The 57671-nt window shown below is 39.4% G+C and carries 58 protein-coding genes and 1 tRNA gene (1 of these 59 running past the window's edge); 42 read left to right on the top strand and 17 right to left on the bottom strand.

The genetic code is table 11. The features are described from left to right. On the top strand, positions 1-92 hold the end of the coding sequence (locus MLE13_RS12715; RefSeq protein ID WP_240750054.1) for an ATP-binding protein. The gene continues 2749 nt to the left of window position 1, outside the view; only the last 92 of its 2841 coding nucleotides appear in the window; its start codon lies beyond the left edge, outside the window; the stop codon is at positions 90-92. Further along, entirely contained in the window at positions 89-1027 is a 939-nt protein-coding gene (gene yhaM, locus MLE13_RS12710; RefSeq protein ID WP_065527812.1) for a 3'-5' exoribonuclease YhaM, read from the top strand. Before MLE13_RS12715 ends, yhaM begins: the two co-directional genes overlap by 4 nt. 114 nt (positions 1028-1141) lie before the next feature. Here yhaM and MLE13_RS12705 read toward each other — a convergent pair whose 3' ends face one another. The 7 genes from MLE13_RS12705 to MLE13_RS12675 form a co-directional block, all read right to left on the bottom strand. Next, positions 1142-2032, bottom strand: coding sequence for a peptidylprolyl isomerase (locus MLE13_RS12705; RefSeq protein ID WP_240750053.1), 891 nt, complete (start codon positions 2030-2032; stop codon positions 1142-1144). Between the two features lie 106 nt (positions 2033-2138). After that, positions 2139-2324 carry a hypothetical protein gene (locus MLE13_RS12700; RefSeq protein WP_006828367.1) on the bottom strand — a complete coding sequence of 62 codons (186 nt, stop codon included), beginning with the start codon at positions 2322-2324 and terminating at the stop codon, positions 2139-2141. Positions 2325-2385: 61 nt separating this feature from the next. Beyond that, positions 2386-2931 carry a DUF3267 domain-containing protein gene (locus tag MLE13_RS12695; RefSeq protein ID WP_240750052.1) on the bottom strand — a complete coding sequence of 182 codons (546 nt, stop codon included), beginning with the start codon at positions 2929-2931 and terminating at the stop codon, positions 2386-2388. Positions 2932-3031: 100 nt separating this feature from the next. Then, positions 3032-3595 (bottom strand): HTH-type transcriptional regulator Hpr, encoded by a 564-nt coding sequence (locus tag MLE13_RS12690; protein WP_240750051.1) that lies wholly within the window; start codon positions 3593-3595, stop codon positions 3032-3034. 206 nt (positions 3596-3801) lie between these two features. Then, positions 3802-4221: a YtxH domain-containing protein gene (locus MLE13_RS12685; protein ID WP_240750050.1), complete on the bottom strand. Its 420-nt coding sequence runs from the start codon at positions 4219-4221 to the stop codon at positions 3802-3804. 123 nt (positions 4222-4344) lie between these two features. Beyond that, complete coding sequence (locus tag MLE13_RS12680) at positions 4345-4875, bottom strand: tryptophan transporter (protein WP_240750049.1); 531 nt, start codon at positions 4873-4875, stop codon at positions 4345-4347. A gap of 104 nt (positions 4876-4979) precedes the next feature. Then, positions 4980-5411: an HIT family protein gene (locus tag MLE13_RS12675; RefSeq protein WP_240750048.1), complete on the bottom strand. Its 432-nt coding sequence runs from the start codon at positions 5409-5411 to the stop codon at positions 4980-4982. 109 nt (positions 5412-5520) lie between these two features. On the opposite strand from MLE13_RS12675, the gene MLE13_RS12670 reads away from it, so the two are divergent. Further along, positions 5521-6270, top strand: a complete 750-nt coding sequence (locus MLE13_RS12670) for an ABC transporter ATP-binding protein (RefSeq protein WP_240750047.1) — start codon at positions 5521-5523, stop codon at positions 6268-6270. Next, complete coding sequence (locus tag MLE13_RS12665; RefSeq protein ID WP_240750046.1) at positions 6254-7456, top strand: ABC transporter permease; 1203 nt, start codon at positions 6254-6256, stop codon at positions 7454-7456. Before MLE13_RS12670 ends, MLE13_RS12665 begins: the two co-directional genes overlap by 17 nt. 40 nt (positions 7457-7496) lie before the next feature. On the opposite strand, the gene MLE13_RS12660 is transcribed toward MLE13_RS12665, so the two are convergent. From MLE13_RS12660 to MLE13_RS12650, 3 genes are all read right to left on the bottom strand, one after another. Then, positions 7497-8669: a M20 metallopeptidase family protein gene (locus MLE13_RS12660; protein ID WP_240750045.1), complete on the bottom strand. Its 1173-nt coding sequence runs from the start codon at positions 8667-8669 to the stop codon at positions 7497-7499. A 153-nt stretch (positions 8670-8822) separates the two neighbouring features. Further along, positions 8823-9818: a sodium:calcium antiporter gene (locus MLE13_RS12655; RefSeq protein ID WP_240750044.1), complete on the bottom strand. Its 996-nt coding sequence runs from the start codon at positions 9816-9818 to the stop codon at positions 8823-8825. A gap of 53 nt (positions 9819-9871) precedes the next feature. Then, positions 9872-10384 carry an antibiotic biosynthesis monooxygenase family protein gene (locus MLE13_RS12650; protein WP_240750043.1) on the bottom strand — a complete coding sequence of 171 codons (513 nt, stop codon included), beginning with the start codon at positions 10382-10384 and terminating at the stop codon, positions 9872-9874. Positions 10385-10592: 208 nt separating this feature from the next. Here MLE13_RS12650 and hemE point away from each other — a divergent pair, with 208 nt between their 5' ends. From hemE to MLE13_RS12635, 3 genes are all read left to right on the top strand, one after another. Continuing rightward, complete coding sequence (hemE, locus tag MLE13_RS12645; protein ID WP_240750042.1) at positions 10593-11639, top strand: uroporphyrinogen decarboxylase; 1047 nt, start codon at positions 10593-10595, stop codon at positions 11637-11639. Between the two features lie 25 nt (positions 11640-11664). Further along, positions 11665-12594, top strand: a complete 930-nt coding sequence (gene hemH, locus MLE13_RS12640) for a ferrochelatase (protein ID WP_240750041.1) — start codon at positions 11665-11667, stop codon at positions 12592-12594. Positions 12595-12673: 79 nt separating this feature from the next. Next, positions 12674-13144 carry a FixH family protein gene (locus tag MLE13_RS12635; protein WP_240750040.1) on the top strand — a complete coding sequence of 157 codons (471 nt, stop codon included), beginning with the start codon at positions 12674-12676 and terminating at the stop codon, positions 13142-13144. Positions 13145-13338: 194 nt separating this feature from the next. Here MLE13_RS12635 and yhfH read toward each other — a convergent pair whose 3' ends face one another. Further along, positions 13339-13464, bottom strand: a complete 126-nt coding sequence (gene yhfH, locus MLE13_RS12630) for a protein YhfH (RefSeq protein WP_065526877.1) — start codon at positions 13462-13464, stop codon at positions 13339-13341. 144 nt (positions 13465-13608) lie between these two features. On the opposite strand from yhfH, the gene MLE13_RS12625 reads away from it, so the two are divergent. The 7 genes from MLE13_RS12625 to MLE13_RS12595 all read left to right on the top strand — a co-directional run bounded on the left by MLE13_RS12625 (position 13609) and on the right by MLE13_RS12595 (position 22658). Then, on the top strand, positions 13609-14601 hold the full coding sequence (locus MLE13_RS12625; protein WP_240750039.1) for a lipoate--protein ligase: 993 nt from the start codon (positions 13609-13611) through the stop codon (positions 14599-14601). Between the two features lie 43 nt (positions 14602-14644). Further along, positions 14645-15379, top strand: coding sequence for a response regulator transcription factor (locus tag MLE13_RS12620; protein ID WP_276323932.1), 735 nt, complete (start codon positions 14645-14647; stop codon positions 15377-15379). Continuing rightward, on the top strand, positions 15379-16407 hold the full coding sequence (locus MLE13_RS12615; RefSeq protein WP_240750037.1) for a sensor histidine kinase: 1029 nt from the start codon (positions 15379-15381) through the stop codon (positions 16405-16407). The genes MLE13_RS12620 and MLE13_RS12615 overlap by 1 nt, the downstream gene beginning before the upstream one ends. Continuing rightward, on the top strand, positions 16385-17158 hold the full coding sequence (locus tag MLE13_RS12610) for an ABC transporter ATP-binding protein (protein WP_276323931.1): 774 nt from the start codon (positions 16385-16387) through the stop codon (positions 17156-17158). The genes MLE13_RS12615 and MLE13_RS12610 overlap by 23 nt, the downstream gene beginning before the upstream one ends. After that, positions 17130-19067 (top strand): ABC transporter permease, encoded by a 1938-nt coding sequence (locus MLE13_RS12605; RefSeq protein ID WP_240750035.1) that lies wholly within the window; start codon positions 17130-17132, stop codon positions 19065-19067. The genes MLE13_RS12610 and MLE13_RS12605 overlap by 29 nt, the downstream gene beginning before the upstream one ends. Before the next feature lie 97 nt (positions 19068-19164). Continuing rightward, positions 19165-20718, top strand: coding sequence for a fatty acid--CoA ligase family protein (locus tag MLE13_RS12600; protein ID WP_240750034.1), 1554 nt, complete (start codon positions 19165-19167; stop codon positions 20716-20718). A 266-nt stretch (positions 20719-20984) separates the two neighbouring features. Then, positions 20985-22658, top strand: a complete 1674-nt coding sequence (locus MLE13_RS12595) for a S9 family peptidase (protein WP_240750033.1) — start codon at positions 20985-20987, stop codon at positions 22656-22658. Positions 22659-22692: 34 nt separating this feature from the next. Here MLE13_RS12595 and MLE13_RS12590 read toward each other — a convergent pair whose 3' ends face one another. After that, a complete protein-coding gene (locus tag MLE13_RS12590; protein WP_240750032.1) occupies positions 22693-23469 on the bottom strand; it encodes an enoyl-CoA hydratase-related protein in 777 nt (258 codons plus the stop codon). Positions 23470-23571: 102 nt separating this feature from the next. Here MLE13_RS12590 and MLE13_RS12585 point away from each other — a divergent pair, with 102 nt between their 5' ends. Beyond that, positions 23572-25188, top strand: coding sequence for an ABC1 kinase family protein (locus MLE13_RS12585; RefSeq protein WP_240750031.1), 1617 nt, complete (start codon positions 23572-23574; stop codon positions 25186-25188). A 114-nt stretch (positions 25189-25302) separates the two neighbouring features. Here MLE13_RS12585 and MLE13_RS12580 read toward each other — a convergent pair whose 3' ends face one another. Continuing rightward, a complete protein-coding gene (locus MLE13_RS12580; protein ID WP_008496039.1) occupies positions 25303-25857 on the bottom strand; it encodes a competence protein ComK in 555 nt (184 codons plus the stop codon). A gap of 177 nt (positions 25858-26034) precedes the next feature. Between MLE13_RS12580 and MLE13_RS12575 the strand changes: the two genes are divergently transcribed. The 4 genes from MLE13_RS12575 to MLE13_RS12560 all read left to right on the top strand — a co-directional run bounded on the left by MLE13_RS12575 (position 26035) and on the right by MLE13_RS12560 (position 32649). Next, on the top strand, positions 26035-26277 hold the full coding sequence (locus MLE13_RS12575; RefSeq protein WP_240750030.1) for an IDEAL domain-containing protein: 243 nt from the start codon (positions 26035-26037) through the stop codon (positions 26275-26277). A gap of 228 nt (positions 26278-26505) precedes the next feature. Further along, entirely contained in the window at positions 26506-28488 is a 1983-nt protein-coding gene (uvrB, locus tag MLE13_RS12570) for an excinuclease ABC subunit UvrB (protein WP_240750029.1), read from the top strand. Between the two features lie 6 nt (positions 28489-28494). Continuing rightward, positions 28495-31377: an excinuclease ABC subunit UvrA gene (gene uvrA, locus MLE13_RS12565; RefSeq protein ID WP_240750028.1), complete on the top strand. Its 2883-nt coding sequence runs from the start codon at positions 28495-28497 to the stop codon at positions 31375-31377. Positions 31378-31476: 99 nt separating this feature from the next. Next, positions 31477-32649: a DUF4097 family beta strand repeat-containing protein gene (locus tag MLE13_RS12560; RefSeq protein WP_008496042.1), complete on the top strand. Its 1173-nt coding sequence runs from the start codon at positions 31477-31479 to the stop codon at positions 32647-32649. Between the two features lie 64 nt (positions 32650-32713). Here the strand turns inward: MLE13_RS12560 and MLE13_RS12555 are convergent, their stop codons facing one another. From MLE13_RS12555 to MLE13_RS12545, 3 genes are all read right to left on the bottom strand, one after another. Further along, the gene (locus MLE13_RS12555) at positions 32714-33139 is read right to left on the bottom strand and encodes a DUF1801 domain-containing protein (protein WP_240750027.1); all 426 of its coding nucleotides are present in this window, start codon (positions 33137-33139) and stop codon (positions 32714-32716) included. A gap of 31 nt (positions 33140-33170) precedes the next feature. Further along, positions 33171-35117, bottom strand: coding sequence for a GTP-binding protein (locus tag MLE13_RS12550; protein ID WP_240750026.1), 1947 nt, complete (start codon positions 35115-35117; stop codon positions 33171-33173). A gap of 87 nt (positions 35118-35204) precedes the next feature. Further along, positions 35205-35753 (bottom strand): N-acetylmuramoyl-L-alanine amidase family protein, encoded by a 549-nt coding sequence (locus MLE13_RS12545; RefSeq protein ID WP_240750025.1) that lies wholly within the window; start codon positions 35751-35753, stop codon positions 35205-35207. A gap of 167 nt (positions 35754-35920) precedes the next feature. Between MLE13_RS12545 and hprK the strand changes: the two genes are divergently transcribed. The 20 genes from hprK (at position 35921) to MLE13_RS12445 (ending at position 52779) form a co-directional block, all read left to right on the top strand. Beyond that, positions 35921-36847: an HPr(Ser) kinase/phosphatase gene (gene hprK / locus MLE13_RS12540; RefSeq protein WP_240750024.1), complete on the top strand. Its 927-nt coding sequence runs from the start codon at positions 35921-35923 to the stop codon at positions 36845-36847. A 21-nt stretch (positions 36848-36868) separates the two neighbouring features. Then, on the top strand, positions 36869-37681 hold the full coding sequence (gene lgt, locus MLE13_RS12535) for a prolipoprotein diacylglyceryl transferase (RefSeq protein WP_240750023.1): 813 nt from the start codon (positions 36869-36871) through the stop codon (positions 37679-37681). Between the two features lie 19 nt (positions 37682-37700). After that, the gene (locus MLE13_RS12530) at positions 37701-38636 is read left to right on the top strand and encodes a nucleoside recognition domain-containing protein (RefSeq protein ID WP_240750022.1); all 936 of its coding nucleotides are present in this window, start codon (positions 37701-37703) and stop codon (positions 38634-38636) included. Beyond that, positions 38633-39289: a pyrophosphatase PpaX gene (gene ppaX / locus MLE13_RS12525; protein WP_240750021.1), complete on the top strand. Its 657-nt coding sequence runs from the start codon at positions 38633-38635 to the stop codon at positions 39287-39289. Before MLE13_RS12530 ends, ppaX begins: the two co-directional genes overlap by 4 nt. Further along, entirely contained in the window at positions 39286-39798 is a 513-nt protein-coding gene (locus MLE13_RS12520; RefSeq protein WP_240750020.1) for an acyltransferase, read from the top strand. Before ppaX ends, MLE13_RS12520 begins: the two co-directional genes overlap by 4 nt. Positions 39799-39928: 130 nt before the next feature. After that, entirely contained in the window at positions 39929-41086 is a 1158-nt protein-coding gene (hisZ, locus tag MLE13_RS12515; protein WP_240750019.1) for an ATP phosphoribosyltransferase regulatory subunit, read from the top strand. Then, complete coding sequence (gene hisG, locus MLE13_RS12510) at positions 41086-41712, top strand: ATP phosphoribosyltransferase (RefSeq protein WP_008496049.1); 627 nt, start codon at positions 41086-41088, stop codon at positions 41710-41712. The genes hisZ and hisG overlap by 1 nt, the downstream gene beginning before the upstream one ends. Continuing rightward, entirely contained in the window at positions 41709-42992 is a 1284-nt protein-coding gene (gene hisD, locus MLE13_RS12505; protein ID WP_240750018.1) for a histidinol dehydrogenase, read from the top strand. Before hisG ends, hisD begins: the two co-directional genes overlap by 4 nt. Beyond that, positions 42989-43576, top strand: coding sequence for an imidazoleglycerol-phosphate dehydratase HisB (gene hisB / locus MLE13_RS12500; protein WP_008496052.1), 588 nt, complete (start codon positions 42989-42991; stop codon positions 43574-43576). The genes hisD and hisB overlap by 4 nt, the downstream gene beginning before the upstream one ends. Further along, a complete protein-coding gene (gene hisH / locus MLE13_RS12495; protein ID WP_240750017.1) occupies positions 43573-44202 on the top strand; it encodes an imidazole glycerol phosphate synthase subunit HisH in 630 nt (209 codons plus the stop codon). The genes hisB and hisH overlap by 4 nt, the downstream gene beginning before the upstream one ends. Then, the gene (hisA, locus tag MLE13_RS12490) at positions 44195-44923 is read left to right on the top strand and encodes a 1-(5-phosphoribosyl)-5-[(5-phosphoribosylamino)methylideneamino]imidazole-4-carboxamide isomerase (protein ID WP_240750016.1); all 729 of its coding nucleotides are present in this window, start codon (positions 44195-44197) and stop codon (positions 44921-44923) included. Before hisH ends, hisA begins: the two co-directional genes overlap by 8 nt. Continuing rightward, on the top strand, positions 44917-45669 hold the full coding sequence (gene hisF, locus MLE13_RS12485; RefSeq protein ID WP_240750015.1) for an imidazole glycerol phosphate synthase subunit HisF: 753 nt from the start codon (positions 44917-44919) through the stop codon (positions 45667-45669). The genes hisA and hisF overlap by 7 nt, the downstream gene beginning before the upstream one ends. After that, complete coding sequence (gene hisIE / locus MLE13_RS12480; RefSeq protein WP_240750014.1) at positions 45666-46289, top strand: bifunctional phosphoribosyl-AMP cyclohydrolase/phosphoribosyl-ATP diphosphatase HisIE; 624 nt, start codon at positions 45666-45668, stop codon at positions 46287-46289. Before hisF ends, hisIE begins: the two co-directional genes overlap by 4 nt. Positions 46290-46374: 85 nt before the next feature. Next, positions 46375-47898: a tetratricopeptide repeat protein gene (locus tag MLE13_RS12475; protein ID WP_240750013.1), complete on the top strand. Its 1524-nt coding sequence runs from the start codon at positions 46375-46377 to the stop codon at positions 47896-47898. A 70-nt stretch (positions 47899-47968) separates the two neighbouring features. Beyond that, complete coding sequence (gene trxB, locus MLE13_RS12470; protein WP_240750012.1) at positions 47969-48931, top strand: thioredoxin-disulfide reductase; 963 nt, start codon at positions 47969-47971, stop codon at positions 48929-48931. 203 nt (positions 48932-49134) lie between these two features. Beyond that, on the top strand, positions 49135-49620 hold the full coding sequence (locus tag MLE13_RS12465; RefSeq protein WP_240750091.1) for an 8-oxo-dGTP diphosphatase: 486 nt from the start codon (positions 49135-49137) through the stop codon (positions 49618-49620). Next, a complete protein-coding gene (gene rapZ, locus MLE13_RS12460) occupies positions 49613-50494 on the top strand; it encodes an RNase adapter RapZ (protein WP_240750011.1) in 882 nt (293 codons plus the stop codon). Before MLE13_RS12465 ends, rapZ begins: the two co-directional genes overlap by 8 nt. 4 nt (positions 50495-50498) lie before the next feature. Beyond that, on the top strand, positions 50499-51494 hold the full coding sequence (locus MLE13_RS12455) for a gluconeogenesis factor YvcK family protein (RefSeq protein WP_240750010.1): 996 nt from the start codon (positions 50499-50501) through the stop codon (positions 51492-51494). Positions 51495-51517: 23 nt separating this feature from the next. Then, positions 51518-52468 carry a DNA-binding protein WhiA gene (gene whiA, locus MLE13_RS12450; protein WP_240750009.1) on the top strand — a complete coding sequence of 317 codons (951 nt, stop codon included), beginning with the start codon at positions 51518-51520 and terminating at the stop codon, positions 52466-52468. 53 nt (positions 52469-52521) lie between these two features. Beyond that, positions 52522-52779 (top strand): HPr family phosphocarrier protein, encoded by a 258-nt coding sequence (locus MLE13_RS12445; RefSeq protein WP_240750008.1) that lies wholly within the window; start codon positions 52522-52524, stop codon positions 52777-52779. 71 nt (positions 52780-52850) lie between these two features. On the opposite strand, the gene clpP is transcribed toward MLE13_RS12445, so the two are convergent. Next, the gene (gene clpP / locus MLE13_RS12440) at positions 52851-53462 is read right to left on the bottom strand and encodes an ATP-dependent Clp endopeptidase proteolytic subunit ClpP (RefSeq protein WP_008429555.1); all 612 of its coding nucleotides are present in this window, start codon (positions 53460-53462) and stop codon (positions 52851-52853) included. Positions 53463-53634: 172 nt separating this feature from the next. On the opposite strand from clpP, the gene MLE13_RS12435 reads away from it, so the two are divergent. The 3 genes from MLE13_RS12435 (at position 53635) to MLE13_RS12425 (ending at position 55960) form a co-directional block, all read left to right on the top strand. Further along, positions 53635-53706, top strand: a tRNA-Arg gene (locus tag MLE13_RS12435). A 109-nt stretch (positions 53707-53815) separates the two neighbouring features. Continuing rightward, entirely contained in the window at positions 53816-54778 is a 963-nt protein-coding gene (locus tag MLE13_RS12430; RefSeq protein WP_240750007.1) for a tyrosine-type recombinase/integrase, read from the top strand. 237 nt (positions 54779-55015) lie between these two features. Next, entirely contained in the window at positions 55016-55960 is a 945-nt protein-coding gene (locus tag MLE13_RS12425; RefSeq protein WP_240750006.1) for a hypothetical protein, read from the top strand. Positions 55961-57671 lie beyond the last annotated feature (1711 nt).

The following is a 57671-nucleotide window of genomic DNA, read 5'->3' as shown; positions in this document are numbered from 1 at the left end:
TTTACTTTACATGCCACGAAGATATGCAACAGGCTTGGCCAACTGCACAAATCATTCATTTGGCCAATACCGAAAGGAGCGTTCATTCATGACCAAAGGAATTACACAGTATGCAGTGGGGGAAACAGTCGATGTATTCTTACTGATCAAGCAATCAGTTAAAGGAGTCACGACTACTGGCAATCCATTTATCTCGCTTGTGTTACAAGATAAGAGCGGAGACATTGAAGCGAAATTATGGGACACAAAAGATGAGCAGGAAAAAATATTCGCAGCTGAAGTAATTGTCCGCGTAGGTGGAGAAATCCATAACTACCGCGGGAAAAACCAATTGCGCATTAAGAGCATTAGACCGGCAAAACCTGAAGAAAATCAGTCGATTTCAGATTTAATGCCGTCTTCTGAAAAATCAGCAGATGAGTTGCTTGAAGAAGTCATGAAGTATTTGTTTGAGATGGAAAATCCTCAAATCCAACGAATCACCCGTTTTATGCTAAAAAAATACCAACAGCAATTTTTAACCTACCCAGCAGCAACACGCAATCATCATGACTACGTATCAGGTCTAGCAGATCACGTCGTATCGATGCTGAAATTAGGAAAGTCTTTAACAGAGATCTATCCCGGGCTCAACAAAGATTTGTTATTTGCAGGAATTATTCTACATGATATTGGGAAAGTCATCGAGCTATCTGGACCCATCGCAACCACGTATACTGTTGAAGGTAATTTAATTGGGCATATCTCGATTATGGTAACGGAAGTAGCGAAGGCTGCAGAAGAGCTAGAAATTGAAGGGGAAGAAGTTATGCTCTTACAGCATATTATCCTTTCACATCATGGCAAAGAAGAGTGGGGCAGTCCGAAAAAGCCAATGCTTAAAGAAGCGGAGATGTTGCATTATATTGACAACATCGATGCGAAGATGATGATGTTGGATCGTGTTCTTGGAAAAACAAAAGAAGGCGAGTTTTCGGAACGTGTTTTTGCTTTAGACAATCGCTCTTTTTACAAACCGAAAATTTAATAAGCACTTAACTAAAAGCTGAAAAGAATGGTCTATTCTTCTCAGCTTTTTCACATAAAAAAAACCGCCTCAACAAGTTAAAAGATACCTGTTGAGGCGGAGAGTGGTTGTTTATTATTCGGCTGGAGCTTCAGGTGTTTCTGGATTTAAAATATCATCCAAAGCACCCTCAAGATCTTTGTCTTTAATTTCGATATTTGCTTCTTTCATAAGATCAGCAACTTTTGGAAGTAAAGTAGTCTGATCTGCTTTTGTAAGTGCTAATTCTGTGCGTAGCTCTTCTTTTTGATCTTCTAGAGCAGGCTGGTCTTCAATTTGACGTTTCTCAAGAACTTGGATGATATGGAAGCCAAATTCTGATGCTACAGGTTCACTAATTTCATCAACTTCAAGACCATAAGCAACTTCTTCAAATTCAGGAACCATCGCGCCTGGTCCGAACCAATCAAGGTTACCGCCGTTTGCACCAGAGCCAGTATCTGTTGAATTTTCTTCAGCTAATTTCGCGAAATCTGCACCTTCATCTAATTGCTTTTTAAGCGAGTTAGCAGTTTCTTCATCAGCTACAAGAATATGACGTGCATTTAATTCAGTACCTTGACGGTCGTAGTAATCCTGTAGTTCTTCATCAGTCACTTCAACGCCTTCGGTCAATGCTTTTTCTTGCAATAAGTTCAAACGAATCACTTTTTTATAGCTTTCTTCTGTTTGGTTATTTTCAGCAAGAAACTGATCAAAGCTTTCGCCAAGCTCTTCTTTATTGCTTTCATATTCAGCATTTACTTCTTTGTCAGTTACTTCGTATTTGTCTGCAAGTACTTTTTCAATGAGTAAAATTTGAATTGCTTGCTCACCGATTGATGTTTTCATTTCTTCGTAAAGATCATTTTTTGTGATATCGCCAACATCGGAAGTTACGATAGCTTCTCCATCACCGCTGTCGCTGCAAGCAGATAAAGCTAATACAGATGCTGCTAACGTAAATGTTAAAAAGGACTTTTTCATTGAATTCGCTCCCAACTTTCTATGTATATGCAGTAGTTACTATACTATAAACGTATAACAGTATGCAAAGTTCCTAAAAAAATACACTTGCCAGAAGGCAAGTGATTTAAGGTGTAAATTCTACGCCTACATACAACGATACCAGTAGTATTGTAATTAATATATTAATTGTCCGGAATATTTTTTGGTGATTTTCTTCCGGGATTTCTCTAGAAGTGACTAATGCCAATGTCATCCGGTTAATCTGAAAAAGATAAAACACGGAGAACATAACGATAAATGCGATAATCATGAATTTCCTCCCCTCTAACTTTACTTCCTAGTATAACAAAAAAGGGAAGAAAAAGCAGATATCAGCTCATCACCGGAGGCACAAGAATTTCAAAGCCCGTATCTGTTTCTTCTATTAACGCATATTTAGGTGAACGCGCTAAGTTACGAAGGTAGATGATGTCTGTTAAACATAATGCACAATGATAGGCTAAAAGCATAGCGAAGTAATGGCTGAAAGCCGGTAACATAAGACTCAGCGTCACCAGAACCGTATTTAATACGAGAAAGGGAGTTGCTAGTGATAATAGAAACCGAATTTTTGGAACTGGTTCATTGATATGAAGTGATATAGAAGGGCAAACCTTCATTTGTTTACGAATAATAAATTTTAATGATTTATGGCATCCGATTAACGGTATAAAATGCAAAAGCTTATGCAGTGGATAAATGCCAAGTAAGGCCACTATAAAAATAAGGAAATACTGATCGGATAAGGGAGTGGCATATATGATTGTAAGCCCAATATAGGCAGTCATAAATACAGCGATTCCGAAAAGTGCCGAAATCATGAAAAGCCGGTCAAATCCATATTGTTTTTTTAAATTAATTGTTTTCCAGCAGTGCATGTTTGCATCCCCTATTACTAAATTCATTTTTGATTCGCTACATACAATACAATGATTTATAAGGAAATGCAACCATAATTTTTTTAAAAAAAAGTACTTATTATTGCTGAGTTTTTTGATGCGTGATTACATGATTTTCTTCAGTGAATTTATTCTCAATATTTTTGAAAGAAGCTTCGAAAATTTCCATGAAATCATCTCCATAAATATTACGAATAACAGCCATAATATCCATGAATTCTGGGAACTTTCCATACATTTCACGTAACGGCAGGGAGCCATCAATGACAGAGTGTGGTGTTTCATGATAGTTCTCAATCATTTCTTGCATTAAAGCTTCGCCTTTTTCTGTTAACTGTACATAGGTATTTCTTTTGTCTGTATCGCGTTTTGAAAATGATAGTAATTCACGTTCTTCTAATTTTTTAGAGAAGTTAAAAGCTGTCGAAACGTGCATAACACCAAATTTTGCCACATCTGAAATTGAAGCTCCTTTTAAATGGTAGGAGATCCAAAGGATGTGGTGCTCATTAATATTCAAGTCATAAGGTTTTATCCACATTTGCCAATCTTTTTCTACCGCTTTCCATAGTGCTTTTGACAATTGACCGATGCGTTGACTAAACAACATGGCTTCTTTCATCGAGTATTCTTTCTCGTTCACACAGGCACCAACTTTCCTCCAAAATCTTTTCTTTATTATAGCAGTAAAGCAAACGTAATTAAAGTAAGAATAGTAAAATAATTTACAACAAGAAGATTTTATAGGAAAGAGCGAGGGGAAACTGTTTTGAAATGGCTATAAATACGTGTTATGGTGCTTTTTTGCGAAAATAAAGATAAAAAACCAGCCACCCGAAGGTCGCTGGTTTATGCACTTTCTGTATCATCATCAACTTTTTCTGATTTTGGTTTACTATCGGGTTTAGCTTGCTTGTCTTTACTAATAGTGTTTTGTAATTCTTCGATGGCATTTTGAATTGCCATGATTTCAAGCTGAAGATGTTCTTTTGCAGGAGCAGTGCTCTCTGTCCATGTTTCTAGTGAAGCTTTCAATCCTTCAACAGCTTCAGGCAATTGCGATTTAGCCTCTTCTGTCATATGGTTGATAGATTCTTTCAAGCCATTTACTTTGTCTTTTAGTTCAGTTAAGTAATCTTTCCATTCAGATGATGCCGATTTCACACTAGAGCGAAAATCCTGTCCTGATTGTGGAGCAGAAAATAATGCCGCTGCAGCTCCAGCTGCTAACCCCGTTGTAAGTCCTAAGAAAAATCTTGATGCTTTCATATGTGAAACGCCCCTTTCTTTCTATGTACTTCTTTTCCTCTATTATACCTAATTGAAACATATTTATGAATGACTATTCAATAGAAAATGCTCTCCCTGTAAAAACAGAGGAGAGCATTTGTCTTATGCAGCTTGTGAAACAGCTGTATCGAGTTTTGAACGCTTGACCAATGTAATCACAATCGGATAAATTAAAGCAAAAGCAACTCCGTTTAACAATACCGCAGGTAAAACTACAGTAACAAGCAATAACGTAAAAGGAATATTAGCACCAATTACAAATATTGCTGCAGAAAGGAAGATCGCTCCAGATAATAAAGTTCCAATTGCTACCAGACCAATCGTAACAGGCAGCTTAGTAACGAATTTCTTCAAAATCATCACCAAAGCAAGAAAAACGAAAGCCGTGATAAATTTATCGATGATATTCGGAAAAAATCCGCCTGGGAATGTCGAGAACAGTCCGGATAAAACACCAGTTGTGACTGCTAACAAAAAGACACTTTTTACATTTGGAAATAAAAGAATACCAACAAACATCATGGTTAACATAAAGTCAGGTTTCATCCCGCCATTGATGCCTGGGATTACTACATAAAGTGTGGCTCCGACGCTGACCAACAACGCCATTAAAACTAGATTCTTCGTATTCATTTCTCATCTCTCCTCAGCTCTACGCTATTTTCTTTTTCCCGGTCGTGTCCTCGTGACCGCCGGCGAAAAACTTATATTGATTCTATCCTGTCTACTTGAGAAAATCAAGCATCTGCGTTTAGCTTTGTTTTTACACTTTCCGCAAGTTCTTGAATATGCTCAGAAGTAAATTCTTTCTCTTTTGTTATCCATTTTGCGCCGAAGCCGTCAGTTTCACCGTAACGTGGGATAAAGTGTAAGTGGAAATGGAATACACTTTGTCCTGCTTTAGCACCATTATTATTTAGTAAATTCATGCCTTCGGGCTGGAATGTTTCATTAATTGCTTTTGCAATTTTAGGTGCAACAGAAAATAGATTTCCTGCTTCTTCTGGTGTCATATCATAGACAAATTCACGATGTGTTTTAGGAATGAGTAAGGTATGTCCTTTTGATAAAGGCATAATATCCATAAAGGCAAATACATGTTCATCTTCATAAATCTTTACGCTAGGAATCTCGCCTGCAATGATTTTGCAGAAAATACAATTTGTCATTAGTATCATCCTTTCCATTTTTCTCATTTTACCATATTTGCCATATCAAAAAAGAATTCGACAGCTAGTTTTGATACAATAGTTTAATAGAAAGAAAGAGGTGTAGTGGATGGCTATTTTGGAAGTGGATGCATTAACAGGTGGATATACACGGAAACCTGTTTTGCAAGATGTGACATTTTCGATTGGAAAAGGTGAGCTTGTTGGATTGATTGGCTTGAATGGTGCAGGCAAAAGTACCACGATTAAGCACATTATTGGAATGATGCAACCAAAATCGGGAGAAATCCGTTTGAATGGTAAAACCTTCGAAGAAGATATGGACAGTTATCGTTCATCTTTTTCATATATTCCCGAAACTCCGGTATTGTATGAAGAACTTACTTTACGAGAACATCTTGAACTAACTGCGATGGCTTATAATATAGACCCGAAACAGTTTGAAAAACGATCTGCAGAATTATTGAAGGAATTCCGGATGGAAAAGCGTTTGAAATGGTTCCCATCGCATTTTTCTAAAGGAATGCGTCAAAAAGTGATGATTATGAGTGCATTTTTAGTAAACCCTGCGCTTTACATTATCGATGAACCTTTTGTTGGACTCGATCCACTGGGGATTAAATCTTTATTGGACCAAATGGAACAACAAAAGAAAAAAGGTGCTTCAGTGTTAATGTCGACGCATATTTTGTCGACAGCTGAACGCTATTGCGACCGGATCATTTTGCTACATAATGGGCGTGTTCGAGCAAGTGGAACGATGGTTGATTTACGACAGGCATTTAATATGCCCGACGCCTCACTAGATGATTTATATATTGCGATGACCGAGGATGAGCTAAATGAAGAATTTGCATGATATTTGGTCAAGACGACTTCATAAGTATACTATTGAAGTCCAAAACTACTTGAAATATATTGTGACAGGTCACATCGCAGTTGTTATGCTATTTGCTTTAGGAGCAGCAGGGTTTGCTTATAGTGAATGGATTCAAGACGTCCCGCCTGAATTTCCAGGAGCGTTATTACTAGCCGTGATTTTCGGATTATTATTAGCGCTCAGTCCACCATCAACTTTATTGAAAGAAGCGGACATGGTGTATTTTTTACCATTAGAAAGCAAGCTAGATGATTTTTTAAAACCGGCTTTAAGATGGTCGTTTTTGTCTCAATTGTATTTGCCAGTCATTGTTTTCATTGTTTCATTGCCGATGGTTAATGCATTATATGGCTTATCGTCGTCGTTTTTAATCGGTTTTCCGATTTTGCTGTTGCTGATCAAATGGTGGAACGTTCAAACAGAATTTGCTTTTCGGAAGCAGGGGGCAGGAGAGCGAGTTTGGCTTGACCGGTTTGTACGTTTTCTATTAGTTGGATTTTTTGTCTACTTTTATATAGAAAACTTATTAGTAGTCGCAGTCGTTATTTTGTTCATTATTATTTTTTATGGCAAATGGATTGCCCGTAAAGCGGTAGGGAAGCCTTTTGCTTATGAGCATTTTATTGGCTTGGAAGAAAATCGCATGTTGCGCTTTTATCAATTCGCTAATTACTTTACCGATGTGCCTCATTTAAAAGGCAAAATAAAAGCGAGAACTTGGTTAAATTGGAGTTATGGATGGATCAAACCCGGGCCGAAAAATGCCCATTTGTATCTTGTATGTAGAACCTTTATCCGCTCAGACGAATTGTTTTACTTATGGGTAAGGTTAACTGCGATTATACTGGTAGGAGCTTGGTTTATTCCGTTTCAAATCGGGGTTGCCTTGTTTGCAGGAGCTTTGGCATTCGCGACAGCGATTCAAATTTGGCAAGGGCTGACACATACGCAGCATTTTCGAATGGATAATTTATTTCCACTCACTCGTTTTAGTAGACAGGGAGCAGTTTGGAAGCTAATTATCGGGCTGCAATTACTGCAGAGTATAGTAGCTACTATAGTTCTTCTTATACTAGGTAAACCTGTTACAGCATTGCTGACATTTGTCATTATTTTAACCGTTTCATTCGTTACAGTTACTGTTTTGAAAAATAAAAAGAAATAAACAAAGCCCAACATCTAAAAAAAGATGTTGGGCTTTGTTTTTATTCTTTATTAAAATGAATGGCAGCTGAACCTAATGTTTTTGCAGCAATCAGCATTGCTTCTTCTTTAAAATCGAATTTCGGATGATGGTGAGGATACACATCCTCGTCAGGCATGGCGCCAGTGAAGAAGAAAGAACCGGGAATTTCCTCCAGATAGTAAGCAAAATCTTCACCACCCATTTGAGGTGGGCAGTCATAAACTTCGGTAACTCCTGGTACGGTAGCCGCGATGTCGTTAACAAACAAAGTTTCGTTTTCGTGATTAATAACAGCAGAGTAGCCTCGCTTGTAATTAAATTCGTAATCGCTGTTATTGGCCAAACTCGTTCCTTTAATCACACGTTCCATGTCAGTTTCCATTAAGCTTCGAACATCTTCTTTAAATGTACGAACGGTTCCGGATAATACCGCTTGGTCCGCAATGATATTGAATGGATTTTGTGCAACAAACGAACCGATGGATAACACGGCGGATTCTAATGGATCTACCCGTCTAGATACTAAAGTTTGAAGATTAGAGACAATTTGAGAACCTACTACCACAGCATCAATCGTTTCATGAGGACTAGCGCCGTGACCTCCTCGACCTTGTACTTTTAGCGTGAAGCTATCTGCAGCTGCCATGAGCGGGCCGACACGCGTATCAATTCGACCAAATGGCGTCATAGACCAAAGGTGAGTACCGAAAATGGCATCAACTCCGTCTAGAACTCCGGCTGCAATCATTGATTTTGCGCCACCAGGCACAAGTTCTTCGGCATGTTGATGGATTAATACATAGGTTCCTTCCAATTCATCGCGCATATCAAAAAGTGTTTTACCGAGTACTAAAAGAGTAGCTGTATGGCCATCATGCCCACAAGCGTGCATGACGCCATCAACAGTAGAGCGGTAAGGTACATTTTCTTTTTGGTCTTGGATTGGCAAGGCATCAAAATCGGCACGTAAAGCTACAGTTTTCCCAGGTTTGGCTCCTTTAATCGTAGCAACAACACCATTCCCACCAACATTACTTTTAACATCAACGCCTAATTTTTCATAATAGGAGAGAATATAACGAGCTGTTTCAGTTTCATGGAAAGATGGCTCAGGGTGCATATGTAAGTGGCGACGAATTTCAACCATTTCTGGATAAGCAGCATCTAAGGCTGCGTATAATTTAGTAAGCATATGTAGCACTCCTTTTTTTATTTAAGCATATCACAAAAAATTCCGAATATGCGAAAGAGTAAATATTGGTGAATATTAGTGTAGAGTTTATGTACACAAAGAAAAAGACATAGATTTCTCTGTTTTTCAGAGGAATCTATGTCTTTTTAGTTATTAATAAGTGAAGTTTAAATAAGATGCTGCAAAGTACACAATGAGAATAATCACTGATGGGATTGCATAAGATAAGGTTGATGGACTTTCTTTTCGGTAAAGTGAAAACAAAGCTAACAACGACATAATGAGTACACCCACAGCGATTATCATGTTCGCTCCAGATACATCTAACATAATCGGTCCTGCAGTATAAACAGGATCAGATAGTGCAAGAATAATCATGTTGAAAATATTGCTCCCGAGAATTGCGCCGACAGCCATATTGACATTGTTTAATCGCAATGCGATAAAAACAGAGATAGCTTCTGGCAGGGATGTTGCAGCCGCAATCAAGAAACTGCCGATAAAACTTGATCCGATGCCAGTAATAATCGCAATTTGGTCTCCCGTAATGGACAAGGCAGTACCCGCTGCTAGGATAACTAAAGCAGCGATGATGAAACGAAGAATTGCTGCTTTTGGTGATAATGAAGCACTTGGATTGTCAGGTTCTTCTTCTGATTCTACAATGGCTTCTGCTTCAGGATCTAATGAAGGGAGTTTGTTTATAACCACCATCCCTATAATATAGGTAACGGCGATTAACAACGCGTCCAGTCCAACGCCAAAGATTTGCGTATCTAGGCGGAGTAAAAGAGCCATAACAACCAGAACAGTCAACAAAATTCCAAGGAGGGCTGTGTAAATATTGTTGCGTGAAGCTCGGTTTAAAATTTGTCGTCTTCTAAGAAGAAAATCGAATCCTGCAAGAATGAACAAATTGAACAAATTCGAGCCAATCATGTTCCCAACAGCAATATCTGCATTGCCAATGGCTGCTGCTGAGAAACTAGTTGATACTTCGGGAAGGGAAGTCGCACCTGCCAAAAGTAGCGTACCAACCATCATGCCGCCCATAGCCGTTTTTGAACTAATGACATCGGCGTATTGAGATAGTTTGATAGATGCGAACACAGTAAGTGCCGCTGCTAATATGAAAATAACAAAAACCAAATAATTTTCCTCCTTAACTTACCGACAAACCATTAGTATATGGGTTGTGGTCATCATTCTTCTTCAGGTTTAGCTCGGTAAGTGCTGACATAAGAAACACCAGAGAAAATATTTGGTCGTTGTGCACTCGTTTCAGCTTCTGGTTTGGCAGAATGAGCTTTTGCAAATGCTTGTGACTCTTTCCATTTCTCATAGAAAGCTGGAGATTCCCATTCAGTCAAAACAATATACGTATCTGAATCGAGTGGTCTTAGAACACGAAAAGCAACATATCCAGGTTCATTTTCAATAGCACCTGCTCTATTTTTAAAACGATGTTCGAAAACAGGACGGCCTTCGTCTGAAACTGGAATATTATTTAAAACAAAATATCCTTTTTCTTTAAAATCTCCTGTTCCATCAACAACCTCATAGCGACGAGGTGTTTGGAAAATCGTTTTGCCTTCAGTTTCATGGATCATTAAGGTAGTACCTTCGCCTTGCATCACTACCATATTCTCTTGTGGGTGTTTGTCACGCATTTTTTTCATAAAATCGTATGTTCCTGTTGTCATGTAAAAATTCATTAAAACCCCTCCTAAGTATGTATATATACTATTATATACTTCCCTATTGAAAACTACATGAAACAGGTTTGTCAAACAAGTGAAAAGAGAAGCGTCAAATTTATGACAAATGCGCTTGGAATCTATACAATATAGTACGGAACGTCTATAGTATAGACGGATATAGGTAGACAAAAGTAGAGTAGCACATCGAAGGGATGAAACATTCATGACATTTAATGATACTTATCTTCGCGCAGCCCGTGGAGAAAAAACAGATCACGTACCGGTTTGGTATATGAGACAAGCTGGACGTTCGCAACCTGAATACCGCAAAATAAAAGAAAAATATTCGTTAGAAGAAATTACGCACCAGCCAGAGCTATGCGCCTACGTAACAAAACTTCCAGTAGATCAATACAATAACGATGCAGCAATTCTTTACAAAGACATCGTAACGCCATTGCCTGCAATTGGTGTTGATGTAAAAATAAAATCTGGAATTGGCCCAGTGATCGATAACCCAATTCGCACAATGGCGGATATCGAGCGTTTAGGAGAAATCAATCCAGAACAAGACGTTGATTATGTTCTTGAAACAATTCGTTTGTTAACACAAGAGCAATTAAATGTACCGTTAATCGGATTTTCTGGTGCACCTTTCACATTAGCGAGCTATATGATCGAAGGCGGACCTTCTAAGAGTTACAACAAAACAAAAGCGATGATGGTTTCAGAACCAGCGATGTGGTTTGCATTAATGGACAAATTAGCGGATACAATTATTCCTTATGTAAAAGCTCAAATTAAAGCAGGCGCAAAAGCAATCCAAATTTTCGATTCATGGGTTGGCGCATTAAACGTTGAAGATTACCGTATTTTTATCAAACCGGTAATGGATCGTATTTTTGCTGAATTGCGTACAGAAAATGTACCATTGACAATCTTTGGAGTAGGCGCAAGTCATTTAGCAAAAGAATGGCATGAGCTGCCAGTAGATGTAGTGGGTCTAGATTGGCGCTTGCCGATTTCAGAAGCCCGTTCAATGGGATTAACAAAAACTTTGCAAGGCAATTTAGATCCTTCTTATTTATTGGCCGACTGGTCAGTTATCGAAGAACGCACGAAAAAGATTTTAGATATGGGTATGCAAAATGATGGTTACATTTTTAACCTTGGCCATGGCGTTTTCCCAGAAGTTAATCCAGATACATTGAAGCGCTTAACTTCATTTGTTCATGAATACAGTACTGCACACAAAAGCAATTTAAAATAAGTACAAAACTTACGTAGAGGTGATTATGTTGAAGAAGAAAATGGGATTATTAGTGATGGCATACGGTACGCCATACTCAGAAGACGATATTGAACGTTATTATACACATATTCGACGTGGGCGTAAGCCAAGTGAAGAAAGTCTTGAAGACTTAAAGAGCCGTTACAAAGCAATTGGTGGTATTTCGCCACTTGCGAAAATTACATTAGACCAAGCAAATGGCCTGTGTGATTGTTTAAATGAAGTTCAAGATGATATTGAATTCAAAATGTATTTGGGCCTTAAACACATTGAGCCATTTGTAGAAGATGGCGTAGAAGAAATGAAAAAAGACGGCATTACAGAAGCTGTCTCAATCGTCTTGGCTCCTCATTTCTCAACATTCTCTGTGAAATCATATAATGGTCGTGCAGCAGAAGCTGCTGAAACAGCAGGCATTTCATTAACTTCTGTTGAAAGCTGGTACAAAGAACCGAAATTCATCCAATATTGGACTGAGAAAGTAACTGCGGCATTTGCTGAAATGTCAGAAGAAGAACGCGCGAAATCATGCTTAATCGTATCTGCACATTCATTGCCAGAGAAGATTATTGCAAATGGCGACCCATACCCAGATCAATTAAAAGAAACGGCTGAAATGATTCAACAAGCGACAGGCGTTAAAAACGTAGAAGTCGGCTGGCAAAGTGCTGGGCAAACCGGTGAACCTTGGATTGGCCCAGACGTCCAAGACTTAACACGTGATTTGTTTGAACAAAAAGGCTATACATCTTTTGTTTACACCCCAGTTGGATTTGTGACAGATCATTTAGAAGTTCTTTATGATAATGATTACGAATGTAAAGTGGTGTGCGATGACATCGGGGCAACTTACCGTCGTCCAGAAATGCCAAACGTACAGCCATTATTTATCGATGCATTAACTGATGTAGTTTTACGTGAGTTAGCTGAATAGGTTTTAAAGCAATTAACTATCAGTCAATTGATCGACCGATTTACTGTTGAATCGTCCCATATATAGAGGAGAATTGGTTATGAAAAAACTTGCATGGCTTGGATTGCCATTATTACTTCTCGCCGCGTGTGGATCAGGAGAAGCAGAATCTTCTGGTACAGGTGCTCAAGTAGAAGAAGTAATGGTAGCATTTAATACCGACACACAGGCAGAGCCAGCCGAAGATATTGTCTTATCCGTTACAGTGACTCAAGCCGATGAAGCTGTGGAAGACGCAGATGAAGTTGTTTATGAAGTATGGCAATCAGGAGATCGCAATAATAGCGTAATGATTCCGGCTGAACATACCGAAAATGGTATTTATGAAGCACAAACGAGCTTTAAAGAAGAAGGTCTGTATTTTATGCAGGCACATACTACAGCGCGTTCGTTGCATTTAATGCCAAAACAAGAAATAACCGTTGGCGATCCAGATCCAGCCTCAATCGTTTCGGATGACAGTGATGATGCACAAGGTATGGATAAAATGGAAGACCATTCCGGACATTAATACAGAAAAAAGACATCGCTTTGGCGGTGTCTTTTTATCTTTAAATTTTTAGCGGTTTAGCGATGTTGAAGTAGCTTGCTGTTATGGTACAGAAAGTGTGATGGTTTTTCTAAGGGACCTTAGAGCAATAGAACATAAAAAACGAAGCGGCGCTCATTAGAGCCGCTTCGTTTGGTCATTAGTTTTAGCTGATTTTATAAATTATTGCAGGAATCACATTTAGTACCATAACACTCATGCTGCTCTTCCATTTTTTCTCCACATGACACGCACTGTTTCGGGGGCAAGTTCTTGAAAAATTCAACTACGTTTTCAATCATAACTTCCATCTCCTTTTTGTTATAGTACTGTTGGTGTTTAAAACAGTGTATTATAACAGTTGGGATTCGTCAACCCTAAATAGTGAATTAATTTAAATAATCCGTTAAACTATAGAAAGGAAGATAGTTAAAAGGAGAGAGATTATGTATTTCGTAGACAACAATGGCATCACAGACCCACGGATTAACTTAGCAATCGAAGAATATTTGTTGAAAACAATGGATGTTGAAAAAGATCCATTTCTTCTGTTTTATATCAATGAGCCATCTATCATCATCGGAAAAAACCAAAACACAGCTGAAGAGATTAATACCGATTATGTAGATTCAAATGGCATTCATGTAGTTCGTCGTTTGTCTGGCGGAGGAGCAGTTTATCACGATTTGGGCAATTTAAATTACAGTTTCATCACAGTAGATGATGGGGAAAGTTTCCGTAACTTCCGTAAATTCACTGAGCCTGTTGTACAAGCGTTACAAAGCCTTGGCGTAAATGCGGAACTTTCTGGACGCAATGATTTAATGGCAGAAGGTCGGAAGATATCGGGAAATGCACAGTTCTCAACTAGAGGGCGCATGTTCAGTCATGGAACTTTATTATTCGATACAGAAATCGAAGCCGTAGTATCTGCTCTAAAAGTAAGCAAAGAAAAAATTGAATCAAAAGGCATTAAGTCAATTCGCAGCCGTGTGGCGAATATTTCTGAGTTTTTAAAAGAGCCTATGTCAGTTGAGAATTTCCGACATGCAGTTTTGCACTCAATCTTCGAAGGTGAAGAAAATGTCCGTCATTATAAACTGACAGAAGAAGATTGGAAAAATATTCACGAATTATCAAATGAACGTTATGGCAACTGGGATTGGAATTATGGGAAGTCGCCTAAATTCAATATTAAACATTCTCATCGCTTCCCGGTCGGCGGCATTGATGTCCGCTTGCAAGTAGAGAAAGGAATTGTTCAAGACGCTCATATTTTTGGCGATTTTTTCGGTGTTGGAGATATATCTGAAGTTGAGCAAGCAATTGCTGGTTCAAAATACGAACGAGCTTCTCTAGAGGAAGCTATTGCCGAAATTGACATACCCAAACTACTTGGCGGGATTACGAAAGAAGAATTTTTGAAATTAATTTATTAAGAACTTCCGAAGAGTCTGCATTTATGCAGGCTCTTTTGTTAAAATGGAAAGAAAAAGGAAAGGGGGAATCATTGTGGCTATTCAACGAATCTTCATTGTAGAAGATGATTTGAAAATTGCGGAGTTGTTGGCTGAGACTTTAAGAAAATACCATTACGAAGTAGAGACCGCAAAAGATTTTGATCAAATCATCGAAGAATTCGAAGCTTTTGATCCCCATTTGATTTTACTTGATATTAACTTGCCGTCTTATGATGGCTATTATTGGTGCCGGCAACTTAGGCAGCAAACCACTTGTCCGATTATTTTCATCTCAGCTCGTTCGGGTGAAATGGACCAAGTCTTTGCTTTAGAAAATGGAGGGGATGATTTTATTACGAAACCTTTCCATTATGAAATCGTCCTTGCAAAAATAAGAAGTCATTTGCGTAGAGCTTATGGTGAATATGCACCAAAACAAGAAGAGCGTTCAATTAGGGCTGGGCGTATTATTTTATATATGGAACGGATGGAATTACACATCAAAAAAGAAATCATCCCATTGCAAAAAAAGGAATGCACGATTTTAGAGCTATTGCTAACTCAATATCCGAAAGTAGTATCGCGCGAGCAGTTGCTAGAGGAATTATGGGACGACCAAGCCTTTGTAGATGAAAATACGTTAAATGTTAATATGACACGAGTCCGAAAAAAGTTGTCCGATTATGGAGTGTTATCTTCTATTGAAACTGTAAGAGGAGCCGGATACCGTCTTTTACTTCATGAGGAGGAAGCTTAATGCTGCGATTATTTATGAAAGAACATGCGGCATTTATCGTTTTCCAAGTTGTTCTAGTGGCATTTATTATGATGTTGTATTGGTTAGATGGTTTCCGAAACTTAGATACGGCAATTTACTCATTTGTCATTAGCACAGTATTGGTCATTACATTCTTATCGGCGCGCTTTGCAAGGCGTTATCAATATTATCAGCGAATTTTATCGGTCCCACAAAATTTGGAACATATGCTTCAGCGTGAAGGGAAATCACCCGAACAAGTACAGAACGAACTTTATTTGCAAAAATTATATCGCTTGTATCAGCATGAAGTGCAGTCTTTATATGCGGCTCAAAATCGTCATTTGCAATTTATGAATCAATGGGTTCATCAAATGAAAACGCCTATTTCGGTTATGCACTTATTACTTCAAGAAGAAAAAGAACTGGATAAGAATAGCGTCCGCGAAGAAATGGAACGCTTAAAAGCAGGATTGGATACGGTATTAATGAATGCACGTCTAGACACTTTCGAGCAGGACATGCAAATCGAACAAATTAATTTGCGTTCTTTAGTCAGTGAAGTCGCGACAGAAAACAAACGTCTATTTATTTCAAAGCGTGTCTATCCGGAAATTTCAATCGGCGAGGATCATGTTGTAGCTACAGATCAGAAGTGGATGAAATTTATCGTCGGTCAATTTTTAACAAATGCAGTAAAATACACATTTGAACCAAACAAAAAAGTTTATATTGCTGCTAAATGTTCAAATGGCAATACATTGCTGACAATTCGTGACGAAGGAATCGGTATTTCATCTTCAGATTTGCCCCGTGTAACAAAGGCTTTTTTTACAGGCGAAAACGGGCGGAAAATTGGAGAGTCAACAGGGATGGGCTTATACTTAGCAAAAGAAATTTGTGGCAAATTAGGTCACGAACTGACGATTTCTTCTGTTCAAGGAGAAGGGACAACCGTTTCTGTCTTATTCTTTAATCAAGATTTCGTAACACAGGAGGAACATGATGACAGTAGTGGAAATCGATGAAGTAACAAAAGTATATGAAGGAAAAGTGACGCACCGGGCAGTCAATCAGCTAAGTTTCACTGTGGAAAAAGGAGAATTTCTAGCAGTGATGGGGCCATCCGGGAGTGGAAAAACGACTTTACTCAATTTGATTTCAACCATTGACTCATTAACTTCTGGCGAAATTTTGATTGATGGTGTCAATCCACATTTACTGGACAAAAATGAGCTAGCCTTGTTTCGCAGAAGAGAAATGGGATTTGTTTTTCAAGACTTTAATTTACTTCAAATGTTAACAGTCGAAGAAAACTTAGTGTTGCCGTTGACGCTCGATTATTTTCCTGTTGATGAAATGGCGAAACGTGTGCTGGTGATTGCGGAGCGTTTAGGGCTGACATTGCTACTTCACAAGAAACCGAACGAAATTTCGGGTGGAGAAGCTCAGCGAACAGCGATTGGACGTGCCCTTATTCACCAGCCAGCGATTATTTTAGCTGATGAGCCGACAGGAAACTTAGACTCTAAATCTTCCCGTGATGTCCTTGAAATTCTATCGCATGCAGCAAAAGAAGATGAAACGACGATCATTATGGTAACGCACGATCCGATTGCAGCAAGCTATTGCGATCGTGTTCTTTTTATAAAAGATGGGGAATTTTTCAATGAAATCTATGGGGATGAACGACGACAGACTTTTTATCAGCGGATTTTGAATGTCCTGTCGTTGTTGGGAGGATCCGTAAATGACGTTTCGACAACTCGCTTACCATAATGTTTTTCGCAACCGAAGAAACTATGCGGCTTTCTTTTTAGCTAGTGTTTTTTCGGTCATGGTGTTTTTTGTATGCTCAATGTTTATTTTTCATCCGTTATTTGAAAAAGATGCATTGCAGCTATTAGCCATACGAGGAATGATGATTGCGGAAGTGGTTTTGTACATTTTTACATTGTTTTTCTTATTTTATTCAATGAGTGCATTTTTGCAAGCTCGATCGAAAGAATTCGGTGTATTAATGCATTTAGGAATGACAAAAAAACAATTAAACAAATTGATCTTTTTTGAAATGTTAATCATTGGTGCAGTTTCTACTGTAACAGGCACTGTATTTGGTTTTGCTTTTTCTAAATTCTTTTTCATGATTGGACGGGAAATTATGGAGCTGGACACGTTGCCACTTTATGTTTCTTGGGAACCTTTTTTGCTAACAATTGTGGCGTTTGCTAGCTTATTTGTCATCATCTCATTTGTTAGTGTTGGATTTATCCGTACGAAACGAGTGATTGATTTACTCCAAGGTTTTTGGAAAGTTGAAGAAGAAACAAAATCATCTACAATGCTCGCGATTATGGGAATTGTCTTTTTAACAGTTGCTTACATATTCGCTGTAAATGTATCGGATGAAACGGTGTATTATATTATTTTTATCGTTCCACCACTGGCTACGTTCGGTACTTACTTGTTTTTTACCCATACGCTTAGTTTCTTATTGGGTTTATGTAAACGAAAAAAGAAAGTGTACTGGAAAAAAACGCGTTTAGTTTCATTGGCCGAAGCAACGGTGAAATTAAAGGATAGTGCACAAATGTTTTTTATCGTTACAATCGTGTCAACCGTCGCTTTTTTAACAGTTGGAACATTAGCGTCTTTCATGTCGTATACAGGTGATTTCCGAGAAACAAATCCGCTAGGGCTTATTTATATTTCATTTGATGGCAATGAGCAAGAAGCAGAACATATTGAACGGCTCACAAGTCAATTAACAAGCGAACAGTTATCTTATGATTTAGTTGAATTGACGGTGAAACGCCAAACATCTGAAGCATCTGGCAACGATGTTGATATTTTATCCCTATCAGAATTTAATCGGTTAGCTACTGCGCTCGATTTTGAACCGGCACAATTAGTACAAGGAGAAGGCATGTTTGTGCCATTTTCGTTAGATTCGGCAAAAGAGTTGGAGAATGTAAGCGTTGATACCGCGCTAATAGAAAGCGATGTGCCGTTATCCATTCGATCTACTTATCCACATGTCGTCTTTCCTATTCATACATTAAATATCAATACAATTGTAGTAAGTGATGCCGATTATGAAGCGATCAATCAACCACTTGTTGGATATGAAAGTGGAAGTTCCAATTTTACTTATTATGCATTTGATATATTAAACTGGACCGAGACGATGAATATTGGCAACCGCTTAACCGATACGATGTATGAAGCAGCAGATACAGCGGATTTCAATGGAATCGATTATTTCTTTGAAAATCCAGGTGCAGATTATCGCTGGTTTAAATCATCGTTTGCACTGTTATTATTTATCGGTGTTATGGTAGCAGCAGTCTTCTTATTAGCAGCGGGAAGCTTTATTTATTTTAAATTGTATACAGGTTTAGAGAGAGACCGAAAGCAATACAAGCTTTTGACGCGCATGGGAATGACCGACAAAGAATTGGGCAAAATCGTTAACCGTCAGCTTATTCCTCAATTCTTTCTGCCGTGGGTAATTGCTTTGCTGCATAGTGCTTTTGCTTTTATTTCGTTACAAGTTGTTTGGGATGAATTTGCTGAGCTATCGATACTCGGTGAAATGGCAATTGTGCTGGGAGGCTTTACTATAGCTCAAATTTTATACTTTTTCTTAATACGCTGGCGCTACGTCGCCCACTTACAGGCACCGTAATCTAACGGTGCCTGTTGTATTGTCTGAAGATTTATTTTATAATGAAAATAGATTGAAATATGAATGAGTATTCATTCAACACGAAAGAGGGATGAAGATGAGTTTAATGACACGTGTTCATGAAATTGCAGAACAAAATCCTACTAAAGCAGCTTATAGCTTTATGGGACAAGATACTAGCTACGGGGAATTTGATCAGAAAGTGGCACTTTTTGCTGGAGCTTTAAAAGAATTAGGCGTGGAAAAAGGGGACCATGTCGCATTTCTTTTAGGTAATACACCACATTTTTTAATCTCACTTTATGCAACAATGCAGTTAGGCGCAACAGCCGTTCCGGTTAATCCTATTTATACTCCAGATGAAATCGCTTACATTGTTAATAATAGTGATGCTAAAGTAGTTGTTGCTCTTGATATGCTACTTCCACTAATAGAAAAAGCGCATGTAGCATTGCCGGCAGTGGCATCTTATGTCATCTGTGAAACGGACGTTACAACACCAGAAAAAATGGACCAATTACCTGAAGAAGTTAAAGCCAAAGTCCATTCATTTACTCATTTACTGACGAAAGCTACTGCAAATAGCGTCTTTGCAGAAGTTCAGGCGGACGATACAGCAGTTATTTTATACACATCAGGCACAACCGGAAAACCTAAAGGTGCGATGTTAACGCATCAAAACCTCTATTCAAATGCTCGCGATGTTGGAGAGTATCTTCAAATTAGTGAAACCGATCGCGTAGTAGCAACTTTGCCAGTATTCCATGTATTTGCATTGACAGTCGTTGTAAACGCACCATTGTTACAAGGAGCTACTATTATTTTAGTACCTCGTTTTAATCCAAAAGAAGTATTTGAGGCGATTAAAGCAAACAAAGCGACCGTTTTTGCAGGGGTACCAACGATGTTCAACTTTATGAATCAATTGCCTGACGTTGATCCAGCAGATTTTGCTACTGTACGTCTTGCCGTATCAGGTGGTTCTGCCATGCCAGTTGCTTTGCTTCATAGCTTTGAAGATAAATTTAATGTTCGCATTTCAGAAGGATACGGTTTGTCAGAAGCTTCTCCTGTTACATGCTTTAACCCGATTGATCGAGAACGAAAAGCGGGTTCAATTGGAACATCAATCATCAATGTTGAAAACAAAGTTGTTAACGAATTAGGCGAAGAAGTAGCTGTAAATGAAGTTGGGGAATTGATTGTTCGTGGACCGAATGTAATGAGAGGGTATTACAAAATGCCAGAAGAAACAGCCGCAGCGATTCGTGATGGTTGGTTGTACACTGGAGACTTAGCACGTGTTGATGAAGAAGGCTATTTTTATATTGTTGATCGTAAAAAAGACATGATCATTGTTGGGGGATATAATGTTTACCCACGAGAAATTGAAGAAGTGTTGTTCGCACATCCTGCCATTTTGGAAGCAGCCGTAGTTGGTTTGCCTGATCCGGATTTCGGAGAAGAGGTTAATGCTTATGTGGTTTTAAAAGACCCTGCAGTTTCAATTGAGGATTTGAAAGCCTATTGTGTAGAACATTTAGCGAAATACAAAGTACCAAAACATTTTGAAGTTCTTGACGAGTTACCGAAAAACACAACAGGTAAAATTTTACGCCGGTCATTGAAAGATCAGGCGAGACAGAAATAAACACATCTTCATGTTAAAAAAATCATAAAGAAGCGATGCGATTTAGCATGGCTTCTTTTTTTGAAGTAAATTTCTGTTGAATTCGTGTAACAAGCGGAAAAGTTCATATAAGAGAAATAAAAACTCATAAAAAAATTAAATGATTGTTGTAAAAAGCTCAAAACTTCCTTTAAAAAATGCACCAGTACTCCTTTGTGTCTTTTCCTAGAAGTCTTTATTATAGTTAAAGAGTATGTAGGAGAAGTCAGATGTAAGAAGGGGAATGCATGGTGAAAAAAACAGTAGAAATTCAAGATATCACAACATTGGTTTCTGTAACCGATCCTCAAATATCACCAGATGGAAAAAGTGCAGTATACGTTCATACCATAATAGATGAGCAGGAAGATGCATATATCGCAAATCTTTTTCATATCAATTTGGAAACGCGTCAGCATAGTCAATGGACTTTTGGAAAAGGTCGAATCAGTTCACCGCAGTGGTCTGTAGACGGTACAGCTGTCGCGTATTTAGCGGAAGAAGGTGGCAACAACCAATTGTTCGTATTATCGTTAGCGGACGGGCAAATAAACAAAATGACTAATTTAGAAAGTGGCATAGAGCGATTTGTATGGTCGCCTTGTGCTAAGAAGCTTTGGATCAATGGCATCCTAGATAAAGAACAAACCTCAAATCCACTCAACCAACAAATAGGATTTTTAACGATTGAGTCGAAAAAGGTAGAACTCGTACTAGCTGGGGACTGTCATTATCGCTTAGAAGCCATATCCCATGATGGGGGGAAATTAGTTTATGCGCTAGTAAAAGAAAAAAAACATGATTTTGTACCCGGTCAACCTCTTTATTTATATCACCTTGAAACACAAGAACACATGATACTGACAGAAAATCAAGGTCATTTTAGTGAGGTGGCTTTTTCACATGATGATTCAAAGCTCGCTTACTTAGGGAACATGCGGCAATACGGAGATGCTACCCATAAAGAGCTTTATATCGCAGATTTACAAACTCAAACGAATAGTTGTTTAACTGAAGGTTTAGATGTGCCTGTGGGAGATTACGCAGTTAGTGATAGTCAAGGAACAACTGCAGGGAAGGCTATCTGGACGAAAGATGATCATTTGTATTTCCAAGTGTCTACCATGGGCGACGTACGTCTATATTTTGCATCGCTTGATGGGATGATTTTTCCAGCATCTCCTGAAATGGAACATGTAGTTGGCTATGATGTTTCACGCGAGGGTGAATTTGCAATTCTTGCTATTAGCACGATGACTCAACCTGGAGAGTTGTACCGCTTACAGATTACAACGGGAGAATATGAAGTGCTGACATCTTTTAATCAGGATTATGTTGAAAGCACTGAGTTGCGCGAAGGAAAACCGACAATTACGATGGGTTCAAAAGAGTCGGTACATAGCTGGTTGATTGAACCCATCGGCATTCAAAAAGGTGAAAAGTATCCGTTAATCGTCAAAGTTCACGAGTGGGCTCATGGGATGTTCGCTAATACTTTCTATCATGAACTGCAATTACTCGCAGCACAAGGTTACGGGGTTCTTTATATTAATCCAAGTGGAAGCCATGGCTATAGCCAGGAGTTTGCAAAAATAGGAAGAGATGTTGCATATACAGATACGATGAATGCAGTAGTTGAAGTGGTAGAAACAATTGAATGGGTGGATGAGAATCGATTAGCTGTGATAGGAGATAATTACGGTGGTCTGTTAACGAAGTTGCTTTTTCTTTACACGAAAAAAGCAGGTCGTTCTACAAGTGAACATACGGAACAATTGGATTTAAAGTTGGAAAGTATGGAGGAAGATACAAAATTTGTCCATTTTCCAAAAGTATACTTGAATGATTCACATGGATATAAACCAAGTCATCGCATTGATCGTTTAGAACAGATTGTGAATTGGGTGAAAAAATACGTATAAAAAAGAGCAGCTTTTCAACTGCTCTTTTTTGTGATTATTTTCCTTTAAACACAGGTTTTCTTTTTTCTCCAAAAGCGGTAAGAGCTTCAATTCGGTCTTCAGTGGGTATAGTGATTTCATAAGCCTTACGTTCGATTTGAAGGCCAGTATGTAAATCAGTGTTCATGCCGTTTTTAATTGCGAATTTTGCTTGCTGAAGTGCGATGGGGCCATTTGCAAGAATGGCATCTGCAAAATTACCAGTCACTTCAGCAAGTTCATCACGTGTGGTGAGTCGTGTTAATAATCCATAATCCAATGCTTCAACAGATTTTAAGCGACGTGCAGTCAATATTAATTCCAGTGCTTTTGTCTCGCCGATTAAACGGGGGAGGCGTTGAGTACCGCCTGCTCCAGGAATAATGCCTAAACTGGTTTCAGTTAGTCCGAGAAGTGTATCGTCGGTAGCAATTCGGAAATCACAAGCGAGTGCTAGTTCCATTCCTCCGCCAAATGCAAAACCATTAATCATAGCAATAGTTGGTTGTGGCAAGTTCTCGATTATGGAAAACACTTCTCCGATTTTATAGATATTGCGTTTAACGTGTTGGTCAGTTAAATTTTTGCGTTCTTTCAAGTCCGCACCTACACTGAATGCTTTTTCCCCTGCACCAGTAAAAATAACAACGCGAATATCTGGGTTAATGCGGATTGCTTCTACAACCTGGCCAAGCTCATTTAACATGTCATAGTTAAAAGCATTCATGGCTTCAGGTCTATTTAATGTGATAAAAGCTAAGTTGTTTCGTTGTTCATAGTGAATTGTGTCCATTTTTCTTCCCCCTTGTTTCTTTCCATCCATTAAAAACATATCACTTTTTGGACTATTTCGCCATCAGACTCTATAATGAACTCCATGGGAGGGACTGCATTTATGAATCAAGTAACGTTTATACGTATCTTCCGGATTGTCTGGTTGGCAGTCAAAATCTTTTTGCAAGTAACGATTTTCCAAAAGCGCAATCGAGGCAAATGGACTCCGTTAGTTGAAAAAAGATGGAATGAGATGATTACAAAGCAAGCAAAAGAATATAAGAACCTCGCATTAAAGCTGGGTGGACTTATGATTAAACTAGGGCAGTTTCTCTCAACGCGAGCGGACATCATGCCTCCGTCGTTTCTTGAAGAATTAGAAGGCTTAACAGACCGTGTCCCATCTGTTCCGAGACAAGACATTGTCTCTGTACTTGAACAAGAATGGAATACGACTCATACGGATTATTTGGATCATCTATCGGAATCAGCAGTCGCTTCTGCTTCTATTGGAGAAGTATACAAAGGTGTACTGAAAAATGGTTTGGAAGTCGCAGTCAAAGTTCAGCGACCAGGAACGGATCGAATATTACGTGCTGACTTTAAAGCTATTCGCATTGTAATATGGTTAGCTGAAAAATTTACCCCGTTTGGTAAACAAATTGACTTTAAGCAATTGTACGTAGAAATGACCGAAACCATCGGCAATGAATTAAACTTCCTAAAAGAACTTCAAAATGGCCGTTCTTTTTCCGATCGCTTTGATGCGATGGAAGGAGTAAGAATTCCAATGTATTTCGATGAATTTACCACACGTCGAGTGTTGGTGATGGAATGGATTGAAGGAGCACGAATTACAGATTTAGCTTTTATCGAAAAAAATGACTTAGATCGACATGAAATATCCGAACGCTTGTTTATCTTATTTTTAGAACAAATTTTATACGGCGGCCAATTCCATGCCGATCCACATGGCGGCAATATTTTACTTGAACCGAATGGTGGAATTGTCCTAATTGACTTTGGGATGATTGGTACGATTACTAAAAAAGATTCTCAATCAGTATTACGTGCAGCAGAAGGAATTATTTTTAAAAATTACGAACAAGTACTGGATGCATTGGAAGAATTACGCTTTTTATTGCCCCAGGCAGATCGCGTCGTGTTAGAGGACGCCATATCACGACTTGTGGCAGCATACGAATCAAACGAATTGTCACAGATGGACAGTTTTGTAGTAGAGCGATTACTTGATGATATTCAAGACATTGTTCGAACACAACCGGTTCAATTACCAGCTGAATTTGCCTTTTTTGGACGAGCAGCTTCTATTTTTGTCGGTGTTTTGCATATCTTAGATCCCAATGTAGATTTAATGGCATTGGCTCGACCGCGAATTCTGGAATGGGCTTCGTCACAAAAAGAAGGCAAAGGGATGTTCGGTAAAGAAGACATCCTGCGCTGGGTATTAAATGGAACAGGCCCATTACGCGTCTTTCCTCAGAAAGTGATCAATTATTTAGAAGAACCGGAGCGTCTCCGTCGCTATATTGAAAATCGGGATGGTAAGGAACGTGAATACCGACGTGATTTACAATCTCGTATGTTTGCTGGAGTTTTCACAATCCTATCTTTTGTCGGAATTTCCGTCTCCGTTTGGTTCTGGAACGAACCTTATATGTGGGTTTCTTCTGTATTTTTCGTAGGCTCCTTGTGGGCTTATCGTTCAATAAAGTAAAAAGCGGAAACGCCACGAAACAACATAAAGATACTAACAAAAAGAGCTTTCGATTAAAGTCTTTAACTTTAATCGAAAGCTCTTTTACGTTGCCATTTAAAATGAGTAAAACATTCACTCAAGAGGCTGCTGTTTGCGTGGGGGAAATGTACGGGTTGTCACATAAGCCATTGGACGATTATGAACACGCTGCGCCTTTTTGAAAAAACGACGCAGGGATCCGGCGAAAGAATGTTGATTACGTAAAGCAATAGGCGATACATCTAAATAAACGGTTAAGTTATTGCTTAAATAAATGATACTTCCTTTGCCGCTACTGTCACTTTCGATAAGGTCGATGGCGTCGTAATTAAACCAAACGCATTCTTTGTTTTTAGGAGAGTGTGTCGGAAAGAAAATGAGTGGATTGCCGTAATACTCGCCTACAATAATGGGGGGCTTATGTTTTACACCGACAGCTTTTTGAGCATAAAGTGTGGCGCTTTCTAGTGACGCACGATAAAAGCGGCAGGAAGTGGTTACTGTTTTGTAAACAGCGTCTTCAACCACAAATTCATTGCGGTCTTCAATCACACGCATCCAGGTGCGATGGCCGTCCGTATAGGGTAAAAGGGCATACGTATTTGTGCAAATCGTATACGAAGACGGTCTGTGATTCTTTTTACTCATGAAGAATAACCCCCTAAATTTACTTTACATACCCTATTATAATAAAAAATGGAAATTTGGCAATAATAATTAGATTGAAAATAAACTTTTTTCTATTTAGTTGTAATTTTCAAATAAGTCTTGATTTTTATTATTCCTTTCATGTATACTAATGAAAAGCATTCGGGGTGAAGAAGAATGGAAAACTATTATTCTTATGCTGATTTCATGAAGGCAATGGCTCAAACAAAAAAAATTACGGAAGCTGAAAAGCTGCTAAATGATATCTATTTAGATCTGTTCTTAAAACATGTTCATCGTTCTCAACAGGAAGAACAGCTAATGACACTCATCGATGAAGCCCTGGACAATCATGATCAAAAAGCGTTCACTAAATACACAGCTCAATTACAAATTTTAAATCACGAAGAAACGGAATAAATAGCTGTTTAAAAAATAGCTAGAAAAAAGGGAGTTAGATATAATCTAACTCCCTTTTTTCTATGCTCATTAATAGAAAGAGTTTTCTTTATGTATGTAATAGTAACTTTTTAATCTGGCTATTTCTTTCTTAATTCTCGTTAAAAAACATACGTTCGCTTTTTGTTAGGGGTTTTTTAGGGCATATGTTAAAGTAGAAGTATTGAAAGAATGGGAGGATGCCTCATTATGAAACAAGAATTTAATTTGCAAGCGCCATATGAACCTGCGGGAGATCAGCCACAAGCGATTGCTGAATTGATCCAAGGCATCATCGACGGCAAGCGTTGTCAAACATTATTGGGAGCAACGGGTACAGGGAAAACCTATACGATGTCAAACGTCATCCAGCAAGTGAAAAAGCCAACTCTTGTCATGGCTCACAATAAAACTTTAGCAGGGCAGCTTTACAGCGAATTCAAAGAGTTTTTCCCCGATAATGCTGTAGAGTATTTTGTTAGTTATTATGATTATTATCAACCCGAGGCATATGTACCTCAATCAGATACATTTATAGAAAAAGACGCGAGCATTAACGATGAAATTGACAAACTGCGTCACTCTGCAACAAGTTCGTTATTTGAACGTGATGATGTCATTGTCATTGCATCAGTTTCTTGTATATATGGACTTGGATCGCCAAAAGAATACCGTGAATTGGTCGTTTCTTTACGTAAAGGAATGGAAATCGAGCGCAATCAATTATTAAGAAAATTAGTGGATGTTCAATACGAGCGTAATGATATTAACTTTATTCGTGGGACATTCCGCGTCCGTGGCGATGTGGTAGAAATATTCCCAGCGTCACGTGATGAAAGATGTTTACGTGTTGAATTTTTTGGTGATGAGATTGATCGCATTCGTGAAGTAGATGCACTGACTGGTGAAATTATGGGTGAACGTGACCATGTTGCCATTTTCCCAGCATCTCACTTTGTGACACGTGAAGATAAAATGGTCAAAGCCATTGAAAATATTGAAGTAGAATTAGAAGAACGTCTGAAAGAAATGCGTGCGGAAGATAAATTATTAGAAGCGCAGCGACTTGAACAGCGCACACGCTATGATTTAGAAATGATGCGGGAAATGGGCTTTTGTTCGGGCATTGAAAACTACTCGCGCCATTTGACGCTTCGTCCTGCAGGAGCACAGCCTTATACATTAATTGATTATTTCCCAGAAGACTTTTTATTAGTAGTGGATGAGAGTCACGTAACTTTGCCGCAAGTGCGCGGGATGTTCAATGGTGACCAAGCGCGTAAAAAAGTATTAGTTGATCACGGGTTCCGTTTGCCTTCAGCAATGGATAATCGACCGTTAACATTTACAGAATTTGAAGAACATATTAGTCAAGCGGTTTTCGTATCCGCAACACCAGGTCCGTATGAATTAGAACATACGCCAGAAATGGTTGAACAAATTATTCGTCCGACAGGATTGCTTGATCCGACAATTGAAATTCGTCCAATCGAAGGGCAAATTGATGATTTGATGGACCAAATTCGTCAACGATCGGAAAAAAATGAACGTGTACTAGTCACGACTTTAACAAAAAAAATGTCGGAAGATTTAACGGCTTATTTAAAGGATGCGGGCATCAAAGTTAATTACTTGCACTCAGAAATCAAAACACTCGAACGGATTGAAATTATTCGCGAATTGCGAATGGGTGTCTATGATGTACTTGTGGGGATTAACTTACTGCGTGAAGGGTTAGATATTCCAGAAGTTTCGTTAGTAACCATTTTAGATGCTGACAAAGAAGGGTTTTTACGTTCTGAGCGAGCACTTATTCAAACGATGGGACGTGCAGCAAGAAACGCAAATGGTCAAGTCATCATGTATGCTGACAGAATAACCGATTCGATGCAAAAAGCGATGGACGAAACGACACGCCGTCGCACCATTCAAGCAGAATACAACGAAAAACATGGTGTAACGCCAATTACCATACAGAAGAAAATTCGTGACGTCATCCGTGCAACAAACGCGGCAGAAGAGTCAGAAGAATATATTTCAAAAGCAGTATCAGGCAAGAAGCTCAAAAAAGAAGAGCGCGTAAAACTGATCAGCTTGTTGGAAACAGAAATGAAAGAAGCAGCAAAAGCACTCGACTTCGAACGTGCTGCAGAATTGCGTGATACGGTGCTTGAATTGAAAGCGGAAGGATGATGCAAGGTGAAGAAACAGGAAATACGCATACAAGGTGCACGTGCACATAATTTAAAAAATATTGATGTAGTCATTCCGCGTGACAAACTTGTCGTTATGACGGGTTTGTCAGGGTCTGGTAAATCATCATTAGCATTTGATACGATTTATGCAGAAGGTCAGCGGCGATATGTCGAGTCGCTGTCTGCTTATGCACGCCAATTTTTAGGGCAAATGGATAAGCCAGATGTCGATTTAATCGAAGGTTTATCACCAGCCATTTCAATAGACCAGAAAACCACGAGTAAAAACCCACGATCTACAGTGGCAACTGTAACAGAAATTTACGATTATATGCGTTTGATGTTCGCACGGATTGGCAAACCGATTTGTCCAAATCACGGCATTGAGATTTCATCTCAAACAATCGAGCAGATGGTAGATCGTATTATAGAATACCCAGAACGTACCAAAATGCAGATTTTGGCGCCGATTGTATCTGGTCGAAAAGGTACCCATGTTAAATTACTTGAAGACATTAAAAAGCAAGGTTATGTCCGTGTTCGTGTGAATGGAGAATTAATTGATTTAGATGACGATATTACATTGGATAAAAACAAAAAGCATAATATCGAAGTAGTTATTGACCGAATTATTATTAAAGAAGGGATTGCCCCACGGTTAAGTGATTCTTTAGAATCTGCTCTACGGTTAGCAGATGGACGGGTATTAGTAGATGTAATGGAACAAGAAGAGTTATTGTTTAGTGAACATCATGCTTGTCCGATTTGTGGATTCTCCATTGGTGAATTAGAACCAAGAATGTTTTCGTTTAACTCACCTTTTGGTGCTTGTCCAGAATGTGATGGCTTAGGGATGAAGCTTGAAGTTGATCCTGAACTCGTCATTCCTGATTGGAGTGTGTCATTAAATAAAGGGGCGATTGTGCCATGGCAGCCGACGAGTTCGCAATATTATCCACAATTACTAAAAGCTGTTTGTCAGCATTATAAAATCGATATGGATATTCCGGTCAGTGAGTTGCCCGAAGAATATATAAATGTCATTATGCGTGGATCTGGAAAAGATAAAATTCGTTTCCGTTATGAAAATGATTATGGCCAAATTCGAGATAATCATATTCAGTTTGAGGGAGTCCTTTCGAACGTTGATCGGCGCTACCGTGAAACGTCATCTGACTATATTCGTGAGCAAATGGAAAAATACATGGGACAACAAGCGTGTCCTACGTGTGAAGGGTATCGTTTAAAACCAGAATCTTTATCAGTAAAAGTGAATAACTTGCACATCGGGACAGTAGCAGAGTTTTCTATTGTAGAAGCATATGAATTTTTCGATCAACTAAAATTATCGGAAAAAGATATGCAAATTGCGAAATTGATATTACGGGAAATTCAAGAGCGGATTGGTTTCTTAATCAATGTCGGTTTAGACTACCTTACATTAAACCGTGCCTCTGGAACTTTATCAGGGGGAGAAGCACAACGAATTCGTTTAGCAACTCAAATTGGCTCAAGGTTGACTGGGGTATTGTATATTTTGGATGAACCCTCAATTGGCCTGCATCAGCGTGATAATGATCGATTGATTGAGACGCTTAAAAGTATGCGGGACATCGGGAATACGTTAATTGTCGTCGAACATGATGAAGATACGATGTTGGCAGCAGATTATTTAATCGATGTTGGACCGGGAGCAGGAGTTCATGGCGGCGAAATTATTGCTGCAGGAACACCAGATAAAGTGATGAAAAACAAAAAGTCGTTAACTGGTCAATATTTAAGCGGCAAGAAGTTTATTCCATTGCCGGCAGAGCGAAGAAAACCAAGCGATCGAAAAATAGCAATTCGCGGAGCTAATCAAAACAACTTGAAAAAAGTAGATGTTGATATTCCGCTTGGGTTATTCACTGCTGTTACTGGGGTTTCAGGATCAGGGAAAAGTACGTTGATAAATGAAATTCTTTATAAAACTTTGGCACATCGCTTAAACCGAGCTAAGGCAAAACCAGGGCAATTCGATTCTATCGAAGGAACCGAAGAACTAGAAAAAGTTATCGAAATCGATCAGTCGCCGATTGGTCGAACGCCTCGCTCAAACCCTGCAACTTATACAGGAGTTTTTGATGATGTACGAGATGTTTACGCCACAACGAACGAAGCAAAAGTTCGGGGGTATAAAAAGGGACGTTTCAGTTTCAACGTCAAGGGCGGTCGCTGTGAAGCTTGCCGTGGGGATGGTATTATAAAAATAGAAATGCATTTCCTTCCGGATGTTTATGTGCCCTGCGAAATTTGCCACGGCAAACGGTATAACCGAGAAACTTTGGAAGTGAAATATAAAAATAAAAGCATTGCTGATGTACTAGCTATGACGGTAGAAGACGCTTTATCATTTTTTGAAAACATTCCAAAGATTAACCGGAAACTGCAGACCATTGTCGATGTGGGATTGGGTTACATTACGATGGGGCAACCTGCCACAACATTATCAGGCGGAGAAGCGCAGCGCGTGAAGCTAGCTTCAGAGCTTCATAAACGTTCAAACGGTAAATCCTTCTACATTTTGGATGAACCAACAACTGGTCTTCATGCCGATGATATTTCGCGGCTATTGCTCGTGTTACAGCGTCTTGTAGAAAATGGCGATACTGTATTGACCATTGAACACAATCTTGATGTTATTAAGACAGCGGATCATATTATTGATTTAGGCCCAGAAGGTGGAGACAAAGGCGGAACCATTTTGGCAACAGGTACTCCTGAAGAAATTGCAGCTGTTGATAATTCTTATACTGGAAAGTATTTAAAACCAATTCTTGAACGGGACCGAGCGCGTATGGAGTCCTTAGTTAAAGGCGCAAGTCGTAAGAAAAAAGTAGTTAAATGAAACTTTTCTTGTTAACAAACGTATTTAGTAATAGAACCTATCTGTTTGTTAGGTAAGCTTTAGCTTATCGATATTCAGAAAAAGAGGAGGCCGCAATACATGCAAAGCGAAAAAGAACGCATTTTAGACATGGTTGAGAACGGTACGATTTCAGCACGTGAAGCAGTTGAATTGTTGCGTGCGATAGATGGCAATAGTTCTTCTTCAAATGAACCAAATTATGGCCGGAACACTCAACGAGACAAATCAAGCAAGCGTGGGTTTTTCAGACCCGAAGATATTGTGAAAAAAGTGTCGCAAGATTTTTCGAAAAATGTATCGAAAAACGTTTCGAAGAATGTCTCACGTGACATTAATGACTTTGGCAATCGCATGATGGAGTTTATGCAAACTTCTGTTGGCAAGTTGAAAACAATGGAGTTTGATTCGCCGTTTGGGGAAGCTGTTCAATTCAGTCATACCTTTACTGATGAAATGACAGATTTGAATACGATCATTGCAGATATTGCGAATGGTCAATTGGAGATTTTCCCATCACAAGATGGTTTATTACGTGCTGAATGTAGCGTTAAAGCATATCGTTCAGAATCTGCAGCGCATGCCAAAGAAGATTTTCTTGATAAATTTGTATTTATAGCGGATGATCACAAGTTACGGATCATTAGTGACTTGAAAACGACGCAAGTAAATGTAGTTCTTTATGTACCTGATGCTGCTTATGAGCACATTACAGCGCGCTTGTTTAATGGTGGATTTACCATGAAACGATTAAATGCTGAATTGGTAAAAGTGAAAACTGCAAATGGCAAAATTGATTTGAAAAATGTAGAGTTTGCAGATGCAGAATTAGAAACTGCTAATGGTGCGATTCATGTAAATGAAACTAAAGGGAAAGTATTAGAAGCTGAAACTTTAAATGGTCGCATTTATGTTGATGGCGATATTCAAACCATCGTAGCCAAGTCGCTGAATGGCAATATTGTTGCTACAACAAGATGTAAAGAAGCGCGTAAACTTGAAACAAAGACGTTAGCAGGTAATGTAGAAATTTACATTCCAGCTCATTTGCCGTTAAAAGGTGAAGTTTCATCTAACCTAGGCAAAATGGATGTGTTGCTTTCGGATATCGATGCTACACATGAGCAAGGACAGTTTATGCAAAAGTCGATTCGTTTCTCGAAACAAGGAACAGAACCGGCAGCAGCTCCGTTATTAGTTTACGGTGAAACCAAAACAGGATCTGTTTTGCTTCGCTATTTAACAATCGAATAAACAGTGAAAAAGCCGACACAAGTCACACTTGTGTCGGCTTTTTTTGTGGCAAGTATCAACATCATTATTTTTTCTCTGGATATAGAACTTGCAAAAACTCAATTGATTGTCTGATTACTTGTTGAAGAACTTCAAGGTCGATGTCTTCTGTTTTATTAATATAGACACAAGATTTTCCACTAGTATGCTTGCCGAATTTCTCAAGTAGCGGGCCACGATTTTCATCACCGGTCGCAAAATACAAGCTGATTTTCGCTTTTCGAGGAGAAAAACCGACAAGTGGCGCATCGCCTTTATGACCCGTTTTGTATACATAATGATAAGAGCCAAAGCCGATAATGCTCGGTCCCCACATTTTAGGGGGATATCCACTTGTTTGCTCAAATAGTTCTAGTAATTTATAAGCATCTTGCCGTTTTTTAACAGACTCAACCGATTCGATAAATTCAATAACGTCTGCATCGGTTTCTTTTGTTTTAGGTTCGTACATATTCAATCCCTCTTTTCATCTAAATCTGATTTTATAAACAGTGCATGGCTTTTTCTGCTTCGTCCCATGGAACTTTATAACCTTGACCTTTAGCACAAAAAATAGAAGTAGAGGTATAGAGCGGATCGACATTTTTGTCATAATCTATTTGAGCAGTGACTTGAGCTTCATTATGGCATAAGGCATACCCGTCAAATAGTAAACTGAGTGCCCCTTTACCATGAGTCCAGGCAGCAAATTCAGTGCTGTAATTCATAAATGTCGCAACCGGTACACGACCTTCAATCGTGGATTTGCCATCAATTGTTTCGGGTGATTCAAAACTGCCATAAGCTTGTTGAACATCTGATAGTACTTTGCCTATTTGGTCGAGACTTACTTTAATTTTGAATCGGTACATCGGTTCAAGGAGACGATTTTGAGCTTGTTCTAATCCTTGGCGTAGAGCACGGAAAGTGGCTTCTCGGAAATCTCCCCCAGACGTATGCTGATTGTGTCCGCGCCCTGTTACTAAAGTTACTTTAACATCAGTTAAAGGAGAACCCGTTAATAATCCATGATGATGACGTTCCATTAAGTGATGGAGTATCAAGTTTTGATTGCCAGTGGATAAAGCATCTGCGTGGCACGAATTATCAATTTGAAAGCCACTGCCACGTTCACTTGGTTCTAGTTTCAAATGAACTTCCGCATAGTGGCGGAGTGGTTCGAAATGACCATAGCCCATAACCGAGTTATCGATTGTTTCTTTATAAAGAATCTCAGGTTCGCCAAACTGGACGTGGTAACCAAAACGTTCAAGCACGACTTGCTCTAAAACTTCTAATTGAATAATGCCCATAACTTGAATTTGTATTTTTTGGAAATGTTCATCCCAGTAAACCGATAGTGAAGGGTCTTCTGCGTCTAGTAATTGAAAGTTCTCCAATACTTCTTTTACAGAAACCGTTGAATCGAAAAGGACCGTGAATTTTAATGTAGGAAGAACTTCAGATTTGGTATCGGCAAAGCAATTGCCGATAGCATCACCAATTGAAGCTTCTGTTAAACCGGCAATTGCGAAAAGTTCACCTGCAACAGCTTGTTCAACTGTTTGAAATTTCTTGCCGTTATACATTCGAATCTGTGAGACTTTTTCTTCTAAACGTTTTGGACCATACAATAGTTTAGCGCGAACTTTTAATATTCCGCTAAAGGCTTTCAGAAAACAAATTCGGTTGCCGTTTTCATCATGGCGAATTTTATAAATACGTGCCCCAAATGCCTCATCTTTTTGATAGTCACTAATTGTTAAATGATCAAGTTGAAGTAAAAATTGAAAAATGCCGGTATCTTGTAAAGCCGAACCCTCAGCACATGGGAAAATTTCATTCGAAGCAATCATATATTGAAAACGCTCTAGCCAAAGTTTTTCATCATATTCAGACTCTAAATAAAGCGATAATAACTCTTCATCTCGTTCCGCGATAAATTCGATTAAGGATTCACTCATCTGTCCATTTGGGAAATCCAACGTAATATCACATGCATTTTCTGAAAAATTCGTTTGAATTTCTTTTAACACTTTTGTAGGATTTGCTCCTTCACGGTCGGTTTTATTGATGAAGAAAAAAACGGGAACTTTGTGTTTTTGAAGAAGTTCCCAAACGGTTTCTGTGTGACCTTCAATACCATCTACAGCACTGATGATGATAATGGCGTAATCCATTACTTGAATTGAACGTTCCATTTCAGGTGAAAAGTCGACATGTCCAGGTGTATCAATGAGGAAATAAGTTGAATCATTAAAAGAAAAAGTTGCTTGATCTGCAAAAATTGTTATGCCGCGACTTTTTTCAATGCTGTGACTATCGAGAAAAGCGCTTTGGTGATCGACGCGGCCACGCTCACGAATGCTATTTGTATGATAAAGCAATTGCTCTGAAAATGTGGTTTTACCGGCATCGACATGTGCTAGTATTCCAATGGTTTTGTTCATATTGTCACCTCTTAACTTTAGTTTAGCAGAATTTAAATTTAACCATAAGAAAAACGCGAAAGCCGAAAAGGCTTTCGCGTTAAAACTTTAAAGACTATTTTCAAAGCAGGCAATGCCAAAGCAAATTCCTTGAGCGCAACGTTTTCGGTAAAGAGGTGACTTGAGCAATTCAACTTCTTGTTTATGTGTCATGAAACCGCATTCCACGAGAATAGCCGGCATATGTGTATCTCGCAATACTGCAAAGTCAGCTTGTTTGACGCCGCGATCTTTTCGTCCCGTTATGAGCACTAACGATTGTTGAACCATCGCTGCCAACCGTTGTGTAGCTTCTTGAGGTTTATGGTAAATAAAGGTTTCTACACCATTTGCAGAACTAAAGGTGTGACCTGCTGCGTTAGCGTGAATCGAAACAAATAAATCTACTTTCAAGCGATTGGCAAGCTGTGTTCGTTCATGCAAGGGAACGTCAAAATCATTCTGATGGCTGAAAATAACAAGATGGCCATCTAGTGACAATTGCTTTTTAACTTCTTCTGCCACGGCAGAATTAAAATAAAACTCTCTCAATTTACCATCAGGTGAGCGCTTTCCAGGTGTGTTTGGACCGTGCCCAGCATCAATTAATATTTTCATTTTGAATCTCCTCCTTTTGCCGTTTATATAGCTAAAGGAAAGGAGAGAGTGGACAAAAATCTTCAAATATATTTTATACATGGTAAAATGAAACCAAACCGCATGCAATAGTAGCTATTTCGACGAAAATTCGAAATAATGTGTGGATAGGAAGTGAGGAGCAAAGAATGGGGCAAGTAACGACGAAACAAGTCATGAAAATGTTTGACCTAGATTTAATCAGTGGAGAAGAAGGCATCGGCCGTCATATTCCTATTAGCGACATTTCGAGACCGGGTTTGGAAATGGCAGGATACTTTACTCATTATCCGGCTAACCGTGTACAATTGCTCGGAAAAACGGAGCTTTCTTTTTTTGCAATGTTGACACCAAAAGAGCGCTCGGAGCGAATGATGAAACTTTGTACGGATGATACGCCGGCAATTATTGTTTCACATGGCATTCCAGTTCCAGAAGAATTAATCACTGCATCGAGCAACCGTCATGTACCGGTTATGACGACCCCTATGTCGACAACGCGTTTTTCAAGTTTACTGACCAACTTTTTGGAAAGTAAATTAGCACCCACAACAGCTATTCATGGTGTACTTGTTGATATTTATGGCGTAGGTGTTTTATTAACAGGAAAAAGCGGAGTCGGTAAAAGTGAAACAGCGCTTGAACTGGTTAAAAAAGGTCATCGTTTAGTTGCCGATGACTGTGTAGAAATTCACCAAGAAGGTGAAAACACTCTAGTTGGGTCTGCACCAAAATTAATCGAACATTTGCTTGAAATCCGTGGAGTCGGAATCATTGATATTATGACATTATTTGGTGCGAGTGCAGTTCGTACATTTAAACGTATTTCATTGGTCATTGATTTGGAAATATGGGATCAGGATAAAACCTATGATCGTTTAGGATTAGAAGAAGAAAAGATGAAAATTATTGATACAGATTTAACAAAACTGACAATTCCAGTTCGTCCTGGACGAAATTTATCCGTTATTATCGAAGTGGCTGCGATGAACTATCGTTTAAAACGAATGGGCGTCAATGCAGCTGAAGAGTTTTCGAATCGTCTTAACGAAGTTATTGCACAAGATACAAATTAAGCGAATGGGAAGGTGCACAAAATGTTTTCATTATTAGCTTCAATTGACCCTATCGCTTTTTCACTCGGTCCGATTTCGGTCCGTTGGTATGGCGTAATCATCGCAGCAGGTATTGTCATCGCCTTTTTAGTAGGACAGCGTGAGATGGTTAAACGGGGACTTCATGTCGAATTTTTAACAGATTTATTAATTTGGGCAGTACCGCTTGCGATAGTCGGGGCACGCATTTATTACGTAGCTTTTGAATGGGATGCCTATAAAAACAATCCCGCCGAAATTATTGCTATTTGGAATGGCGGAATCGCAATTCACGGTGCCTTGATAGCATCAGTAATTGTGGCTTATCTATTTACGAAAAAGCGTAACACTTCATTTTTAAAAGTAGCGGATATTTTAGCGCCAAGTATTTTAATCGGCCAAGCGATAGGCCGCTGGGGCAATTTCATTAACCAAGAAGCACATGGCGGTGAAGTGTCACGTGCGTTCTTGGAGAATTTATTTATCCCCGATTGGATTATCAATCATATGTACATAGATGGAGCTTATTACCATCCAACGTTTTTGTATGAATCTATGTGGAGCCTTGTCGGTATCGTCATTTTACTATTGCTTCGGAAAGTAAATTTAGTGCGTGGCGAAATGTTTTTCTTCTATATGATTTGGTATTCAGTTGGTCGCTTTTTTATCGAAGCTATGCGGACAGATAGCTTGTATGTAGTAGGCGAACTTCGCGCAGCACAACTTGTATCTGTAATTGCCATCGTCATTGCTGTGGTGTTGATTGTTTACCGACGTGTAACAATTAAAAACCCACCTCATTACAAAGATAAATAATAAAGAAAAGAGCGATCAAATGACAATATTGAAAAATGGTTTGAAGGCAGGGTTAAAAACGACTTGGTCATTAGGGAAAATTATTTTCCCGATTACCTTGCTTGTTACCGTGCTTCAATATACACCGGTCTTGCCTTTTATTATTAATTTAATTGCTCCGATTATGGGGTTGTTTGGCTTAAGTGGCGATGCGGCAATTCCGTTAGTTCTTGGGAACGCACTCAATCTATATGCTGGTATCGCTGGCATTTTGTCATTGGAATTGACGGTAAAAGAAGTGTTTATCTTGGCAGTTATGCTATCATTTTCACATAATATTTTTATCGAAACCGGTGTGGCATTAAAGGTCGGCGTTAAGCTGTGGGTCGTGTTAGTTGTCCGTTTCGGATTAGCTGCACTTTCTGGTGTCATCATTAACTTGTTCTGGCAAGGTGGAGGAGATGTAGCTAAATACGGCTTCGCGCCTGAAATTTCTGCAACTCCTGAAAGTTGGATGGGAATATTGTTAATCGGACTGGAGAAAGCGTCGTTCGGTATTTTGCAATTAGCGATGATTGTGATTCCATTAATGATTATGATTCAGATTTTAAAGGATAAACAATACCTTCAAAAAATATCTGACACATTAGGTCCATTAACTCGTTTATTAGGTGTTCAAAAAAATGCTTCGTTGACACTAGCTTCTGGACTGATCTTTGGGTTGGCTATGGGTGCGGGTGTGATGATTCAAGCGGTGCAAGAAGATGGTGTTAGCAAAAAAGATGCCACATTGGTATTTATTTTCCTTGTGGCCTGTCACGCTATTGTTGAAGATACGTTGATCTTTATCCCGTTAGGAATACCAATATGGCCGCTGCTCGCAATCCGGGTCGTTACGGCGCTTGGGCTGACCATTTTTGTTTCTTATATGTGGCGTAAAGCAGAAGAAAAGCAGAAGGAAGTGGTTTCTACATGACAGAGAAAAAAATCAATACACTTTTATTCGATTTTGATGGTACGTTATTAGATACAAATGAATTAATCATTCAAACTTTCTTATCCGTATTAGACAAACATTATCCGGGTCGTTTTGATCGTGAAGATGCCTTGCACTTTATTGGCCCGTCATTGGAACAAACATTTACAGCAATTGACCCAAATCGTGTGGAAGAACTGACGGCTGAGTATCGTGTGTTAAATCGCATTATGCACGATGACTTAGTTGAAGAGTACGATGGGGTAGCAGAGACGCTACGTCTCTTGAAAGCGCAAGGCTTAAAAATGGCGATTGTCTCGACAAAGAGAAGCCAAACGATTCGTCATGGACTTGAGTTAATGGGGGTTGCGGATGTATTTGATGTAATAGTAGGGTTAGACCACGTATCGAATCCAAAGCCACATCCAGAGCCACTACAGCTGGCTTTAACACAATTAAATTCATCTCCTGATGAAGCGTTGATGATTGGTGATAATTCTCACGACATTGAAGGCGGAAAAAATGCAGGAGTTCTTACAGCAGGAGTGGCTTGGACAGCAAAAGGAGAAGACTACTTGGCGAAGTTTAAACCGGACTATATGCTTCAGCATATTAGTGATTTATTGGAATTGACGAAAGAGGCAGTAAAATGAGAAAGACACAACGCCATTTTGTAGAAGGACCAAATTCACTTTGGCATATTTACAAAACGGTGCCTTTCTGGAAAGTTGCTAAAAATTTTTTGGTGATTCAAACGGCTAGATATACACCGTTTTTGCCAATGAAAAATTGGTTATATAAAACTTTTTTGAAAATGAAAATCGGAAAGCATTCTTCTTTTGCATTAATGGTAATGCCGGATGTTATGTTTCCTGAAAAGATTACAGTTGGAGAAAACTCAGTAATTGGCTACAATACAACGATTCTGGCACACGAATATTTAATAGATGAATACCGGCTCGGCGATGTGGTCATCGGAGACCGCGTCATGATCGGAGCAAACACCACGATTTTGCCCGGCATTACGATTGGGAACGGCGCCATTGTTTCCGCTGCCACGCTCGTCCATAAAGATGTGCCAGCTGGAGCTTTTGTCGGCGGAAATCCGATGAGTGTCATCTTTACAGCTGAACAAATGGCAGAGCGTCAAGCAAAATCCTGAAAGCACATAGTGTTTTCAGGATTTTTTTCGAGTATATCTCTTGACGATGGACGGAAATATGAGATAAAATAGTTTTACTTCACCACATTAGCGAGATAAAGTAAAATAACCAATATTAGGGAGTTTGATGATGACTATACAAATGTTTGAGAAACCATTAGGCATGAGAGACGATTTCCCATTTATCGCAAAAAAGAAAGCGGAGCTTCGCACAAGCGGAACGAACATCATTCAGCAAGCAGGTTATGACTTGTTGCAGACTCCAACGTTAGAATATTATGAAACCATCGGTAAAATTTCGGCAATCGCCGATAACGCTTTGTTCAAATTACTAGACAGCCAAGGTGAAACATTGGTTTTACGACCAGATATGACTTCGCCAATCGCACGGGTTGCAGCATCTAAGCTATTAAAAGAAAAGATGCCTGTCAGACTTGGTTATTATTCGAACGTCTTTCGCGCTCAAAAACGAGAAGGCGGGCGACCGGCTGAATTTGAACAAATGGGCGTAGAACTGATTGGCGATGATTCCTTGTATGCCGATGCAGAAGTGATCATTCTTGCAGGCACTATCTTAAAAAACTTAAACATCGAATCGAGTCGTTTCGTAATTGGTCACACACAATTACTTCAATTGATTCTTGAAGATTTTGGGTTAAGCCAAGAGCAAATAGAACAAGTACGCAGTGCATTTGTTTCTAAAAACAGTGTCGGGTTTGAAACGTTAGCAAAACAATTACCTATTGAAGAATCGAGAATGGAGTCGTTTATTGGTTTGATTTCAACGACTACTGTCGAAGAATGGAAGCAATGGGTCAACCCTCATAATTCGAAACAAAGTTCTTTATTTGAAGAGATGAAAAAATTAAAGAAAATATTAGACCGTAGCGGTTTATCTGAGGCAGTTACGTATGATTTATCATTTAATAGCCACATGACTTATTACACCGGAGTAGTGTTTGAAGTATATGCTGCAGGTAGCGGTTTCCCACTTGGTAATGGCGGACGATACGACGGTTTAATGAAACAATTTGGGCTAGAGGTCGGTGCAACTGGATTTGGCTTGCGTGTCGACAGATTATTAGAAATTATGTCAGCTGTTTCGGAACAACAAGACCATACGTTAATCTTGTTTGATGAACAAAATGAAGACCATGCGTTTGACGAAGCACAAAAACTTCGTGAAAATGGTACGCGTGTTACGTTGCAATTTGGACCAGCGGTTAAAGCCACTGATGAATTCAGCAAACATTTCAGCAAGGTTCTACGATTGGAAGGTGCTAACTAATGGATGCATTAACAATAGCAATGCCTAAAGGCAGAATATTTGAAGAAGCTTACGAATTATTAGTAAAAGCAGGCTATGATTTGCCGAAAGAACTTGATGATTCACGCAAGTTAATCGTCGAAGCACCTAATGAAAATATCCGTTTTATTCTGTCAAAACCAATGGATGTTCCGGCCTATGTAGAACATGGTGTAGCAGATATCGGCATTGCGGGTAAAGACGTTATGCTTGAACATGATCGTGATGTTTATGAGTTACTAGATCTTGGCATTAGTCGGTGCTATATCGCGACTGCAGGCATGCCTGATACACAAATGAATAAAGTATCACCACGCGTCGCAACGAAATACCCGAAAGTAGCCTCACAATATTATCGTGGCAAAGGCGAACAAGTTGAAATCATTGAATTGAACGGTTCGATTGAACTGGCCCCAATGATTGGCTTAGCTGACCGGATTGTGGATATTGTCTCTACTGGTAAAACATTAAAAGAAAATGGATTAGTTGAATACGAAAAAATTGTCGACATTACGTCGCGGTTAATTGCGAATCCTGTAAGTTATCGCTTAAAGCAAAAACGCATTACTGATTTAGTGGAAAGACTGAGAAAGCAGGCGGTTTTATGAAAGTGACTCGTCTTTCTTCAGGAATTTCTATTAGGAGAACGATTGCAGAAGGCACTGAACAGCAAGTTACAGCGGTAAAAGCGATTATTCAAGAAGTGAAAGATCACGGGGACGAAGCGATGTTTCGCTTTACAGAAAAATGGGATGGTGCTAAATTAACTTCTTTACGTGTGACAGAAGAAGAAATTTCGCAAGCAGTCGACCGATTTGACCCGCAATTGTTAGCGGACTTAACTGAAGCCGCGGCGAACATTCGGAAATATCATGAAAGTCAGCAACAACAAGGTTACCGTTTAGATAACGAAGATGGCTCGTATGTGGCACAGCGTGTTACAGCTATCGAGTCAGCTGGACTTTACGTACCAGGTGGCACAGCTGCATATCCTTCATCTGTGTTGATGAATGTCATTCCAGCACAAGTAGCAGGCGTATCACGCATTGTCTTAATTTCACCACCAAGTAAAGACGGCACGTTGTCTGATGGAGTACTCGCATCAGCTCATATTCTTGGCATTACGGAAGTGTATAAATCTGGTGGTGCACAAGCGATTGCTGCATTGGCTTATGGAACAAAATCGATTGCATCAGTAGATAAAATTACCGGACCCGGTAATATTTTTGTTGCTCTCGCTAAACGAGAAGTTAATGGCGATGTGGCCATTGACATGATTGCCGGACCGAGCGAAATAGCAATTATTGCAGATGAAACAGCGTATGCTGATGAAGTGGCTGCGGATTTATTGTCTCAAGCAGAACACGATCCATTGGCAAGTGCTGTACTATTGACAACAAGCGAAAAATTAGCGGATGCAGTTTCCAAGCAAGTAGAAAAGCAACTAGCAACTTTGCCGCGTGAAGCCATTGCGAGCCCAGCGATTGCAAATCACAGCATGATTTATTTGGGTGAGACGATGGAAGAGCTAATTACTGCTGCAGATCAACTAGCTCCAGAACATTTGGAGATTATGACAGAGGATGCCGAAGCGGTTGCAGAAAAGATTCATCATGCCGGCGCAATTTTTATTGGTCGCTATTCATCTGAACCTATCGGCGATTATTTTGCAGGGACAAATCATGTCTTGCCGACAAACAGCACTGCCCGTTTTTCAAGTGCATTATCGGTTTATGACTTTATAAAACGGACAAGTATTATTCGCTATAGTGAAAAAGCGTGGCAAAACAATAAAGATAAAATCGCCCGACTGGCACGTCTTGAAGGTTTAGAAGGACATGCACGTGCAGTCGAATCACGGTCGTGGAAAAAGGAGAATGAACAATGAGACAAGCTGAAATCAAACGAAATACCAATGAAACTAAAGTAGCCATCAGCTTTGCATTAGATGGTGAAGGGAAATCGGTTATTGATACTGGCGTTCCATTTATGGATCATATGTTGGATTTGTTCATCAAGCACGGATTATTTGATGGAGATATTAAAGCAGATGGCGATACACATATTGATGACCACCACACAACTGAAGATATTGGCATTGTTTTGGGGCAAGCTGTGAAAGAAGCGCTTGGTGATAAAAAAGGCATACGGCGTTACGGCAATGCTTTTGTTCCAATGGATGATGCATTGGCCCAAGTAGTGATTGACTGCTCGAACCGTCCGCATTTGGAGTTTCGTTGTGAGTTGCCAAAAGAAAAAGTGGGTACGTTTGATACAGAGCTAGTAGAAGAATTTTTATGGAAATTTGCGCTGGAGTCACGCATGAACGTTCATGTAATTGTTCATTACGGCAAAAATACGCACCATATTATCGAGGCGATATTTAAAGCATTAGCACGTGCACTTGATGAAGCGACAATGATCGACCCGCGAGTTAAAGGTGTGCCATCAACAAAGGGGCTGTTAACATGATCATTGGGATTATCGATTATGGTATGGGCAATTTGTTCAGTGTTGAACAAGCGTTGAAAAAACTAGAATGTACAGTGATTGTCTCGGATGATCCTGCTGTTTTAGGAGAAGCAGAAGGCATTTTGCTTCCAGGAGTAGGAGCATTTCCTGATGCGATGGAGTTATTAAATCAAAAAGGCTTGTCGGAATTTATTCAATCATTGCCATCGAAGAACATACCGCTTCTTGGGATTTGTCTTGGCATGCAATTATTGTATGAAGATAGTTCAGAAGTTAAACCAACAAAAGGCTTAGGCTTACTAGAAGGACAAATCCGTCGTTTTGAAAAAGGAACATACCGAATTCCGCATATGGGTTGGAATCGTCTTGAATTTTCAAGCGTTCCTTATTGGTTAGATGATGTGTTAAGTGACACGCATGTTTATTTTGTGCATTCATTTTTAGCTGTTAATACCAATCAACAACAAGTTTGGGCAACGGCAAGTTATGGTGAGCTAGATGTTCCGGGAGTCGTAGGGACAGGACTAATTACAGGCATGCAATTCCATCCGGAAAAATCCGGAGATTTTGGTCATTATTTATTAGAACAATGGATTGCAAATGTTAGGAGGAACCTAAATGTCTAACTTTCAAATTTATCCCGCTATCGATTTAAGAGATGGTAATTGTGTGCGTTTGTTTCAGGGAGATTATGCTCAAGAAACGATCTATGGCGATTCACCGGTTGACATGGCTAAAAAATTTGTAGATGCTGGTGCGGAGTGGATACATATGGTCGATTTGGACGGGGCTAAAGACGGCGTCCGGATTAACGATCAAGTTGTTATTGAAGCTGCTAAACTAGGTGCAAAGGTGCAAATAGGCGGTGGTATTCGAACGCGTGAAGATATTGAACATTATTTATCAAACGGTGTAGCACGTGTCATTATCGGCAGTTTAGCAATTCGTAACCCAGAACTTGCCGTATCATTTATTGAAGAATTTGGAGCTGACCGCATTGTCATTGGCATTGATGCAAAAAATGGGATGGCAGCAACAGAAGGCTGGATTGAAACGTCGGGACAAGCGGCGACAGAAGTAGCTGATTATTTTGCTTCCAAAGGCGCTAAGCATTTTATTTACACAGATATCGCAACAGACGGCACATTAGCTGGACCCAATATTGAAGCCAATAAAGCTTTGGCAAAATCTGAAAAAGCGCAAATCATTGTCTCGGGTGGCATCGGTTCACTTGAAGATGTAAAAAATGTGAAAAAAGCAGCGGATCAAAGCAATATTGCGGGTGTGATTATTGGCAAAGCACTTTATGAAAACCGCTTTACACTAGAGGAGGCATTGTCATGCTGACAAAACGTATCATTCCTTGTTTAGATGTAAAAGAAGGGCGTGTCGTAAAAGGTGTTAGTTTTGTATCGTTACGTGATGCTGGAGATCCTGTGGAACTGGCTCGATTTTACGATAAACAAGGCGCGGACGAATTGGTCTTTTTGGATATTTCTGCGTCTCATGAAGGCAAAGAAACCATGGTTGAAGTAGTTAAAATCGTCGCTACAGAATTATCAATTCCCTTCACTGTGGGCGGAGGTATCCGAAGCTTAGATGATATGAAACGGTTGTTGCGTGCGGGTGCTGATAAAGTCTCGTTAAACACAGCGGCACTTGATCGCCCAGAGCTCATTAAAGAAGGCGCAGATTTTTTTGGATCACAATGTATTGTTGTCGCAATTGATGCGAAGAAAAACGGCGACAGCTGGGACGTTTACACACACGGTGGTCGCAATAAAACCGAATGGTCAGCTGTTGAATGGGCAAAGAAAAGCGTGGAACTTGGCGCAGGCGAATTGCTGTTAACGAGCATGGACAAAGACGGCTCAAAAGATGGCTTTGATTTGGAATTGACACGCGCTGTGCGTGAAGCGGTGGAAGTACCTGTTATTGCCAGCGGTGGTGCAGGAAACAAAGAACATTTTGACGAAGTATTTAAAGAAGTAGACGCTGACGCAGCGTTAGCAGCATCAATTTTCCACTATAAAGAAACTAGTGTCGATGAGGTAAAACAGTATTTACGCAAAGAGGGAGTGAATGTCCGATGACTACGATTCAATATGACCAAAACGGGCTTATTCCCGTCATTATCCAAAATGCCGAAACAAAAGAAGTATTAACGCTAGCCTATGCTAATGAAGAAGCTGTACAAAAAACAATGGAAACAAATGAAACATGGCTGTATTCGAGGAGCCGCAACGAATTATGGAACAAAGGAGCAACGAGTGGCAATACGCAACAAGTAACAGCGGTTCGATTAGATTGCGACGGTGATTCGCTGATTTATGAAGTAATTCCAAACGGACCAGCTTGTCACACTGGCCAAAACAGCTGCTTTTTTGAAACCATTCACGGAGAACCCAACAACTCACCAGGAGATATGATTGCACAATTAGCAGCATTGATCGAAACACGTGAAAAAGAAATGCCTGAAGGAGCGTATACAACGTATTTGTTCAATGAAGGTGTCGATAAAATTTGCAAAAAAGTAGGAGAAGAAGCAGCAGAAGTAATCATCGCGGCTAAAAATCGAGATGCTGAAGAATTATCAATGGAAGCTGCTGATTTGTTTTATCATGTCTTGGTGTTACTACAAGAACAAAAAGTAGGCTTTAACCAAGTGGTAGATGTATTAAAAGAGCGTCATACATCTAAAACGGACAAGTAAATAAGAGGGAAATATGCTATAATTACAGCACATTTGAGTTTGGAGACGATTTTAATCGTCTCTTTTACTTTTTCGGAGGCATATTTTGGAGAATAAAAAAAGAAACGATAAGAACATACTGTCTTTTATCCCGACAGGAGAATTTTATTATAGAAAAGCGATGAAAGAACTTCAACGTGAAAACTATCCTAAAGCACATAAGTATTTGCGGCGTGCTACTGAGCTTAGTCCGAGAGATGCGGTTTTTTTGACGCAATACGGCATTGTGTTGATGGAAATGCATGAATTTGAACAAGCCATGGATGTTCTTCATGCCGCACATGAATTAGATGCGAAAGACGCCGATATTTTGTTTTTCCTTGCTGAAGTCCATGCACACATGGGCTTGTTTTGGGACGCGCGAAATTATGCCAAACAATACTTAGTTAATGAAACGCAAGGGAAATATGCGGCTGAAGCTATGAGCATAGTTGATTTTGCAGAACAAGAAGAGTGGCAAGGTATTGATGAAAACGGGGACACCCAAGAGAGCGAATACCATTATCAACAGGAAAAAGCCCGACGCATGATGGAACAAGGTGATTTTAAAAGTGCTATTGAACTACTTGAAAAGCTGATCGAAGAGAAACCTGATTTTTGGGGAGCTTGTAATAATTTAGCTTTGGCTTATTTTTATATCGGAGAAGCTGAAATGGCTAAAGCCTTGCTTCATGATGTATTGCGGAGAAATACGGGTAATTTGCACGCGCTTTGTAATTTAGCTGTTTTTCATTATTACGAAAAGAATGCGGAGTTAGATGACATTCTCGAATTGCTGAAAAAAATTCAACCGTATGTATTTGAGCAACGGTATAAATTAGGGGCAACATTTGCGCTAGTCGGGAAATACAAAGAAGCCTATCGTTGGTTAAAAAGTTTGCAAAAACGCGGTTTTGAGGGCGATGCTGCATTTTATTTTTGGTTATCACATGCAGCTTATCATTCGGGGCATGAAGAAGCCTCGAGACAAGCCTGGGATCAGTTGAAGAAAATGGATCCAGATAAAGATGGTTATGCACCGTGGAACGAGCATTCTGCGATGCCACATGCAGATGCGCTTGAACATGACCGAGATTATTTGGTGAAAAAACTGGATCATGCGAAAAAGAGTGAACGACTTTTTGGTTTATTTTTATTAGGTAAGTCAGCCCATAAGCAAGAAATAATCTCTCATCCGAACTGGTTAGCGTCCGATCAGCCATCTGTGCTGGAAACCTTTGTGTTAGGATATGCCCTTGGTCATCCATTTAAAAAAGAAATTCCAGAAGAGCACGCGTTCATGCGCGCAATGGAAGTTGCAGAACTGCTATATGCAGCAGATGAAATGGTAACTCTGCAGCGAGTAGAAGTTTTCAAATTATGGTTTTTATTGTTTGAAAAAGCGTTTGATGAGAACTATACATTCAAGAATCCAGAGGCTTTAGCAGCAGCTGTCGAGTTTCTGCTGAAAGCTGCTAATAGTGAAAAAATAACTAAAAAACAAGTGGCGGACCGCTTTGGAATATCTGTCTCAACGTTAACAAAGTATATAAAAGACATGACAGTGTACTTGCCCAATATGGAGTTGTAGGCATAAAAGTTGAAGCTTTAGCTGGAATCTTATACGATTTAGCTACTGAAGAAATAGGAGGCCTATTAATATGACTGATACAACTAAAATTTATGATGTAATAATTATTGGAGCAGGACCAGCAGGCATGACTGCCGCTGTTTACACTTCTCGCGCAAACTTGACAACGTTAATGCTTGAACGCGGTATTCCAGGTGGCCAAATGGCTAATACGGAAGAAATTGAAAACTATCCTGGATTTGAACACATCTTGGGTCCAGATATTTCAACGAAAATGTTTGAACATGCAAAAAAATTCGGTGCTGAATATGCATACGGAGATGCAACTGAAATTATTGATGGAGAAGAATTCAAAACCATCAAAGCAGGATCTAAAGAATACAAAGCTCGTGCTATTATTGTCACAACTGGTGCTGAGTACAAGAAAATGGGTATTCCAGGTGAGTCTGAATTAGGCGGCCGTGGTGTCAGCTATTGTGCAGTATGTGATGGGGCTTTCTTTAAAGAGAAAGAATTGGTTGTTGTCGGCGGCGGAGATTCGGCTGTAGAAGAAGGAGTTTACTTGACTCGCTTTGCAAGCAAAGTAACAATTGTTCACAGACGCGATGAGCTACGTGCACAAAAAATTCTTCAAGACCGTGCTTTTGCAAACGATAAAATCGACTTTATCTGGAGTCATACGGTTAAAGAAGTTCACGATGAAGGAAATGGTAAAGTTGGTGCAGTAACATTAGTGTCTACTGAAGACGGATCTGAAAAAGAATTTAAAACAGATGGTGTCTTTATCTATATCGGTATGCTTCCATTAACAAAACCATTTGCTGAATTAGGAATCTTAAATGCTGAAGGATATGTAGTAACCAATGAAAAAATGGAAACTTCAGTTCCAGGAATTTATGCAGCAGGCGATGTTCGTGAAAAAACATTGCGTCAAGTAGTTACCGCGACAGGTGATGGTAGTATTGCAGCGCAAGCAGCTCAACATTATATTGAAGAGCTAGTTGAAAAAATTAGCATGAAAACAGAAGCTTAATTGTTTCTTAATCTTTTTGTAACGCGCTTGTCATAGTGCTTCTATATAGTAAGAAGAGTAAATGACCCCCTTTTTTTAAAAGAGTTTTTGATAGGCCATCTTTCGAGCGAATCGAAAGATGGCCTTTTTTTTCATTCCTTTGCACGGCACGCCAGGATAGATGTATAATGAAGAGAGTTTACAATAGATGCGGAGTGTCGAATGTGCAGCGAATCGCGAATTTACTAGTTATTAAAAATGGACAAGTATTATTATTAAAGAAACCACGACGTGATTGGTACGTAGCACCAGGTGGCAAAATGGAGCCTGGCGAGTCAATTTTTGAGGCGGCAGTTCGTGAGTTTACAGAAGAAACAAATGCTACGCCAATAGGTACGCATTTAAAAGGCGTTTACACAATGATGATTCAAGAACAAGGAAAAACAGTGAATGAATGGATGATGTATACATTTGCAGCAAACGATTTGACTGGCGACTTATTCAAAGAAACACCTGAAGGTATATTGGAGTGGCATCCGGTAGAAGCTTTGGCAACTTTGCCAATGGCAGAAGGTGACCGAACGAATTTGCAATTTGTAGCAAACCAGCAAGGGGTCCAATATGGTACATTTTATTACACCCCCGAGTTCCAGCTGATTAAAGAGAATATCCAATCATCAATTGAAGAGGTGAATCACCCGAATGAATAATCATGTAGAGGAAACCGAATTAATCATCATTACAGGAATGTCTGGCGCAGGAAAAACGGTTGCCATCCAAAGTTTCGAAGATTTAGGGTTTTTTACAATTGATAACTTACCACCAACATTGCTACCTACTTTTCTTAAGTTAATGAGAGATTCTGGAAAATCAATGAAGCGGGTAGCAGCAGTTATGGATTTGCGTGGTGGCGACTTTTTTGACAGTCTTGTCGATGCTATTGACGATTTGTCGAAAGAACCAAGAGTTTCGATTACCATTTTATTTTTAGACGCAGAAAATGAGGCGTTGGTTAGTCGGTATAAAGAGTCAAGACGATCTCATCCTTTATCACCTGGTGGATTGGTTTTGGGGGGCATCAAAAAAGAACGCGATATGTTGAGCGATCTCCAAGGGCGAGCGCAAAATATATACAACACATCCAATATGACACCACGTCAGTTAAAAGAACGCATTACCTCTGATTTCTCATCCAAAACAAGCAACGTTTTTACGGTAAACGTAGTGTCTTTCGGGTTCAAACACGGGATGCCAATTGATGCTGATTTAGTATTTGATGTGCGCTTTTTACCAAACCCGTACTACATCGAAGAGTTAAACCCACTAACAGGGCTTGACAATCGAGTTTCGAGTTATGTATTAAAATGGCAAGAAACACAGACGCTTATTGAAAAACTGACAGATCTTTTACAATTTATGATTCCGCAATATAAACGTGAAGGAAAAGCGCAACTGGTCATTGCATTTGGTTGTACAGGAGGTCAGCACCGTTCAGTTACATTGGCTGAATACTATGGTAAACTTCTGGCAAAAAACAATAAAGTTATCGTTACACATAGAGACGTAAAAATCAGAAAGGAATGAGCGCATGGAACGTAACCAGCACCGGAAACGTATCGTCATTTTAGGCGGTGGCACCGGACTTTCCACATTATTAAGGGGACTGAAATTGTATCCGCTGGATTTGACGGCTATCGTAACCGTGGCAGACGATGGTGGAAGTTCAGGACGTTTACGAGACGATTTAGATATTCCTCCACCGGGAGATATTCGAAACGTCATGGCAGCATTATCAGATGCTGAGCCACTAGTTGCTGAGATGTTCCAATATCGTTTTAAGCACTCTTTAGATCTTGATGGTCATTCATTAGGAAATTTGATGCTTGCTGCTTTAACGGATATTACAGGAGATTTTTCTCACGCAGTACGAGAAATGAGCCGCGTGTTAAGTGTGAACGGTACCGTTTTACCAGCCGCAAACCAGATTGTTACTTTAAGTGCAGAATTAGAAGATGGCACCATTATTGAAGGGGAATCTAAAATACCTGCGTATTTGCAGCCTATCAAACGTGTTTTTATTGAACCATATGATGTAAAAGCTTTGCCAGCGACGATTGCGGCTATTGAAAATGCAGATGTCATAGTAGTTGGACCTGGGTCTTTATATACGAGTATTTTGCCGAATTTGTTGGTGAAAGATATAAGAAAAGCTGTAATTGCTGCAAAGGCGAAGAAAATCTATATTTGTAATTTAATGACTCAAGCAGGCGAGACGTATAAATACACAGCCTCTGACCATGTGAAAGCTTTGTATGATCACGTAGATGAAAAATTTCTAGATGCCATATTGCTTGATAAAGTACAAATGCCAGCGACGATTGCTGAGCGTTATGAAAAAGAACAAGCGTGGCCGGTTGAATACGACGAAGAGCGACTAAAGAAAATGGGTCTTGAAGTTTATCGAAAAGACATTGCCAATATTTCTGGTGAAACTGTACGTCACGAACCGACAAAAGTCGCAGAATGGCTATTTGAATATGCTGATGGTCATGCCAGTAAAGATTCGAAGCAGCTATATTTTTAGTGCTTTGAAAGGGGGAACGAATTTTGTCTTTTGCATCCGAAACAAAAAAAGAAATGACGCAAATAGATGTCGATGATTGTTGTGGTAAGTCTGAGCTTTCTGCAATGATCCGGATGAATGGCACGTTATCGTTTTCCAATAGGCAATTGAGCCTGGACATCCAAACCGAGAATGCTGCAATAGCTCGCCGTATTTATACATTGTTAAAACGTTTTTATAAAGCCTATCCTGTCGAATTGCTTGTTAGAAAAAAAATGCGATTAAAAAAGAACAATATTTACATTTGCCGAATCCGTGAAGGTGCTAAGCAAATGCTTGAAGACTTAGAAATCCTAACAGAAGGTTTTCAATTTCAGCATCAAATTGTTAAAAGTTTGATAGAGAAGGATTGCTGTAAACGTTCTTATTTAAGAGGTGCATTTTTAGCTGGTGGATCGGTAAACAATCCCGAAACCTCATCTTATCATTTAGAAATCTATTCTCTTTACAAAGACCATGCAGACTCTTTAGTTGAATTGATGAATAAATTTCATTTAAATAGCAAAACAATTGAACGGAAAAAAGGGTTTGTCACTTACTTGAAAGAAGCAGAAAAAATCGCTGATTTTTTAAGCATCACAGGTGCGCATTCTGCCCTTTTGAAATTTGAAGATGTTCGAATTATTCGAGATATGCGCAATAGTGTTAATCGTTTAGTTAATTGTGAAACCGCTAACTTAAATAAGACAATCGATGCGGCGCTACGACAAGTGGAGAACATTCGATTTATCGATCAATCGATCGGAATTGATCAATTACCAGAGAGATTACGTGAAATCGCTCGACTTCGTGTAGAGTATCAAGATGTCACGTTGAAAGAGCTAGGCGAGATGGTCTCTGGTGGTACAGTGAGTAAGTCAGGTGTCAATCACCGGCTACGGAAAATTGATGAGATTGCAACGTCCTTGAGAAACGGAGAAATGATCGGCCACTAACGATTGGCTGTTCTTTCATATAGAAGATAGTTAAGTTTTAGAGGAGGGTCAGAATGGTTGAAAAACAGGTGAAGGTACTATTGAAAACAGGTCTTCAAGCAAGACAAGCCGCTTTATTTGTACAAGAAGCGAACCGTTATAGCGCAGATATTTACTTAGAAAAAGACAATAAAAAAGTAAATGCGAAAAGCATCATGGGAGTTATGAGTCTGGCGATTAGTAAAGGAACAGATGTTAAAGTTTCTGCTGAAGGGCTAGATGAGGAAAAAGCGGTTGATTCTTTATCGCAAATTATGGAACGAGAAGTGTAAGCTTTAAAAGTTAGGCATCATTATTTACACAAAACATAAAAAAATCACAGCCGCGAAGGCTGTGATTTTTTTTACATGTCTTTTTTGTGGTTTTCAGGTAATTTGCTGCGAGTGATTACTTGATCGATCAAACCGTATTCAAGCGCACGTTCAGCTGTCATAAAGTTATCGCGGTCTGTATCTTTCGCGATCACATCAATTGGTTGACCAGTACGTTCAGAAAGAATTTGGTTCAACTTCTCACGAAGGTGTAGAATGCGTTTTGCTGCAATTTCGATTTCAGTCGCTTGTCCTTGTGCGCCACCAAGAGGTTGGTGAATCATTACTTCAGCATTTGGAAGAGCTAGGCGTTTGCCTTTTGTTCCAGCTGCAAGTAAGAAAGCGCCCATTGAAGCGGCCATACCGATACAGATTGTTTGAACATCTGGACGGATAAATTGCATTGTATCGTAAATTGCCATACCGGCTGTGATGCTACCGCCTGGGCTGTTGATGTAGATCGAAATATCTTTATCTGGATCCTCTGCTTCTAGGAACAGAAGCTGTGCAACAATTGAGTTCGCAACATTATCGTCAATTGCGCTACCCAACATAATGACACGGTCTTTTAACAAACGTGAGTAAATATCATAAGCACGCTCGCCTCGGCTAGTTTGTTCAATTACTGTAGGAATTAAGTTCATAGAATAGTTCCTCCTCGATTAAGTGATTTGCAAACAATGCTGAAAGTTATCTCAGCTGTACTATTATCATACACATCATGGTCAATGAAGGTCAAATCTAACGAATTAAAAAAAGCAGCTTGATTAAGTTACAATATTTTCGTATAATAGAAAAGTCGCGAATAGCAAAAACGCCCTCGTAGTGTAATGGATCACACGTAAGATTCCGGTTCTTGAAATGGAGGTTCGATTCCTTCCGAGGGCATACACGCTACGCCAGTCGTAGCCTCAACGGTACAATGCAGGAAATTGCTCGCAAGATTATTGCGGCTACTAAACGTCTCTTTCGAGTAAAATCGAGGAGGCGTTTTTTTATGCGTAAAAACAAGCTAGATGCGGCAGAGTTTGAAGGATTAGCGGCAATCACAGGAGCGGGACGAATAATAAGAGCGGAGCAGGCGTTAGAATCATTTTGCGAAGATAGATTACGCAAGGGCATTCGTGATAGTACGATTCTTTATTATCGCAACGAGATAAACTTTCTCTTTCGCTATATTATGCGCGAATACGAGGAGATTCCGGCAATCACTGAAATAACTACGGAGATACTAGAGGCGTTTGTGAAATATCTACGCTACGAGCGAGGCAATAAAGATGGCGGCATTAACGCTAAGATTCGCGCAATCCGAACTTTCCTAAACTATTGCGAAGAAATCGGCTTTATTAAATATAACCCCGCGAAGGAATGGAAACAGATAAAAACGCGCGACCCGGAAATTAACGCATTTACCGGCAAGCAATTGAAGCAGTTATTTATGACGCCGGATATACGAAAGTTCTCCGGCATACGCGACAGATTGCTAATGATGTTCTTATTCGATACAGGAGCGCGCATTAGCGAAGCCTTAGCAGTAAAGGTGGAGGATTTACACTTTAAAGAGCGGCGCGCCTATCTACGGGATACTAAGAGCGGTTATTCGCGCTATGTGCCGCTTAGTGACGAACTTATTGCACACTTGCGCCAATTCCTAAAGATTCACGACGGCATGAGCGAGTTTATATTCGTAAGCGTTAGCGGCAAACCGATAGACAAGAATCATTTCCGCTTAACTATGAACGCATATGGCAAGAAATGCGGCATTAAAGGCGTTAGAGTATCGCCTCATACGTTTCGGCATACATTTGCGAAGTTTTACATCTTAAACGGAGGCGATGCGTTTAGCCTCATGCAAATAATGGGGCATTCTACTACGGATATGACGAAGCGCTACGTTAGATTGTTTTCTACGGAGATTGTAGAGAAGCATAGACGATATTCTCCGTTGAAAAACTTATGAGAATATCCGTTATCTATATTTAAATAAAGAGGATGTTGCGGAGAATTTCCGCGATTATCTTTAAAAATGGTTATAAATGAATTGCAAGAAGGATTATTCATAAATAGTTAGATAATAAAGGCAATTCAGTTGTTAAAATTGGAAATATGTGTTACTGTATACGTAGGTACAAAGGGAATGGAAAAAAAAGAAACAAAAATAAAAGCACATATCAATGTGACTTAAGGGGGAAATTTATTGAGATTTTCAGAACGTTTTAACATTGAGCCGAACCATCAGAAAAATTTGGAGTTTGTGGACATTAGGTTAGACATCGATAATAGGTTGTTTATAGACCCTACTATCATGGCGGTTTCAAGAAATCAAAGAGACAAGGTGTGGCATGATAAGATTCAGAATTTTATTGCCACAGTTTTAGATTTCTATCGGAATGGCGATAACGCTTCTGCAAGAGCTTTATTCAACTGTTCGCAAGAATCAAATGAAATATATTTAGGTTACACGGAAGGTGCTCCACGCGGAAGTGGGAACTCGGAAGAATCGCTAGATGAAGTTTTCCGTTATGCGCACGAACGAAGACTGCTAGAAGAAGGCTTGATTGAAAGAGTTGAAGATTTACACATCTTTGTACCGAAATTCGGTCCCGATTCTTTATCGGATTTGGTAGCAAGCCTAATTAAAAAAGAGTTAATTCAATTCACGGTTGACCAATGCAATCATCATGGGATTGACTTAACAGTTGAATTGACGAAGCCAACGTGGAATCAAGAGGGAAACCGTTGGGAGACCGTTACAGCGATGCTTCCCGAAGATGCCGATGGAAATCCTATCGTGCTAATTCCAAAAGGGATAATAACTGCAAGTTATGCCTATGACCCTAAACATTATCTTTCGACTGTAATTGCTGTAAATCGCCAAGAATATCATCGAGCGAATGAGACAGAATTGCACAACAGAAGGTTGAAAACAGAAGGTTTAGTAAGTAAGAAAATGATATACGAAGAAGAGATTAAGGGTGAAGGGCTAACTGAGAAGGAATATCTTATCAATAATACTCTCGAAGATGTAGGGCAAATCCAAAGATTTAGAGACAATATCAGAACTACTCAAAAAACCACTAATAATGGGAGAATGAGTGATATGGAGCTCGAAAATTTCTTGAGGGATTCATACAGAGAATAAAACGTTGAAGGCGCTAGATTTGCGAATCTTAGCGTCTTTTATTTTTGCTGAATTAAAAAAGTTGTAGGCAATTTCGACGCACCCGGCAGAGGGCGTAGGGGTATGCGATAGCCCCCGGGGGGTACGCCGCCCTCCGATTGCCAAGCGAAGCTTATGCGAAACGCGGAGCGGCTAGGCGGAATTTATCCGCGATACTTGACAGTCGCAATGCTTTACGAATGTATAAATATACCGTCTCTACTTCCGATAACATTACTTATGTAAACTCGATTGCAATACGAAAGGTTGATATGACGGCGTTCTTGCGGCAATCATTGCGGCAATGATATACGGTATTTTATACAACGTTGTTAGACCGGCATTTGTGGCGTATGCAATGCGAATACTTTGCCGGCATTTCTGCATAAAACGTGCATGGAATTATGACGGTATTTGCTACCGAATTGAAATGAGAAACGGCGAGGTTCAACAACTGTATAGCGTGGGATTAATGATGAGCGTCAAAGAGCGGAGAGATTCGGCTTTTTGGCGCTTTTTTATGCGATGTTATAAAAGTCTTAAAACATAACAGAATATAAACACAAGCCCTTTAGGGTGCAAAAAGGGCGTTCGACAAGCCTTTTAGGGTGCATTTTTGCTAACTCTTAAAACGAATATTTATACAATATTTACTCGTATTATGTATACTTATTCATATTATATAGTATTTTATGCAGTATTTATGTATATTTTGGTGTGTTTTATAAATTCTTATGTATCTATATCAGTCGTATCTTTTAAGTGGATACGCAATAAGTAGTAAGCGAGACAACCTTAGGCGGCGGCTAAAGCCTTGCCTGCATTCGCTAAAGCTCATGCGCATATATAAAATAGCTATCATTGCAAAAGTATTATTTAGGCAAGAAGTATAATAACACGCATAGCACGAGCCAAGCGAGTGCAGACAAGCGAAGCGCAGTCTTAGGATAAAGCGGAACCGCTCCGCAATAAAACGATTATCCGAGTTAAAGCTCCGCAGAAAACGCGCTTCCTTGAGGATTTCCGATGCTCATGCGTCATGAACGCGGCGCCTAGTTATTGCGGAACCCAAGCGTAGCAATACCGAAAGCCGCCGCAATAGCAGCGAGTTTGCGAAAGATTTCCGTTTAGATAACATGCCGTAACACTGCTACGCAATAGCATTAACATAAGCGCCGCTCCGCGATGAAAGGCGGCTAGCGATACTTTAACGCATTAAAGCGATAAAACGTCATAATTGGCACTCATTTCATTCGTTAAATGCGGTTGATTGCGGTATTTATGCCGGAGCTATTGCGATTGCGCGATGTTATAGAGGCAATGGAGCGGCTGATTGCGTTTATTTAAGAAATTTGCGTATAGAGGCTACCAAAAGGGTCTTTTCGTATCCTATATATTGAAGGGGTAAATTTATTTAGGTTATTTTTGATTTAGAGGCTGACAAACGGGTGTTTCAGTATCCTATATATTGAAGGGGTAAATAAGTTTGTGATAATACCTGAACAAAAGCACCATTGAAATACTTAATATATAAAGGCATTAAACGAAAGAGCCCGGCGCAATAGCGCTAGGCTTTTTTGAATACGCTTTTTTAGACGCAACCGCCAAGCTAATGCTTATGAAGTCAGCCACGGAACGCAAGGAAAAACGAATCGAAGGAGCAAACGAAATGAACGCATCACAACGCAAAGAG

The sequence above is a fragment of the Planococcus halocryophilus genome, from assembly GCF_022489025.1.
GTDB lineage: Bacteria > Bacillota > Bacilli > Bacillales_A > Planococcaceae > Planococcus > Planococcus halocryophilus_A.
This window is presented reverse-complemented; position numbering and strand designations above follow the sequence as displayed.

Excerpts from the sequence above, each read along its gene's own strand:
- yhaM (WP_065527812.1), top strand. The coding sequence starts at position 89 with ATGACCAAAGGAATTACACAGTATGCAGTGGGGGAAACAGTCGATGTA.
- MLE13_RS12705 (WP_240750053.1), bottom strand. The coding sequence starts at position 2,032 with ATGAAAAAGTCCTTTTTAACATTTACGTTAGCAGCATCTGTATTAGCT.
- MLE13_RS12700 (WP_006828367.1), bottom strand. The coding sequence starts at position 2,324 with ATGATTATCGCATTTATCGTTATGTTCTCCGTGTTTTATCTTTTTCAG.
- MLE13_RS12695 (WP_240750052.1), bottom strand. The coding sequence starts at position 2,931 with ATGCACTGCTGGAAAACAATTAATTTAAAAAAACAATATGGATTTGAC.
- MLE13_RS12685 (WP_240750050.1), bottom strand. The coding sequence starts at position 4,221 with ATGAAAGCATCAAGATTTTTCTTAGGACTTACAACGGGGTTAGCAGCT.
- MLE13_RS12680 (WP_240750049.1), bottom strand. The coding sequence starts at position 4,875 with ATGAATACGAAGAATCTAGTTTTAATGGCGTTGTTGGTCAGCGTCGGA.
- MLE13_RS12675 (WP_240750048.1), bottom strand. The coding sequence starts at position 5,411 with ATGACAAATTGTATTTTCTGCAAAATCATTGCAGGCGAGATTCCTAGC.
- MLE13_RS12670 (WP_240750047.1), top strand. The coding sequence starts at position 5,521 with ATGGCTATTTTGGAAGTGGATGCATTAACAGGTGGATATACACGGAAA.
- MLE13_RS12665 (WP_240750046.1), top strand. The coding sequence starts at position 6,254 with ATGAAGAATTTGCATGATATTTGGTCAAGACGACTTCATAAGTATACT.
- MLE13_RS12660 (WP_240750045.1), bottom strand. The coding sequence starts at position 8,669 with ATGCTTACTAAATTATACGCAGCCTTAGATGCTGCTTATCCAGAAATG.
- MLE13_RS12650 (WP_240750043.1), bottom strand. The coding sequence starts at position 10,384 with ATGAATTTTTACATGACAACAGGAACATACGATTTTATGAAAAAAATG.
- hemE (WP_240750042.1), top strand. The coding sequence starts at position 10,593 with ATGACATTTAATGATACTTATCTTCGCGCAGCCCGTGGAGAAAAAACA.
- hemH (WP_240750041.1), top strand. The coding sequence starts at position 11,665 with ATGTTGAAGAAGAAAATGGGATTATTAGTGATGGCATACGGTACGCCA.
- MLE13_RS12635 (WP_240750040.1), top strand. The coding sequence starts at position 12,674 with ATGAAAAAACTTGCATGGCTTGGATTGCCATTATTACTTCTCGCCGCG.
- yhfH (WP_065526877.1), bottom strand. The coding sequence starts at position 13,464 with ATGATTGAAAACGTAGTTGAATTTTTCAAGAACTTGCCCCCGAAACAG.
- MLE13_RS12625 (WP_240750039.1), top strand. The coding sequence starts at position 13,609 with ATGTATTTCGTAGACAACAATGGCATCACAGACCCACGGATTAACTTA.
- MLE13_RS12620 (WP_276323932.1), top strand. The coding sequence starts at position 14,645 with ATGGAAAGAAAAAGGAAAGGGGGAATCATTGTGGCTATTCAACGAATC.
- MLE13_RS12615 (WP_240750037.1), top strand. The coding sequence starts at position 15,379 with ATGCTGCGATTATTTATGAAAGAACATGCGGCATTTATCGTTTTCCAA.
- MLE13_RS12610 (WP_276323931.1), top strand. The coding sequence starts at position 16,385 with ATGACAGTAGTGGAAATCGATGAAGTAACAAAAGTATATGAAGGAAAA.
- MLE13_RS12605 (WP_240750035.1), top strand. The coding sequence starts at position 17,130 with ATGACGTTTCGACAACTCGCTTACCATAATGTTTTTCGCAACCGAAGA.
- MLE13_RS12600 (WP_240750034.1), top strand. The coding sequence starts at position 19,165 with ATGAGTTTAATGACACGTGTTCATGAAATTGCAGAACAAAATCCTACT.
- MLE13_RS12595 (WP_240750033.1), top strand. The coding sequence starts at position 20,985 with ATGGTGAAAAAAACAGTAGAAATTCAAGATATCACAACATTGGTTTCT.
- MLE13_RS12590 (WP_240750032.1), bottom strand. The coding sequence starts at position 23,469 with ATGGACACAATTCACTATGAACAACGAAACAACTTAGCTTTTATCACA.
- MLE13_RS12585 (WP_240750031.1), top strand. The coding sequence starts at position 23,572 with ATGAATCAAGTAACGTTTATACGTATCTTCCGGATTGTCTGGTTGGCA.
- MLE13_RS12580 (WP_008496039.1), bottom strand. The coding sequence starts at position 25,857 with ATGAGTAAAAAGAATCACAGACCGTCTTCGTATACGATTTGCACAAAT.
- MLE13_RS12575 (WP_240750030.1), top strand. The coding sequence starts at position 26,035 with ATGGAAAACTATTATTCTTATGCTGATTTCATGAAGGCAATGGCTCAA.
- uvrB (WP_240750029.1), top strand. The coding sequence starts at position 26,506 with ATGAAACAAGAATTTAATTTGCAAGCGCCATATGAACCTGCGGGAGAT.
- MLE13_RS12560 (WP_008496042.1), top strand. The coding sequence starts at position 31,477 with ATGCAAAGCGAAAAAGAACGCATTTTAGACATGGTTGAGAACGGTACG.
- MLE13_RS12555 (WP_240750027.1), bottom strand. The coding sequence starts at position 33,139 with ATGTACGAACCTAAAACAAAAGAAACCGATGCAGACGTTATTGAATTT.
- MLE13_RS12550 (WP_240750026.1), bottom strand. The coding sequence starts at position 35,117 with ATGAACAAAACCATTGGAATACTAGCACATGTCGATGCCGGTAAAACC.
- MLE13_RS12545 (WP_240750025.1), bottom strand. The coding sequence starts at position 35,753 with ATGAAAATATTAATTGATGCTGGGCACGGTCCAAACACACCTGGAAAG.
- hprK (WP_240750024.1), top strand. The coding sequence starts at position 35,921 with ATGGGGCAAGTAACGACGAAACAAGTCATGAAAATGTTTGACCTAGAT.
- lgt (WP_240750023.1), top strand. The coding sequence starts at position 36,869 with ATGTTTTCATTATTAGCTTCAATTGACCCTATCGCTTTTTCACTCGGT.
- MLE13_RS12530 (WP_240750022.1), top strand. The coding sequence starts at position 37,701 with ATGACAATATTGAAAAATGGTTTGAAGGCAGGGTTAAAAACGACTTGG.
- ppaX (WP_240750021.1), top strand. The coding sequence starts at position 38,633 with ATGACAGAGAAAAAAATCAATACACTTTTATTCGATTTTGATGGTACG.
- MLE13_RS12520 (WP_240750020.1), top strand. The coding sequence starts at position 39,286 with ATGAGAAAGACACAACGCCATTTTGTAGAAGGACCAAATTCACTTTGG.
- hisZ (WP_240750019.1), top strand. The coding sequence starts at position 39,929 with ATGACTATACAAATGTTTGAGAAACCATTAGGCATGAGAGACGATTTC.
- hisG (WP_008496049.1), top strand. The coding sequence starts at position 41,086 with ATGGATGCATTAACAATAGCAATGCCTAAAGGCAGAATATTTGAAGAA.
- hisD (WP_240750018.1), top strand. The coding sequence starts at position 41,709 with ATGAAAGTGACTCGTCTTTCTTCAGGAATTTCTATTAGGAGAACGATT.
- hisB (WP_008496052.1), top strand. The coding sequence starts at position 42,989 with ATGAGACAAGCTGAAATCAAACGAAATACCAATGAAACTAAAGTAGCC.
- hisH (WP_240750017.1), top strand. The coding sequence starts at position 43,573 with ATGATCATTGGGATTATCGATTATGGTATGGGCAATTTGTTCAGTGTT.
- hisA (WP_240750016.1), top strand. The coding sequence starts at position 44,195 with ATGTCTAACTTTCAAATTTATCCCGCTATCGATTTAAGAGATGGTAAT.
- hisF (WP_240750015.1), top strand. The coding sequence starts at position 44,917 with ATGCTGACAAAACGTATCATTCCTTGTTTAGATGTAAAAGAAGGGCGT.
- hisIE (WP_240750014.1), top strand. The coding sequence starts at position 45,666 with ATGACTACGATTCAATATGACCAAAACGGGCTTATTCCCGTCATTATC.
- trxB (WP_240750012.1), top strand. The coding sequence starts at position 47,969 with ATGACTGATACAACTAAAATTTATGATGTAATAATTATTGGAGCAGGA.
- rapZ (WP_240750011.1), top strand. The coding sequence starts at position 49,613 with ATGAATAATCATGTAGAGGAAACCGAATTAATCATCATTACAGGAATG.
- MLE13_RS12455 (WP_240750010.1), top strand. The coding sequence starts at position 50,499 with ATGGAACGTAACCAGCACCGGAAACGTATCGTCATTTTAGGCGGTGGC.
- MLE13_RS12445 (WP_240750008.1), top strand. The coding sequence starts at position 52,522 with ATGGTTGAAAAACAGGTGAAGGTACTATTGAAAACAGGTCTTCAAGCA.
- clpP (WP_008429555.1), bottom strand. The coding sequence starts at position 53,462 with ATGAACTTAATTCCTACAGTAATTGAACAAACTAGCCGAGGCGAGCGT.
- MLE13_RS12430 (WP_240750007.1), top strand. The coding sequence starts at position 53,816 with ATGCGTAAAAACAAGCTAGATGCGGCAGAGTTTGAAGGATTAGCGGCA.